This window comes from Mesorhizobium sp. C416B, from assembly GCF_030323165.1.
Lineage (GTDB): Bacteria > Pseudomonadota > Alphaproteobacteria > Rhizobiales > Rhizobiaceae > Mesorhizobium.
This window is the reverse complement of sequence record NZ_CP100471.1, coordinates 616,527-671,802: the sequence shown is the minus strand read 5'-3', so window position 1 is coordinate 671,802 and position 55,276 is coordinate 616,527. Positions and strand designations below refer to the sequence as shown.

Genomic DNA, 55,276 nt, shown 5'->3' with positions numbered 1-55,276 from the left:
TGCTGTCGGTGAGTTGCCCCCTGTCACCCCAGACCCACCACATCGTCAATGCCGAGCGGATCGCCCTGATGAAGCCGACAGCTTACCTGATCAACACCGCGCGCGGCCCGATCGTCGACCAGAAAGCGCTGACGCAAGCACTGCAGGAGCGCCGCATCGCCGGCGCCGGTCTCGACGTGCTGGAACAAGAGCCTCCCGACGCAGACGATGCGATCCTCAAACTCGATAATGTCATCCTGGCGCCGCACGCGCTTTGCTGGACCGACCAGTGCTTTGCCGGCAACGGTGCGGCGGACGTCAAAGCGGTAATGGAGGTGCAGCGCGGTCGCGAGCCGCGCGGCGTGGTCAATCGCGAGGTGCTTTCGAGCGAGCTGTGGAAGACCAGGCTGTCTGGGCTCGCCGCCCGCTTTGGAACCTAGGAGTGACACTGATTTTCGGCGCGCCGCCGCGGCCTGTTTGCGGCGACCTTACGGGAGGAAATGCTTGACCGCTGCGCCGGCGGACGAGTGAAGCAAAAGGAAAATGGGAGGACCAAGCACTATGAACGATCGTGAAAAACGTGACTTTCAGGCAGGTCTCGAAGCAGAGGTCGACGCCTTCATGCGCGGCGAAACCACCCGCCGAACTTTCATCACCCGCTTCGGTCAGATGACCGGCATGTTGGCCGTGTCCGGCCCGCTGCTGGGGATGATGACCGATTGGGCGCTGGCGCAGCAAACATTGGAATTGGCGGACGCCACGTCGCCGCTCGGCCAGGCGCAGGCCGCAGCCCTGAAAGCATCGAAGGAAGGGCCTGCGGACGGTTCCGCCTTTCGCGCGGCGGAGGCAGCCAAGGCGCATTCGGGCGTCACCCTCAACATGACCTACGAGGCTGGCCTGCAGGCACTCGACCCGCGCAATTTCAGTGGGCCGATGTGGGAGCAGCTTACCGGGATGAAGTCGAATGTCGTCGAGCTGTCGAACCCGGACCAGTACTCCAAGGCGGTCGCCGAGCACATCGCCGGCTCGGGTGCCTATGACGTCCTCGACATCTCGCCGGCCTGGACGCCGTCGCTTGCCGATGGCGGCGTCATCGCCCCGCTAGACGACTACATCGCCAAATACATGAACCCGGCAGACCTCGAGGACTATCATCCCCTGTACAAGGCGCTGCCGACCTACAAGGGCAAGATCTGGGGGTTCTTCGACGACGGCGACATGTTCGCTCTCTACTACCGCAAGGACATTTTCGAGGATCCGAAAATGATCGAGGCTTACCAGGCGAAGTTCAACGCCAAGCTTGGGCCGCCCAAGACATGGGAAGAATATGCCCAGATCGCCCAGTTCATCACCGACCAGATGGCGCCAAAGGTCTATGGCGCGGGACATTTCCGCAAGGCGGGCAGCCCCGGCAATCAGTTTGACTTTCTGCAGCAGTACCGGGCCAACGGCGGAAAACTCTTCGGCGACGACATGAAGGCAGGTTTGGTTTCGGATGCCGGCGTCAAGACGCTGACAAACATGCTCGCCGCAAACAAGGCCTCGATCCCCGGCAACAACGAGCTCGACGCCGTCTCCTTGTGGGCGGCTTTCCTGACCGGCAAAGTCGCGATGATCTATTCCTGGCCTCCTAGCGGCCGTATGGCGGCGAACTATTCGCAGTCGGCCACGGCAATCAACTTCATTCCGCAGTCCCAAATCGCCGGCAAGGTCGGCTATGCCGTGGTTCCGGGAAATCCGGAACATGCCACCGGCTACAACAAGGCACTGTCGGCCGACTCGCCCAACCCTGAGGCGGCGTATCTGTTCATGCAGTGGGTATGCTCGCCACCCGTCTCGCTGGCACGTTGCATGCTGCCCTACGCGCTACGCGACCCGTACCGCATCTCGCACTTCAAGTCCGAGCTCTACGGCGCGCTCTTCCCGAGTGCCAAGGAGTACCTTGCCAACCTCAACAACTCGGCAAACGTCGGTCTGCTCGACCCGATCATGCCAGGCGCGCAGGACTACTTCTTGAGCATCGATCGCATGTGCACGGCCGTGTGGGCTGGTGCGGATCCGAAGGCGTCGCTTGAAACGGCGGCCGCCGAGTGGAACGAGACGACCGACCGACTGGGTGTGGATTCGCAGAAGGGCTTCTACACCGAGTTCTTGAAACTGCCTGGCGCCACCGCCGACAACACGGTGGAAAAACTTGGCATGGCGGTCACCCTCTGAAGGGAGGCGGACTCTCTGGAGCAATTGGTGTTGCGGGCGCTTGGCTCGCAACACCTCCCCGCTAAGCGGCGATTGGATACGTCTATGCAGCCCACAGCCACGATCCGCCATTTGAAGGCCGCCGGCGCACCGCCCCGGCTGTCTGCCTTTGCCCAATGGGCTGACCGTCATTTCAAGTGGCTGCTGGTCGCCCCCGCTGTGCTGCTGATATTGGCACTGTCGATCTATCCGCTTCTGTTCTCGCTGGTGGTATCCTTCATCAACTACGACTTCCAGGTGCCGGGCCACGCCTTTGTCGGATTGAAGAACTTCGAGCGGGTCGTGTTCGATCCCGTAGCACGTTGGTCGCTGTTGCTGACAGCATCGCTGTCGGGCATCAGCGTCGCTATAGAGTTCGTTCTCGGCCTCCTGGTGGCGCTGACAATGGTGCGCAGCTTTCCGGGCCGCGGTGTGATCATGTCGATCCTGATCGTGCCGCTGTTCATCAGCCCGGTCATCGTTGGCCAAGCCTGGACGCTGCTCTTACAGCGGCCTTTTGGACCGACCAACTATGTCCTGACGCAACTATTGGGGCAGGAGGTTACGATCGGCTGGATGACGGAGCGCCCGTGGCTCTACGTCTCGCTGATCATCGCCGATGTCTGGCAGTGGACGCCGTTCATGTTCGTCATCCTGCTCGCCGGGCTGACCGCAATCCCACCCAATCTCTATGAGGCGGCAGAACTCGACGGCGTCAACGCCTGGCAGGTTTTTTGGGCGATCACGCTCCCGCATCTCGGGTCGATGATGCTGCTGGCGCTGACCTTCCGTCTGCTCGACGCAATCCGTATGTTCGATACCATTTTCATCATGACAGGGGGTGGCCCAGGAACACAAACCTACACGGCCTCCTATTATCTTTATACCATCGGCTTCACGCAGTTTCATCTGTCGCAGGCAACAGCAGGAAGTTGGCTGTTCCTGATCTTTACGGCGCTCATCGTGACGTTGCTGGTGCGTCGGCTCTTGAAGGTAGAACCGGTCTGATGGCCGCCGTCGCGCCCGCCCGCCGCAGGAAACGCCGGTCGTTGCCGATCGGCCGAATTCTGCTGCTGGGGTTCTTCCTGGTGTTCGTGATGTGGCCGCTCTACTGGATGTTCAACACCTCCATCAAGCCCAGCGACGACTACCTCACCGTACCGCCTGTCTGGTTCCCCGCCGCTCCGACGCTTGTCCACTACAAAGCTGCGCTGTTCGCCTATCGTGGTCTCGACGGGCTCATAAACAGCCTGATTATTTCGCTTTCGGCCACGGTGCTTTCGGCACTGATAGGCACGCTGATGGCCTATAGTCTGGCGCGCTACGACACGGGCGGCCGGCATCTGTCCTTCTGGGTGCTGTCGCAGCGCTTCCTGCCCCCGATCGGCATTGTCCTGCCGGTATTCCTTATCTACCGCGGCGTTGGGCTGTACGATACCCATATCGGGCTGATCATAGCTTACACGGTCTTCACGCTGCCGGTGTCCGTTTGGATGATGTTTGCTTATTTCCGCGGCATGCCGAAGTCGATGGAGGAGGCGGCCCTCGTCGATGGCTGCACGAGATGGGAGGCGTTCTGGCGCGTTGCCGTGCCGCTGGCAGCACCAGGCATTGTCGCGGCGGCTGTCTTCGCCTTCATTGCATGCTGGACGGAGTTCTTCTTCGCTCTGATCTTGACCAGCCGAACTGCCTTTACGCTGCCAACGGTCTTCCGCGCCTTCATCGGCTTCCAGGGCGCGCAATACGGCGAAGCCGCGGCCCTTGCCATCGTCTCCCTTGTGCCATCGATCGCCCTTGGAGTGCTTGCTCAACGACATCTCGTGCGCGGGCTGACGCTCGGCGCCGTTCGCGGATAGGAAGGGAAGGCATGGCCGAAGTCAGAATCACCGGCTTGCACAAGCGCTACGGCGCGTTCCATGCCGTGCGCGGCATTGACCTCCACATCCGCGACGGCGAGTTCACTGTCCTGGTTGGGCCCTCCGGTTGCGGCAAGAGCACTCTGCTGAGGACCATCGCAGGACTGGAGGAGAGCTCACAAGGCACGATCGAGATTGGCGGCGAGGTGGTTAATGATTTCCGGCCGCGCGATCGCGACGTGGCAATGGTGTTTCAAGATTATGCGCTCTATCCCCATATGAACGTGGCCAAGAACATTGGCTTCGGCCTCAAGGCTCGCAAGATGCCGAAGCCAGAGGTCGAGGTGCGCGTGGCCGAGGCGGCACGCATGCTTGGGATCACTCCGTTGCTGGGGCGTTTTCCGCGCCAATTGTCCGGTGGCCAACGCCAGCGCGTCGCCATCGGCCGCGCCATAGTCCGCAACCCCCGCATCTTTTTGTTCGACGAGCCGCTGTCCAACCTCGACGCACAACTCCGCGACGAAATGCGCGGCGAAATCAAACGCCTTCACCAGGACATTGCGACAACGATGATCTACGTCACCCATGACCAGATCGAAGCGATGACGTTGGCTGACCGCATCGTGCTGATGCGCGACGGGTTGATAGAGCAGCAGGGCGCGCCACTCGAGTTGTTCGAGCACCCGGCCTCAACGTTCGTCGCTGGGTTCCTGGGTTCGCCGCGGATGAGCTTCCTGCCAGGTACCCTTGCCTTGGACGCAGGCGCCGCTGCCATCCGGCTCGCGGATGCACTGCTGCCTTTAGCGCGCGGCAGGGGGCTGAAGGGCGTCGCGGACGGACAGCAGGTGCTGCTCGGGTTGAGGCCAGAACACCTCACTCGTGCGCACACTGCAACGCCGGAGCAGGGCACGTTTCGCTATGAGGCAACGATCGACCTGCTGCAGCCGACCGGCTCGCGCAGTTACGCGACATTCCGACTGGCCGGCGTGCCGGTGATGGCTGAGCTGCAGGCGCACGATGTCAGCCGTCCGGGCGAGAAGCTTGCGATCGACATCAACATGAACCGGGCCTCGATCTTCGACGCCACGACGGAGCGCGCAATTTGACCTCGGCAGCTTCCCTGGCAGTCCGCTTGTGTGGCACCGAAGAGCTCGAGGCACCGCTGCGCACACTGCGCGCCGGATCCTTGTCGGTCGCGTTCGACAATGGGGCGTTGCGTTACATCCACGTCGGGACGATCGAGATCTTGCGCGGAATCTCGTTTCTTGTACGGGACGAAAACTGGGGAACATGTACCACCGTTCTCGATGATCTCCGGATCGACGAGAGGCCGGATGCGTTCGCCATTGAATACCGTGCAACATGTGCCGCAACATCCGGCCGCCTGATTTACCGGGCGCGCGTCTCAGGCAGTGGCGATGGTGCGCTGTCGTTTGTGGCGGAGGCAGAGCCCGAGACTGACGTTTTGACGAATCGGACCGGCTTCGTCGTCCTTCATCCGATCGAGGGCTTAGCCGGCAAGCCGATAAAGGTGCTGCATGAGGATGGTCACGACGAGCTATCGTTCTTTCCGGACCACATCGATCCAAAATGTCCGTTCACCGACATCCGGGCGTTGTCGCACGAGATCGCGCCTGGGATCTGGGCGACATGCACCATGGAGGGTGATGCCTTTGAGATGGAGGACCAACGCAATTGGTCTGACGCCTCCTATAAAACATATGTCCGCCCTCTGCGTCGCCCGTGGCCTTACAGACTGCCCAGGGGCCAGAAATTCACGCAGGCCGTCCGGCTTCACGTGTCAGGAACGCTCCCTGCCGGGACGTCTGAAAATCGCAATCCACTCATCAACCTGACCATCGGCGGACCGGTCGGCCGAGTGCCCCGCACTGGCGTCGGCGTCGCCGCCGACGAGGCAAAGCACGCGCTCGAAACCCCCGAGCTCCTACGACGAATGGCTCCCCAGTGGATGGTCTGCCAGGTCGATCTCCGGATCGCACACGGCCAGGACGAACTAGAAAGCTACGCCGCGCTCGCACGGCTGACCGGCGCTGGCGTGGTCCTCGAGATTGTCACCAAGGGCACGCGCGATCCATTCGGCGAATTGGCGCCGGTCGCGGATGCTGTCCACTCACTCGGCCTCAAACTAGAAGCTGTCTCCGTATTTCCGGCGCAGGACATGACATCCGTACAGCCGGGAGCACCGTGGCCGACTATGCCCAGCTTCCACGAAAGCTACTCCGCTGCTCGCCGGGCTTTCCCAGGCATCGCGCTGGGCGGCGGCATGGCCGCTTACTTCACCGAACTCAACCGCAAGCGTCCGCCAGCCGAAGCGCTCGACTACGTGACCTTCACCACCTGTCCAAGCGTGCACGCCGCAGATGATGTCTCGGTGATGGAGACACTTCAGGCAATCCCCCATCTAATCCGCTCCGCGCATGCTTTCATGGGGGAACGCTTGCCACTGCGTATCGGTCCCATCCAGCTCGGCTGCCGTGAGAACCCATACGGAAAATCCACTGCGCCGAATGAAGCGAACGCTCGCGTCTGTCTATCGCGCATTGATCCTCGTCAGCGCGGGCTGTTCAATGCGGCTTGGACTGTCGGATATTTCGCGGCCTGCGCTCGCGAAGGAATCGAGGCCGTCGCGTTCGGTGACTTCGCTGGCCCCTTTGGCCAAATCCATAGGAAGGCTGATTTCGTGCAGCCATGGTATGACCAGCAGGATGGCCCAACGGTCTATCCCGCTTTCCATGTCTTGGCTGGTCTCTCAAAGCTCGGCGGAGCCACCTTGCTGTCCGTAGGAACTTCCGGCTGTGACGGCGTCGTGACGATCGCGGCTGAAAAAGATCGCCGCGTGACCCTGTGGGTCGCTAACCCTACCGCCAAGACGCAATCTGTGCGGCTTTCGGATTCGCCGAGCAGCGCCCGCATTGCTCTTCTCGGCGCCGAGCAGTTCGAGCGGCCGGCAACCGATCCCGACTTCATGGAAAGTTCCGCAAGACCGCTGGATGATCAAAGCATCTCGCTTGGCGCCTACGCCGTCGCGCGAGTCGACCTCGATCGATCGTCTTAGGCCTAGCCGATGTTCGCTGTTTGGCCAAACCCCCGTCAAAGATGAGGGTGGTAGTTCCATACACTAAGGCAGCGCGTGGGATCCATCTCGCTTATACGTTCTACTATCGCCACGGCGACCAGGCTCGCCAGGTTCCGCCTGCCGAGACGCGAAGTTTTGAGGCCGCTCGCGCCGAAGCGATCCGTTGCGTAATCGGCCTGTTGGCTGATCTGGGCGATGACGATATGACCGGATGGTTAGTGCGCATGCGCGATCAGGCAGGCAACGAGCTTTGCACGATCAGCGTCTGCGAGGCCGAAGCCGCACGCAAACGGAAACAAGCCGGTTAGGCAGCACCGCTCACGTCTGTGTCGATACGCCAGCCCTTATTCAATTAGATCGTCGCCGGTCGGAACTTTTGTGATGTTGAGCCCTTGTCCATTGAACAGTGGAGGTACCAATGGCTAACCTGGGAAAATTGGCGATCGCGATGCTCGGCGTCTTGGCATACCAAAATCGCGACAAGATCGGCGACATGATCCGTGGAGCGGGCGATCGCAACCCAAATGATCCGCAAGGCGGGATTCTGGATCAGCTTTCAAAAGGCGTTTCGGGGACCGCGCTTGGCGATATTCTCGACCGGTTCAGAGGGGCAGGCGCCGGATCGAAGGTCGATTCGTGGGTAGGCACCGGGCCGAACGAGCCGATCCAGCCAAGCGAGGTGGAAGCAGCCATAGACGAAGACACCCTGACTTCCCTCTCGATGCAGACCGGCCTATCGCGCGAGGAGCTCATAAGCCGGATCACGCGAGATTTGCCTGAGGCCGTCAGCAAGATGACGCCTACTGGTGAATTGCCCGTTGAGGCGCCGAAAAGCTCCGGTGAGACGACCTTGCTCGACGACGTGCCATCGCACAGGACGCAAGCGAATTCAGGCGGTCAAAGCGATATCTAAGGTGACGGCTATCCATCAGGGAGAGATACTAAATCGTACTGGCGCGCGAGTTGGCATGATCGGGCAGGGCGGTCACGGTGGTCATACAGCAAACGTACTTGCCGAGTTGGATCTATTGGCCGCGCTACTCGATTCCCGCTGGCGCATTCCAGGCACATCAATTCGTTTTGGACTGGATGCGCTCGTAGGTCTGGTTCCCGTACTCGGAGATGCGGCGACGGGCATTGTCTCGGCCTACATCGTCTTGCGAGCTCGAAACGTCGGTGCCGGAAATGGGTTGGTCGCCCGCATGCTAGGCAACGTGCTGCTGGATACGCTCGTAGGAAGTGTCCCAATTCTCGGCTCGATCTTCGACGTCTATTTTAAGGCGAACAATCGCAACATCACTCTGCTGCGCCGTCACATCAACAAGTGAGGCGGATAACCAATCGTCGCGATGCAATTCTTCTAAAAGGCTCGGAACCGACAGGGGCGCTGGGGCTTGAGTCGCGATTCCTGGAGTCGCGAGCATATGACCAGTGCCATTGACCGGCTTTCGTTCATCGAGTTCCAATCGCCCACACTGGTCGAGAAAGCTCCCGAAGGCGGAGATTGGCTTCACGAGATCAAATATGACGGCTACAGGACGCAGCTGGTCGTTGAAGGCGGAAAGGCGCGAGCATTCACGCGTCGCGGCTACGATTGGTCCCACCGTTACAAGAGGATTGTTCAGGCCGCGGCAAGCTTGCCGGTCAAATCCGCTATCATCGATGGTGAAGCTGTCGTCCTGGGCGACACCGGTCTGCCGGACTATCAAGCCCTGGAACGTGAGCTGGGCAACCCAAGTTCGCTGCGGATGACTCTCTACGCTTTCGACCTCCTGTACCTCGATGGCCGTGATCTACGGGAACAACCGTTAGTGAAGCGCAAGGCTGCGCTGAAGAAGCTGCTGACCGAAACCGAGCCAACCCTGACTTATGCCGAGCATCTGGAGGTGAACGGCAAGGATATGTTCGACCATGCCTGCCGGATGGGCATAGAGGGAATCGTATCGAAGCGAGCGGATGCTCACTACCGCTCGGGCGTCCAGACCAGTTGGGTCAAGGTCAAATGTGTCAAGAGCGACACTTTTCCAATCGTGGCTTTCGTCGAGAAATTTGGCGCGCAGCCGCGCCGCATCGCATCGTTGTACATCGGCAGGCGAGAGGGCGACCGGCTGCTTTATGCCGGGAAGGCCCAGACCGGCTATACGCTGGACGCAGCCCGGCGCGTTAGGGAGCGGCTTGATCCGCTTGTAATCGCCAAGTCACCGCTGTCGGAGCCGATCAAGAAGCCCAAGGCGACATGGGTCAAACCAGACGTTCTTGCCGAGGTACAATTCAGTGGCGTGTCTGACCGCGGCATCTTGCGGGAGGCGGTCTTCAAGGGACTACGCGAGGATCTTAAGGCAATCCCGCCCAAGCCTCCATCGCCCTCCAAGCGGAGGTCGGAAGGACAACACGGCGTCCCGCGCGAGAACATTCTCCAGCTGCTACCCGATGCGGTTGCACCTTCCAAGGAAGGGCTGGCAGACTATTGGCGGCGGGTCGCTGATCAAGCTCTAGTTCATCTGGTTCGGCGACCGCTGAAGCTGGTCCGCCACGCCTCCGGCGCAACCTTCTATCACAAGGGACCGCTACCTCGGATACCGGCGTCCGTGCACCAGCTCGGGGTTCAAAAGCGCGAAGGCGGCGAAGGCATTCGGGTATGGATAGATGACATGGATGGTCTGCTTGGCTTGGTCGAGATGGATGCCGTTGAGCTTCATCCTTGGAACGCGACGATTGACGACATCGAAAATGCGGACCGGCTCGTCCTCGACCTCGATCCCGGAGAAGGCGTCCCATGGGACGCTGTTATCGAGGCCACGCTGGCGCTACGGGGCATCTTGGAAGCGGCAGGCTTGGAGAGCTGGCCAAAGGTCACTGGCGGCAAAGGCATCCACTTGATGGCCCAGCTCGTTGCGAAGGTGACCCATGACAGCGCCCGGAAACTGGCCAAGTCGCTCGCCCACCGTCTGGTTGATACCGATCCTGACCGATACCTGTTGTCAGCTGACCCCGCAGCTCGAGGAGGCCGGATCTTTCTCGACTATCTCCGCAACGGACGGGGCAATACCGCAATAGGCGCTTTTTCCCCGCGAGCGCGGCCCGGCTTCCCAATTGCCCACCCGGTCACATGGAAGCAAGTCGAGGCGGGCATCCGGCCAGACGTTTTCACGCTCGCGCAGCCTTTCAGACCCGCTCGTCGAAAAGCCGCGTGATGCGTCGCGACCATCAGCCGATATCAGCCCGTTTCTTGCCTCGCGTTCGAGCCTCTTCCGGTCGTTGCCGTGTTCTCTGATTAGCTCGCGGACCTGTTCTGGCGTGATACGATGCTGTTTGGCGAAATAGCGAACCTCATAATCTTCATCGACTGATACACGGTTGTGATCTCGAAAATCACGCTTGCTCTTATCGTCTGCCATTATCTTTCCTCCTGATCAGAGAAACAACGACCGACGTTGTATGTTCCCGGCCCCTCACTGGGGCCGCAGCCATTGCGAAGGTGATCTGGCGAAAGTTGGTTGGGTTGTGTGCGTCAAGTTCTGCAAAATGGGGCAGCCATGATGCTGGCCATGATGCTGGTCATGCGGCTTGGCGCAGAGCGAGCTTCTTGTGCTCGCGCAGGTCGTCCATGTTGATGTATCGGTTGGCCTCCATCCAGTTTTCATTGGTCTCGACGGCCAACGCCCTGACCAGGCGCAGGCAGCTTTCGGTATTGGGGAAGATGCGCACGACATAGGTGCGCCGGCGGATTTCCTCGTTGAGCCGCTCCAGCATGTTGGTGGATTTGAGATGCTTGTGGTGCTGTCTCGGCAGCCTGAAGAAGGTCAGGGTTTGTTCGATGGCATCCTCGGCCCAGCCTGTCAGGCGCGGATAGCGTGCCGACCATTTGGCAAGCCATGCGGCAAGATCAGCCCTGGCCTCTGCGAGATCGCGCCGGTCGTAGAGCCAGCGCAATTCCTGCAGGCAGTCGTCGCCGTGCTTCCTCGGCAGATGATCGAGCGCGTTCCTGAGGAAGTGCACGTAGCAGCGTTGCCAGGCGGCTTCGGGGATCACCTCGCCGATCGCTGCCACCAGGCCGGCGTGATCGTCGGACACAACCAACTCGACGCCCTTGAGGCCGCGCGCCTTGAGGCCGACGAGGAAGTCCCTCCAGGCCGAGCGGCTCTCGCGATTGGCCATCTCCACGGCCAGGATCTGGCGCCTTCCGTCCCAGTCGATACCGACCGCGATCAGCACCGCCTGGCTCATGACAACACCGGCTTCACGCACCTTCTCGTAGCGCGCATCGAGGATGAGGTAAGGAAACGGCTCTTGAAGGGGGCGCCTGGCAAAGGCAGCGAGGCTCTCGTCCAGCCGCTTGTTGATGGCCGAGATCGACGAGGCCGAGAAGGCATGGCCGCACAGTTCTTCCGTGATCGCCTTCACCTTGCGGGTCGACACGCCCTGCACATACATCTCCGCCAGTGTCGCCACCAAGGCCCGCTCGGAACGCTGGTAGCGCTCGAACAGCTCGGTGGAGAAGCGCCCGGCCCGGTCCTGCGGAACCCGCAGCTCGAGCTTGCCGACCCGCGTCACAAGGGTACGGCCGTAATAGCCCGAGCGATAGCCAAGCCGTTCGGGCGTGCGCTCGCTCTTCGAGGCACCCAGCGCCTCGTCCATCTCGGCCTCAAGCACCTCCTGCATCACCGCACGGAGCACTTCGTGCAATCCATCCGGGTTCGAAAGCAAAATGTCTTTGACGGCAGCGCTGGCGGTCTTAACTTCAGTCTTGGTCATGGTGGCGTTCCTTCGCGGGAATCAGGTGACGTGAACAATCACCAGCCTGCCATGACCGCCCCCTCTCAGCGAATTTGCAGAACTCTCAGCACACTACCGTTGGTTGGCCGAAGGCGAGGGTGATTTCGTTTGCTGTTCGGGATAGCTGACCGTTGATCGAGCCTGCCTGCGGGCCTCTTGGTTTTTACGACGCCAGTAGGAACCCAGACAGGTCGCAGATGATTCAGATGCGCATCCGGGCTATCAACGAGGATCTTGAGCAAAATGGCGGGCAGTGACCACGAAGGCGACAAAGCTGCGCTCCGGGAAAGCCCAAAGTTTCGTCTACGACGCATGACCCGGGTCACAGTGCCGAGGCACGAGTTGGACTTCATCACAAGGTCGGCCGCATAGACCACGCCGGAGCTCTCGCAATGTTGCAGAGGCATATGGGAGCTCGAGAGGCGGTCTTTTCGGAACTGATGGCTCGGCCAGAGCGCTAGACCAGCCATGTCTCGCCTTTCTTGGCGCCCTCGATCAAAAACTGGAGGCCAAGAGTGGTCTTTCCAGAACCTGGTTTCCCTTCGATGAGATGGGAGCGGTTCCAGGCGGAGCCGCCACGAAGAATGTAGTCGAGCGCGCTAACTCCAGTTGCGATCGCTGAGGCGTCCTCTCTGTCCAACTAATCCCCGATGTAATTTCGAGAACCAGATAACGACGGGCACCTTTGGCGGTTCCACGTCTCTCGGTGAGCGCTCTTGTCGTGAGACTCACGAAAAGGCGACAGGAAACGCGGAAAAAAAGGCGCCGTACCTCTCGGAGCCCTTTTTCAAGTTCACTTTGGAACCGGCAACCTACCAGCCTTGCCGGCCATACCAGTCATCGATGTCGCGCTGAGCGCGGTCCTTCTCAATGCCGTAGCGCTCCTGAATCTTGCCTTCCAACTGATCGCGGTTACCGGCAATACGGTCCAGATCATCGTCTGTGAGTTTGCCCCACTGTTCCTTGACCTTGCCCTTTACCTGCTTCCAATTGCCTTCGACACGGTTCCAGTCCATGGCACCTATCCTTGTTTGTTTCGGACTGAGAAAAACGCCGTCAGGCTACCGGAGTTCCCGTCAAGTTTGAGCAGATCGACCCATCGAAGCGTGGCGAGGTAGGCGGCCCGAAGCAACCCGCTCTGGAACGCGATGATGGCTTGCCGCGCCGGCCGTGTTCTCCACTGTCTTGGCCACAGTCGCTCGCGAGACCGGCTTCGTTGGACAAACACCGACAGGGATAGCATGAAGCCAACTATGCTGCGTTCGTCGTCCAAGCCTGGCGTCAGATACTAATTCTTGCTGTTGGGAGCCATGTTCCCTGCGGCTTTTGCCCTGAAGCGCCTTACCCGGCTGCGTGTGCCGCAGCTCTCATCGGAGCACCACCGCCTGCGCCCGCCACGCGAGGTGTCGATGAAAAGCCAACCGCAGTTCGGCCCGGTGCACTCGCGCACGCGGCGGCGGTCATTCCTGGACACCAAAAACTCGGCTGTCTCAAAGGCCACGCGGTGGCCGATCGTGTTCAGACTGGCTGCGTCGGTCCACTGCCAAGCGAGGCGGTCGCCGGACGGGAAAAGCGAGCGCTTCGGCAGGGCTAGGGCGACTGCATCGCGCACGATTTGCAAGGCATCGTCCGGCACCCGGGCGCCTGCCGCCTCGGCCTGGAGAGCCGCGTAAACGGCCTCGCGCAAAATCTTGGCCTTTTCCAATGCCGCCTCCGCAAGGAGCGGGCGGGCGGAAGCCTCCACGAGCAGTGCTCGCGCCTCATCGACGTCGATCAAATCGGCACGTCCAGCCCAGACGACCAGGTCGGCATAGGTCTGCAAGAGGTCTGGCCCCCATACATCGCGTCGCGCGTCGACCGTGTTGACGAAGTCCAGGCAGGCGTGACCGCCAACCATGCGCATGTCGACGATAGTCTTCGCAAAATCCATCCCGGAAACATCGGTTTGCGGAACCGTATTGGCAAGAGGCCGTTGTAACGAAATAAACGTCTTTTGGCCGTTACAACGAACCAACAAAGACCCGGCGAAGGCTGCTTCCGATGAACCGCAACACGGCGACATTTCTGGTTTTATGTGTGATCTGGGGCACCACGTGGATCGGTATCAAGGCAGGGATCCTCTGATGTTCGCAGGCACGCGTTTTACAGTAGCCGGCTTGCTGATCCTCAGTGCGACGCGCTTAAGGGGCGCTGCTCTACCACGGGTGGCGAAAAGGAACTGGCCGCGCCTTTTCGTTGTTACGTTGTTCATGATTCCGCTTTGCTATGGCCTACTCTTTTGGGGCATGCTCTATGTCGATACGGGCACCGCGGCTGTTCTTGAACTTTCGCTGACCCCTGTCACGCTGCTTGGATTTGCGTTGCTTCTGGGGGACGAACGCTATGACGGCCGCAGGCTTTTTGCGATTTTGCTCGGTGCGGCCGGTCTGTGCATCCTGTTCGGGCCCGAGGCCTATGCTAGTTGGACACACGCAGACCAGCAGGGCAGGGGGCTCCGGCTGCTGGCGATGACAGCGGTGGCGTCGGCAGCTGTAATCTATGCATGGGGTTCGGTGCTCGCGCGGCCGCTTCTTGAGGTATATTCATCGGACTTCATCGCCGGCTTCACCACCCTTTTCGGGGGCGCATTCCTAATTCTCATCTCACTCGTTGTGGAGCCAGGCGCGGCCGCGGCTCTAAAAGGCGATTGGGGCTGGCCGGCCTGGGTCGGGTGGCTGTTCCTCGTGCTGTTTGGTTCGTTCATAGGCTACACACTTTTTATCCGGCTCCTGCACGAAATCGGCGCCTCGCGCGCCGGAGCATTTGCCTTCGTCTCACCCGTGATTGCCGTCGTGCTTGGCATGATCACCTACGGCGAGGAGGTTAGCCTGATCGACATCATCGGCATGGCTATCATGCTCTTCGCAGCGTTTCTTGCGCTACGCGAGCGCAAACAGGAAACATCATCCGCTTCCCCGCCGTTGATTCCACGCTCCGCGCGGGCCGTGGCAGAACATGAAAGACGGCGCGCGCATCCAGCCGCCAATCAGCCTTGAGATGGAAAAGCACAAGGTTCTCGTCTATGCGAAAAGAGCGCTCTCCCGGCAGCGTATCCCACCTACCACCGGCGGCGAGGAAAGCTCCAGCTCATATGACAACACTAGTCGGCGAGGGCTTTTGCCGAGTTGCTGTCAAGATTGCAGGCGGGATTTGATGGAAAAATCGCGAGGCTGCAATCAGCGACCTATTCGTTCCGATGGCAATGCAGGCTATCCGCCAACACGTCGACAGACTGTCAGCCGCATCGCTTCAGTTCGGCCACCTGAACCCCGAGACGGAATGCCTGACCATCGGCATAAGAACGTGCATAGCTTTCGGCTTCGAACGGAAACGTCAGGGTGCTGCCGTAGGCGGTGACGCGGACCGTCCACTTCTTGTCGCGAACGAGTTCGACCGAATTGTCGGGCGACGTCATGATTTCCTCCGGCACCAGCAAGGCGGAGGCACGGATAGCGTCGCGAAGGTTGTTTGAATGCAAACAATCCGACACGCTCATGTCGCTTGTTCTATACGCCTCGACTTTCTCTCAATTGGCGTAGCGCCACGGCTGCAATGTTGGTGGCGCTAAGTCCCCTAGCTGCCAAGACCGTTCCCATCGCGTGGGTCCCCTTGCGGCCTCACGCAGCGACCTTTCTGAACTCAATCGCCGAGATCGTCAGCCCGCAGTGTCATCGAGAGAATAGCCGGCAAGCCGCACGGTGCGAATGGCAACTCTGCGACGACTGCTTCAACAACTTTCGCGACTGGCTCATGTGAACGTCGACCACCTGGGCGCTCACACTGGCTTTCTGCGACCGGCCAGCTGCGATGAATTCATCACGGCTGATCACCTTTCAGGATCCTCGAGCATGTGGCGCACCAACTTGAACTCGATCGGCCCAAGAGGAATCTCCCCCCGGTGCTGTAAACACGGTGGTATCGAGCTCCATCTCGACGTCGCGATATGTCAGTGGTCTGCGATTCTGCGCCAATTTCGTGACGGTAGCCCAATCGCGAGCCTTCGCAGGTGGTCGAGGAGCTATTGCGGCGCAAATGGTCTGATGAAGCGTTCATCGACCCCGGGCTGCAACAGCCTGTGCTGACCTTCAGCGCCTGGGGATATCAAGGCGACACAGGGCGGGGAATTGGTCCGGGCATCCCGCTACAGCCGGCCGCTCCCGTCGCCAGCTCATTGTCTGGCCGACAGTCCAGCACAATTCCCACGCACCGGCCTTTTCGCGGCAAGACCTAGCGCGTCATCGATCGAGCGGGCCAGCTTGCTGCCGAAACCATCCACCTGCAGAATGTAGCCTCGGAGCAGGTAGAACTCCGCATCCTGCGAGGAGATGCACCGGCCGCGGCTCCGTCGAACTCAGCGAGGGAAACGGAAGTCAGCTCTTCGCAGTTCAACTTCGAGAGCAGACGTTCCTGGATTGGCCTTGGCACATTTGTGAACGGTCGATTCCAATGGCTGTCAAAGAGTACGGCGCGACATTGAGGCGCCAGCGAACCAGCTCGAAACCGGTCGAGCTAGTATCCGGGCCGGGTCAATCCGAGACAATTTCGTAGTGAAGAAGCTGGGCTTCGTCGAGGGCCGACTTCACTCCAGGCGAGATGACGCCGGAGCCGAAGAGGATAATATCTTCACGGCGTACGAATACTTCATGGCCGAGTCCCATGGACACAAATGTGCCCGAAGAGCTTCGTTCGAGAAGCCGAGCTCTGCCATTCAATATGGTGAAGGCGGCGTGGCGCCTCGATACCCAGGGCCGCTCGACGATGATATCGCATTCCGCCGATCTGCCGATTGTCACGGATTCGCCGTTTCGACAGGATCGCAGCTGATCTCTGTAGCGGATGACCAGATGAATCTGCCGCGGCAGGACCGAGCGTCTATCTGTAGTGGCGCCATGGCTGGTGATCTGCGTACCGGGGGCCCCATCGTCGCTCCACAGGGTATAGACATCGAAGAACTCTTGCTTCCCCTTCAAGGCCATTTTGTCGAGGAGCCGCAGGCCCTTGCGGCTTCTCGGGGAAAGGGCTTCGCAGAAGCTCTGGCTGATCAGCACCTCTCCGGGGTTCGCCGTGGTGGACAACCTTGCGGTGACATTGACAACGTCACCGAATATCGCGCCCCGCGCGCGAATGACCGCCCCGAAATGCAATCCGATACGGGCGCTCAACGGCCCTTTAGTCAGTTGATGGGTAATTTGGCAGACGGCCCTCAGCGCCATTTCCGGGCTCTCGAAGAGGCTGAGTATGTCATCGCCTTTCGAGTAAATGAAATCACCACGGTGCTTGGCGACAATCTCGCGCATCGTGTCCAGGCAATCCGAGACCTGCTGTAGAGCGGCATCGTCTCCGATCCGCTCATAGAGCGGCGTGCTGCCCACGACATCAGCTAAGAGGACTGCGGTAAGAAGCGTCTCCTGATCCATCGATCTCGTGTCCGACCCGAAAACTCAGCGTGCGTGTATAGCACACGAGGTCGCCTGCAACATATCTGCTCGAGCGCCTTGGATCGGTGCGATGCTTCAGGTGATCGTGGCGGGTTGGACGGGCGTATGCCATTCGTCGGCTTCGTGCCGACATCCAGAACCCTCTTCGCCCCAATCGTTCGCGACCTCGGTGCTATGAGTGGACTTGGTCTTTTTAGGTTCGGAAAGGCTGAACGAGTTGCAACGGGCGACGCCCTTCTCATGCACCATCAACCACGACCCGATCTCGTCCCTCCGACTTCGCGCGGAATAGTGCCAGATCGGCGGCTTTGACGAGATCATTCGGGCTCTCGTTCGTATTTGGGACCGGTGGCGACGCCAACGCTGTGCTTTGCGATAAGATCACGGATCCATTGATCAGATTTCAGGTATATTCTCTTTGAAGATCACCTGAAGTCGTGGTTGATGCGGTTCATAGTTCAGGTGCCTGACAGAGTGGCTTAAAATGTTGAGCGCTTCCCGCGCCTCGACGCGCGGATTTTGATCTATGACCGCATCGAGCGTCCCATCCAACAAAAGTTCCTTGGTGCCGTCTGTCACCTCGTGGCCGAGAAAGAGAATGTCTTTCGCGCGTCCACGCTCCTTGAGCGCCCGAGCGATGCCGGTGTTGCCGGCGCCGACATTGTAGATCGCGGCAAGATCGGGGTGCCGGTCCAGAAGCGCTGATGCTTCCGAATAAGCCTTCTCTCGGTCATCCAGCATTTCGCGCATCTCGACGATCTCGAGATTGGGCGACTCCTCGGTCAAGATGTGCCGGAATCCCATCTCGCGTTCCTCATGGCCGCGATAGGACAGCGAGCCGGCGAACAGCGCCACCTTGCTTGGGCGTTCCGATCCCATGAAACGGTTGAGAAGATACCCGGCCAACCGCCCGGCGGCGCGGTTGTCTATGCCGATATAGGCCACCCTCGGCACATGCAGGATGTCGGATGCGATGGTCACCACCTTGACGTCATTGGCCGACAGCGAGCGGATCGCCTCGCGCACCGTCGGATGATCGAGCGCGATCACGCCGACGCCTTGTGTCTGTCCACGCAATTCTTGCAGCAGGCGGGCGAGCCGGTCGGGGTTGAAGCCCTCTATGGTGGCGATGTGGACGTCGAGATCGGGGCGCGCCAAGGCCTGCGCCTCGATGTGTCGATGCAGCATCTTGATGAAGGAATTGGTGCCGGCCGGCAGAGCGAAGTCCAGACGGATGACCTCTCCAGGTGAGGGCCTGGGCGGCGCTCCGTTCGGGCCCTCGGCGATGTAGCCGAGGCGCTGCGCCATTTCGAGCACGATCTCACGCGTGCGCGCCCGCACACCTGGCCTGTTGTTCAGCACGCGGTCGACGGTGGCGGCGGAAACGCCGGCTTCCCGGGCTATGTCAGTCAAGGTGGAACGCACCGTCTTCATCTCCTCAATGCATCAGATCGCACAATGCCGCTAGCCCGTCCGACGGCCACAGCTGCCAGCCATCAGCGATTCTGATGGGAAATGATGTATCGAGCCTTAGCCGATGCGCAAGGAGGTTGGGCTAAATCGCGTCGCCCGGCGTGATAGTCGCGTGCCAGAAAGGCAGATTTCCCATCAAATCGAGGCATTGAGCCCGTGTGTCGACCTTTGCATGACGTATTTTCTCCGCGGTTGCGGTGTTACGATGTATTTTGAGTATTTATGATGTTGACAGCCTTCCGGTGCTGCCGTCAATATCCCTCAATGGGCTCGTGGAGGAAACATCGGCCCTGAGGGAGGAATTCCAATGTCTGATTTGATCCGCATATCGCGACGCGGCTTGTTGGCGTCCGGAGGAAAGGCCGCGGCGTTCGTGGCTGCGGCCGGTATCGCACCGCAATTCATCCGTCCCGGCCGTGCCGTTGCGGCCGACGCGCTGGCGCCAGGCATGGTCGGCGGCCCCACCGGTTTCGAGGGCGCAGAGCGCTATCAATATGGCGCCGACACGCCGGAAGGCCGTGCCGTTGAGGCGGCCAAGGCCTTGAAGGGAGCTGGCAAGGCACCGGCCAAGATCGTGCTTGGCCTGTCGGATGGCTCGATTGGCCAACTCACACAGCCTTTCCCTGCGGGTGCGCCGTCGATCAAGGAGCTGTGGGAAAAGGAGACCGGCATCCAGATCGAGATCGTCGGCCTGCCGAACGGCCAGGAATTCACCAAGACGATGCAGGACATCTCCACCAAGGGTGGGGCCTATGACATCTACTCGACGGAATGGAACCGCCTCGGCGACCTTGCCGAGACCGGCGGCATCGCCAAGCTCGACGACTTCGTCGCCCAGTACAAGCCCGAATGGGACGATCCCAAGACCGGCTATGTCGACGGCGCCAAGGGCGTGTCGCTGCTCAACAAATATCGCGGGTCCAACTATGGCGTGTCGCTGGACGGCGACTTCCAGACCTGGGTCTACCGCACCGACCTGTTCGGCGACGCTGCCGAGCAGAAGGCGTTCAAGGACAAATTCGGCTACGATCTGGCGCCGCCGAAGACCTGGAAGCAGCACAGTGACATCGCGGGCTTCTTCCAGCGGCCCGACAAGGGCCTGTTCGGCTCCACCGACCTGCGCAACCAGGGCTGGGGCTACACCAACTGGTATCAGCGCTATGTCTCGATGGCATCGCCCAACCAGTTCCTGTTCGGCGACGACGGCAAGCCGCTGATCAATTCCGAGCACGGCATTGCCGCCACCAACGAATATGTCGGCTCGCTGGTTCATCACTCGCCGGACGCGATCTCCTGGGGCTGGCCGGAGCAGTATGGAAATTTCGCCAAGGGCGGCGCGGCGATGACCTGCGCCTTCTCGAACCTGCCGAAATTCCTCGACAATGCCGGCAACAAGGATTCTGCCGTCACCGGCAAGATCGGCTCGATGCTGCCGCCCGGCCGCGAAGTCGACGGCAAGCTGATCAGCCGTTCCGTGCTGTGGTTCTCGCTGACCGGCATGGTCTCGTCGCAGTCGAAAAACCAGGAGGTCGCCTACCTTTTGCTGCAGTGGCTGGGCTCCGCCCGCATCTATGCCTGGATGAGCGCCAATCCGGGCGGCTATCTCGATCCGTTCCGGCTCTCGGATTTCTCCGATCCGCTGGTGCGCCAGACCTACCACGCCTACCACATCGACGTGGTGCGCGAGACGGTCGCCCGCACGGTGCCGACGATCAACTATCCCGGCGCCACCGCCTTCCACAACGCATTGGACGAAAATCTGATGGCGTCGCTGACCAAGGCCAAGACAGCGGAACAGGCGATGGCCGACACGGAAGCGGAGTGGAAGAAGATCGCCCGCCGCATCGGCGAGGACAAATTGCTCGAAGCCATCAGGACGAACAAGGAGGCCTGGCCGACGGTTCTCGACCCGATCAGCTGATCCGTCTCCCTGGATCAGCGCTGGAGGGGAGGAGCATCTGTTCCTCCCCGCCGCAGTCAACGCCACCAGCAAAGCAGCCAGATGAAGCGTTCCGTCCCCTTCGAGATATTCCGCTACGCCGCGATCTTCGCGGCGATGGCGGTGACGCTGGTACCGATCCTGTGGATGGTGTCGATGGCCCTCAAGCCGATCGCCGAATGGTCGGCGACCGGCGCCGACCTGACATGGTGGCCGAAGAACCCGACGCTCGGCAATTTCCAGTTCGTCTTCGGCGAGTCCAACAACAATCTGATCGTGGCGCTCGACCGCACCGCGCTGAAGCCGATCCTGTCGTCGCTGCTGTCTTCGGTGTTCGGCACGGCGATCGCAATGTCGGCGGGCACGGCTGCGGCCTACGGGCTGTCGCGTTTCGGCTCCGGCCAGAACCTGCCGCTGGCGCTGATCCAACTCAGGCTGTTTCCGCCAATGGCGGTGATGATCCCGGTCATGATCATGTGGGCCTTCCTGAACTTCACCGACAGCTGGTTTGGCCTGGCCCTGATCTACGGCATCGTCACCCTGCCGTTCGCTTTCTGGCTCATGAAGACCTTCTTCGACGACATGCCGCGCGAGATCGAGGAAGCGGCGCTTGTCGAAGGTTGTTCGCGGCTGCGCGTCTTCACGCGCATCACGCTGCCGATGATGCGCGCACCGCTGGCCAGCGCCGCCCTCTTCGTCTTCATCCTCAACTGGTCGGACTATCTGATCGCGCTGCTGCTGACGACGCGTGAATGGGTGACGATCCCGGTCTACATGGCCTCGCTGTCCTCCTCGATGACCGGGCAGCTCTATGGCGCCAAGGCCGCGCTCGGTCTTGTCGCCGCGGTGCCGCCGGTCATCATGGGCATCGCTATCCAGCGCCATCTGGTGCGCGGACTGACCTTCGGCGCGCTCAAGCAATGAGCGCGGTGACCGTGACTGTCTCAAAGGACGCAAAGGCCGCGCTTGGCAAGCCCGTGCTGCGGGACGAGGGAACGCGGCTGGGATTCCGGCTGACGCTGCCGGCGCAGATCCTGGTGCTCTTCATCTCCGTCTTCCCGCTGCTGATGCAGCTCTACATCAGCGTCACCGACTGGTCGCCGCTCTCCGGCCTCGGCTGGTGGAACGCATGGGAGATGTGGAACAGCTTCGCCAACTACACCGACCTTGCCGCCGATGCGCGCTTCTGGAGCGCGCTGAGGCGCACGGCCATCGTCATGGTCGTGTGCGTGCCCGTCGAATTCCTGCTTGGCCTGGCATTGGCGACGCTGTTCGCGGACGATTTTCCGGGCAAGCGGATCTTCTATTCGATCCTGCTGATGCCGATGATGGTGGTTCCGGCGGTGGCCGGCTACATGTTCTTCATGCTGTTCCAGTCGGGCGGGCCGCTGAACGACATCCTGTCGGCACTCAGCGGTTCCCGCGTCACCATCGCCTGGCTGTCTGACCCCACACTGGCGCTGATCGCGGTGATCATCGCCGATATCTGGCAGTGGACGCCGCTGATGTTCCTGATCCTGCTTGCCGGCCTGGTCGGCGTGCCGCAGGACCAGATCAAGGCGGCGACCCTGCTCGGCGCCAACCCGTGGCAGCGCTTCGTCACCATCGTGCTGCCGAAGATGAAGACGATCATCATCATCGCGCTGGCGATCCGCGTCATCGAGAACTTCAAGATCTTCGACACGCTCTACATCATGACCGGCGGCGGCCCCGGCGTCGCCACGGAGACGATCTCCGTCTACATCTACAAGGTCTCGACGCAGGACCTGATCTGGGGCTATGTGGCGGCGATCGCGCTGGCCATCCTGGTCGTGCTTTCGATCGTTGCCGTATTCGCCATGAAGCGCATGGCGCGGGCAAGGCTGGTGCCGGCATGAGCGCGATCCAGCTGCGCAACCTGGTCAAGACCTTTGGCGAGTTCACGGCGCTGAAGACCATGGACCTCGACATCGCCGATGGCGAGTTCATGGCGCTCCTCGGGCCTTCGGGCTGCGGCAAGTCGACGACGATGAACATGATCGCCGGCATGGAGGAGCCGACCAGCGGCAAGATCCTGTTCGGCGAGCGCGACATGGCCGGCGTGCCGATGGGCCGGCGCGGCGTCGGCTTCGTTTTCCAGAACTATGCCATCTTCACCCACATGACGGTGCGCCAGAACCTTGCCTATGGGCCGCGGATGCGCGGTGCGGCGAAAGCTGAGATCGACCGCCGCGTCGGCGCCACCGCCGAGCTGCTGCAGTTGACGCCGCTGCTCGACCGCAAGGCCGACCGTCTCTCGGTCAACATCCTGCAGCGGGTGGCAATCGGACGCTCGGCGATCATGGAGCCGGCCATCTTCCTGCTCGACGAGCCGCTGTCCAATGTCGACGCCGCCTTCCGGGCGGTAATGCGGACCGAGCTCAAGCAGCTGCAGCGCCAGTTCAGGCAGACGATGGTCTACGTCACCCATGACCAGCTCGAGGCCATGACCATGGCCGACCGCATTGCCGTCATGGATCACGGCGTGCTGCAGCAGGTGGGAACGCCGCTGGAAGTCTACAACAATCCAGCCAATGTCTTCGTCGCCCGCTTCATCGGCGCTCCGGGCATGAACCTGCTGAAGGGAAGGCCGGCGGAGAGCGACCGGGGCCTGGTGGTCGATCTCGGGCCACTGGGGGTCACGCCGACGCTGCCGGATGCGCTGGCCGCCACCTTGCGCGGATCGCGCTCTGAGGTGCTTTACGGCTTCCGGCCCGAACAGGTGTCGCTGGTGCAGAGCGGGCAGGGCCTCGCCATGCCGGTGAGCTTCGTCGAGCGGATCGGCGCGAGGACCATCGTCCATCTCGGCGATGGCGAGACCGCCGTGAAGGCGGTGTTCGACAATGCTGTCGGACTGTCGATCGGCGAGCTTGCCGTCGTCGCCCCCGTGGCATCGTCCGTGTGTGTCTTCGATGCCCGCAGCGGCATTGCGATGAAGGCAGGTTGACATGGCCGATATCGTCTTTCGCAATGTCAGCAAGCGTTACGGCACGACGCTCGCCGTCGACGACGCCTCGTTCACCGTCAATGACAACGAATTCTTCTGCTTCTTCGGGCCGCCGCTGTCGGGCAAATCGACAATCCTGCGCCTGGTGCTCGGGCTGGAGACGCCTGACGCCGGAGAGATCCTGATCGGCGGCAAACCGGTCAACACCGTCTCGCCGGCCGAGCGCAATGTCGCCATGGTGTTCCAGAACCTGGCGCTGTTCCCCCATATGAGCGCGCGCGAAAATGTGCGTTTCCCGCTGGTCGAGCGCAAGGTCGCCGAGGCCCAGATCGAAACGCGTGTCGCCGATGTGGCCGCCAAGCTCCACATCGGCCATATTCTGCACAAGCCGCCGGCGCAGCTTTCCGGTGGCGAGCGGCAACGCGTGGCCATAGCCCGCGCCCTGGTGCGCGACCCGAACGCCTATCTGATGGACGACCCGATCTCTGCGCTCGATGCGCGGCTGCGCGAGGGAACGCGCGTCGAGCTCAAGCGCATCCAGCGCGAACTCGGCAAGACGCTGATCTACGTCACCCATGACCAGGAAGAGGCGATGTCGATCGCCGACCGCATCGCGATTCTGGAGAATGGCAGGATCCGACAGATCGGCGCCCCGTCCGAGATCTACGACCGCCCGGCGAACACCTATGTGGCGCGACTGCTTGGTTCGCCGATGATGAACATCCTCAAATCCGTTCGCGGCGAAGATGGCCTCGAGGCCGCCGAAGGCACGGTCAGCATCGACGATCGCGCTGCTCCGGCCGACGCGATCGAAATCGGGCTCAGGCCGGAGGACATCAAGGTCCGGCCCTGGGTCGAAGGGGGCGCTGGCCGCCCGGCGCGCGTATTCGAGGTCGAGCCCCTTGGCGGCTACACGGTGGTAACGCTCGCCGCCGGAGAGGCGCGGCTGAAGGCGCTGCTGCGCGGCCAGCCCGACATCAGGCCGGATGCGGTGGTAGCGATATCCTGCGAGCCGGCCCGGGTGCATTATTTCGGGCAGGACGGAGGCGCGTTGGCGAGATGATCGCGGCTGCGAAAACAGAATTTCGGGAGGAAGACATGGCGAGCGAAGGCTTCGAGCCGGACGTGAAGGTCCGCACGAAAGAATACCGTATCGGCTGCATCGGCGCTGGCATGATCATGGCCGAGTGCCATCTGGCAGCCTATCGCGAAGCGGAGTTCAACGTGGTGGCGATCGCCTCGCGCACCCGTTCCAATGCGCAGAAGGTCGCCGCGCGTTGGGACATCCCGACCGTCCACGACACGCCGGAACAGCTGATCGAGGATTCTGAGGTCGAGATCGTCGACCTTGCCTTTCCACCCGATCTGCAGCCGGCGCTGATCCGCCATGCGCTGAAGCAGCCTCACATCAAGGCGATCCTGGCGCAGAAGCCACTGGCGCTGTCGGTCGATGAAGCCGTGAAGCTGCGCGACGAGGCAGCCAAGTCAGGCAAGATCCTCTCGGTCAACCAGAACATGCGCTACGACCAGTCGATGCGCGTGCTGAAGCAGATCATCGACGGCGGCGCGCTGGGCGACATCGTCTTCGCGCAGATCGACATGCACGCCATCCCGCACTGGCAGGGGTTCCTCGAGGATTACCACCGGCTGACGCTCGCCAATATGAGCGTGCACCATCTGGACGTGCTGCGCTTCCTGTTCGGCGATCCCTCGGAAATCACCACCCTGACACGCAAGGACCCGCGCACGACATTCGAGCATAGCGACGGCATCACCGTCTCGACGCTGCGCTTTCCCTCCGGCGTGCTCGCCGTGTCGCTGGAGGATGTCTGGTCCGGACCGCGCCAGGAGGGCTATGAGGACGACCAGCACATCAACTGGCGCGTCGACGGCACCAAGGGTGTCGCCAAGGGCGCGATCGGCTGGCCGAAAGGCGTGGCCTCAACACTGACCTTCGCGTCGACCGAGACGACCGGCGGCGAATGGGTCAGCCCGAGCTGGGACACGATGTGGTTCCCGCACGCCTTCATCGGCGTCATGGAGCAATTGCAGCACGCGGTGAAGACCGGTGCGCCGCCGGCATTATCGGTGGCCGACAACGTCAAGACGATGGCGCTGGTCGAGGCCGGCTATCGCTCGATCGACGAGGGCCGCACCATCAAGCTTTCCGAAATCTCGATAAAATCAGCCAACTGAATCGCTTAGGGAGGAATTCACATCATGATGCAGGCAGGTATTTTCACGGGCTATTTCCCGTACGGCCTCGAAGAGACGGCGAAGAAGATCCGCGGGCTCGGTTTCAACACGGTGCAGCTCGACCTGCATTTCAGGGATGTCGATCTGTCGGCCGGGCAGATCACTGAGGACAAGGCCAAGCAGGTGCGCGACGTCTTCCGCGACAACAACCTGCCGATCTGCTGCGTGTCGGGCTACACCAACATCATTCATCCCGACAGATCCGAGCGCGATAAGCGCGTCGGGTATCTCAAGGAAATCATCCGCAATGCGCGCAGCTTCGGCTCGCCCTACGTGATCTCCGAGACCGGTACCTACAACACCGAATCCGACTGGGTGCGTCACCCGAAGAACAAGACCGAGGAAGGCTTCGAGGAATGCCGCAAGGTGATCGCCGAGCTTGCCCAGACCGCCTACGACCACGGCGCGGTCTTCCTCCTCGAGACTTACGTTAACAACGTCGTGGGCTCGGTCGAGGAGACGGTGAAGATGTTCGCCCAGGTCGACCATCCCGGCCTCGGCCTGTTGATGGATCCGACCAACTATTTCGAGACCCACAATATCGACAAAATGGACCAGATCCTCAACCAGGTGTTCGACACGCTGACCGACAAGATCAAGATCGCGCATGCCAAGGACGTCAAGCGTTCGGGCAGCGACAAGTCGGAAAAGCATGCCGACATCGGCGACGAGGATGCGATGGAGAGCCACACGTTCCGCGGCGTCGGCGAGATCGAGCTGCCGGCGCCCGGGCTGGGATTGCTGAATTACGATCTCTATCTGCAGCGGCTGGCGGAAAAGCACCCAAACATCCCGGTCATCATCGAGCATCTCTCTGAAGACGACGTGCCGCGCGCGAAGAAATTCCTCGATGGGAAGTTCCGCGCCAACGGCCTGTGAGCGCCGGTTGCGCCGCCGGCGCATGGCGGCGCAACTCCAACCAAGGGAGGAATGAATGTTGAAATTCGCATTGAAAGTGGCTGCCGCGGCAACGCTGGTAGCCGGGGTCTCCTTGAGCCTGCCGGCATTCGCCCAGGCCGGCCAGAAGACCTTCTATCTGCTGTCGCATGGTGGCCCTTCGGACGCGTTCTGGATCGACTGGAATGCCGGCGCGACCAAGGCCTGCGACCAGCTCAAGGTGACCTGCAAGATCTCGTTCAGCGGCGGCGACATGGCGGCGCAGAAGGAGGCTTTCAACTCGGCGCTCGCCGCCAAGCCGGACGGCATCGCTACCACCTCTGCTCAGCCCGGCCTGTGGACGGAGGAGGTGAAGGCCGCCAAGGCCGCCGGCATACCGATCGTGTTCTTCAACACCGACGATCCGGCGACCGGGCGTCAGGCCTATGTCGGGGCCGACCTCAGGGAGGCGGGCGTCATCTGGGCCAAGTATCTCGTCGACCACAAGATGGTGAAGCAGGGCGACAAGGTGTTCCTGCCGGTCGAAGTGCCGGGCGCCAGCTACCAGCAGCTCGAGACCGAGGGCATCGCCAGCGTCTTCGATCCGCTCGGCATCAAGTACGACGTGGTCGATTGCGGCACCGACCCGGCCGGCATCATCGCCAAGATGACCGACTACATGGTCGCCAACAATCCGCCGGCAATCATTGCACTCGGCGATTCCGTGGCAGCAAGCATCAAACGCGTCTTCGACGGGGCCGGTGTGTCGGCCGGCAAGGTCCCGGTCGTCGGCTGGGGCAACTCAAAGGAGACGGCCGAGGCGGTCAAGTCCGGCTTCGTCAATGCTGCGGCCTGGCAGTACCCGTCGGCGCAGGGCTTCATGCCGGTGGCGCTGCTCGGGCTTGCGGCCTCTGGCGAGCCGATCGGCTACGACATTCACACATTCAGCCTCTACGACGCCTCGAGCGTCGAGCCGATCCTGAAACTCTACAACAAGTGACGACAATCGGCGCCCGCCCCGAAATGGCGGGCGCCGGACGCATGGTCCTGACAGATATGGCAATCATAGCAGACGACGACACGCAGCGAGCGAAGGGCAGGTCTGCGCTGCTGCGTTCACCGCAATTCTCCTCGCTCATCATCCTCATCGTGCTGCTCGTGGTGTTCGCCATCGCCGACGGCAACTTCCTGTCGCCGCTCAACATATCCAACATGATGGCGTTCCTGCCCGAGCTCGGCATCATCGCTCTCGGCATGACGCTGCTGCTGACGGCGGGCGAGTTCGATCTGTCGGTCGGCGCCGTGTTCGGCCTTGCGCCCGTCGTGGTGATGCTGCTGGTGCAGAATGGCGGTATCGACATCGGCGTCGCCCTCCTGGCCGGGCTTGTGCTGTGCATCGCGATCGGCGCCATCAACGGGCTGATCGTCACCAAGATCGGCATTTCCTCGTTCCTGGTCACGCTGTCGATGCTGCTCGTCGTGCGCGGCGCGGCGCTCTACATCACGCAGGGATTCCCCCTGAAGTCGTGGGACCAGCCCGGCTTCTTCGTCACGCTGCTTGCCGGCAGCTTCAATGTAGGCTCGTTCCGGTTCTACACCTCGCTCTGGTGGTTCATCGGCCTGTCGCTGCTGGCGATTTACATCCTGCGCTACGCGAAGCTCGGCAACTGGATCAGCGCCATCGGCAGCAACCGCAACGCAGCGGTGGCGCGCGGCGTGCCGGCCGACGCGGTCAAGATCTGGCTGTTCATCCTGACCTCGGTGGTGGCCGGGCTGGCCGGCATGATCAGCGCGTTCCGGATTTCGGCCGCCTCGCCGGTGGCCGGCACCGGCTACGAACTCGAAGTGATCGCCATGGTGGTGGTCGGCGGCACGGCGCTCACTGGCGGGCGCGGCACCATCCTCGGCACCATCGTCGGCGCGCTGATGCTGCGCGCCATCCGCAACGGCATCGTGCTGATCGGCGTGCCGGGCTTGGCATACAACATCTTCGTCGGCGTCATCATCCTCGCCATGCTCATCCTGCACGCTTTGCTGCAGAAGAACGCCGCAAGGAGCTGACGATGGAAGTGCTGCGTCTGCAAGACCTGCAAAAGTCCTTCGGCAACGTGCGTGCGCTGAAGAACGCCTCGTTCACCCTCAACGAAGGCGAGGTGGTTGCCCTGCTCGGCGACAATGGCGCCGGGAAATCGACGCTGATCAAAGCGATCTCCGGCGTCTTCCCGGCCGACCACGGCGACATCTTCGTGCGCGGCGAGAAGGCATCGATCCGCTCGACGCGCGACGCGATGGACCTCGGCATCGAGACCATCCATCAGGACACATCGCTCGCGCCGGACCTCAGCATCGCGCGCAATCTTTTCCTGGGCCGGGAGCCGGTCAATTTCGGTTGGCTCGGCGTGTTCGCGCCGCTCGATCTCGCCAAGCTTCGCAACGCCGCCTCGGCGCTGCTGAAGCGGGTCGGCATTTCGAAAAAGCTCGATGCAGATGCGCTGGTGAGCACCCTCTCGGGCGGTGAGCGGCAATCGATCGCGATCTCGCGCGCCATGCAGTTCGCCGCCAAGGTGATCATACTCGACGAGCCGACCAACAATCTTGGCGTCGAGGAAACCCACGGCGTGCTGCGCTTCGTCAAGGAGGTGCGCGACGCCGGCCACTCGGTGCTGCTCATCACCCACAACATCCACCACGTGTTCCAGGTCGCCGACCGCATCATCGTCATGCGCCGCGGCGAAATCGTCGCGGAACAGACGGTCGCCGACACCGACCTGTTGACGGTGGAAAGCATCATCACCGGCGCCGACATGTCGGCCTTGCTCAAGGAGGCGAGGGCAAAGTGAAGGACGTCGCATGGTAGAGCTTTACGGCAAGACGCTGTCGCGAAGGCAGGTGGCCGAGCGGTCCGGCATGCTGTCGCAGTTTGCCGGCGTGCGGCTGATGACGCTCGGCGACGGCGTGGAGCGCGGCATCCGGATGCTCGAGTTCCGCACCGGCTCCGGCCTGCGCTTCACGGCGCTGGTCGACCGGGCGCTCGATATCGCCGATTGCGACTTCCGGGGCCAGGCGATCGGCTGGCATTCGCCGAGCGGCTTTCGCCACCCCGGACTGCACGAGCATGAAGGGGAGGACGGTTTCGCCTTTGGCCGGTCGTTCTCGGGGCTGCTCGTCACCTGCGGCCTCGACCATATACTGGGCCGGGAAGACGTGCCGGCCGAAAGCTACAATTATCCGGGGCGCAAGCGGGTATTGCACTCGCTGCATGGCCGCATCGGCACCGTGCCGGCGCGGCTGACCGGCTACGGCGAGGCCTGGGACGGCGACCGCTGCGTGCTGTGGGCGGAAGGCATTGTCCAGCAGGCAAGCGTGTTCGGCGAGGATCTCCATTTGCTGCGCCGCATCGAGGCCGATGTCGGCGGCACCGAGATCCGGCTGTCGGACCGCGTCGTCAATCATGGTTTCAGCCGCACGCCGCACATGTATTTCTATCACGTCAACGTCAGCCATCCCTTGCTCGACGAGGGTTCGCGCTACCTGGCGCCGATCCGGGATGTCGTCTGGGCGGCGCACGCCGGCGATCGTTACGAGGCGCAGAAGGTCGGCTACCGAACCGTGCCGGCGCCGCAGCTGGGATTCAGCGAGCAGGTCTGGGAGCACGAGCTTGGCGCCGATGCGGCGGGCGAGGTGCCGGTGGCCGTCGTCAATGACCAACTGGGGCTCGGCTTCGAGGTCGTTACCCGCAAGGATCAGCTGCCCTGCACCTATCAGTGGCAGAACTTCCAGGCCGGCCTATATGCGTTGGGAATCGAACCCTCGACGCATCATGTTCTGGGCAATCTCGCCGCGCGCGAACGGGGCGAGATGATCTGGCTGGACCATGGCGAAAGCCGCTCCTATGACGCCGTGTTCCGGGTGCTCGACGGTGCCGGTCAGATCGCCCAAGCGGAAGCGAGGATAGGGTCGATCGCCCGGCAGCCGCAACAGGATTACCCTGCGCCGTCGGGCGCTTTTGCGAGACTGCAGGCGTGACCGGCTTGAAACGCACGATCGGTTGCCGCGGCGGGCGGGAAGTGCGCCGTAATACGGAAGCAGGCGCGGCCCGGCCGACCCCAGGCGGCCCTTGCGGAGCGCAGGCGGGAAACGGAGAAGACGATGACGGCAAGCAGGAAGCGCGACTACAGCCTGGTCGGTGAAAGCACCAAGCGCGCCATCGAGACCGGATTGGCTTCGGCCGAATGGTATCACACCGATGTCCCGCGCAGGGCGATCAAGGAGTTGATGCAACGCTCCGACGGGCCGGCGATCCGCGACACGATCATCTGGGTCGCGGCGATCCTGGTGTCGGCCGCCGGCATCGTATGGTTCTGGGGCACTTGGTGGGTGGTGCCGTTCCTGTTCGTCTATGGCGTGCTTTACGGCTCGTCGAGCGACTCGCGCTGGCACGAATGCGGCCACGGCACCGCGTTCCGGACGCGCTGGATGAACGATGTCGTCTACCAGATCTCAAGCTTCATGCTGATGCGCAACCCCGTGCAATGGCGCTGGAGCCATGCCCGCCATCACACCGATACCATCATCGTCGGCCGCGATGCCGAAATCGCCGTCATGCGTCCCCCAGATCTGCTAAGGGCGGCGCTCGCCTTCACCGGTATTCTCGATTTCCGCTATTCGCTGCCGGCGCTGGTGCGCCAGGCGTTCGGCAAGCTGAATGAAGAGAAGAGCTATATCCCCGAGATGGAGCAGCACAAGGCGGTGATCGCTGCGCGCTGGCATGTCGCCATCTATGCGGCGACAGTCGGGCTGGCGTTGTTCACGTGGTCGCTGCTGCCGCTGGTGCTGATCGGCCTGCCGCGCCTCTATGGCAGCTGGCACATGGTGCTGACAGGGTTGCTGCAGCATATCGGCCTGGCCGACAATGTCGTCGATCACCGGCTGAACACGCGCACCGTCTACATGAACCCGGTCAGCCGCTTCATCTACTGGAACATGAATTATCACGTCGAACACCATATGTTCCCGATGGTGCCCTATCATGCGCTGCCAAGACTGCACGAGCTGATCAAGCACGACTTGCCGGTGCCGAACCCGTCGATGTGGCATGCCTATCGCGAGGTCTGGCCGGTGCTGCTTCGACAGCTGAAATACGAGGATTTTTATCTCAAGCGGAAATTGCCACCGACAGCCAGACCCTATCGCGGCGAATTTCACCAGGTGGATATGTCGGCGGCCGCTGAATAGCGATAGCGAATTTTGCCGGAGCCGGAGATGGCTGACTGGATTGAAGCGTGCGCGGTGGACGACATCTCGAAAGAGGATGTCATCTGCTTCGATCCTCGCGGTTTGCCGCTCGCCCGATGACGAGTTCTTCGCCACCGACGGATATTGGACCCATGAGAAGGCGCATCTAGCCGAAGGGCTGGTGATCGACGACGTCATCGAATGCCTTGAAGCACATTGGCCGCTCTGCGACCGGCCAGGCCAGGGCGCGCCGGTCTGCGTCAAGCTCGCGATCTATCCGATAAGAATCGAGGCCGGCAAGGTGATGATCCAGATCTGACGCGTGGTAACCGGTCCAGCACCGCGTTTAGCAAACTCAGAGTGACGTTTTCCTGAGCCGAAAGAGACAGACCGTCGCCGACGGGCGCGCCATGGAGGGTAAGCGCCAGCTGACCATGCTGCGCGTGCTGGTCATGGACGTGGCCGAGGGCCGCCGACCGGGCTGAGGTCGATCGTCTCGATGTCGCCGGAGTTGTGCTGAACCCTAGATCGCGATGCGGCCCCCAGCCTGTTCACCGTGCCGGCCTAGAATTTCTTCGAGATCGGCACCGCCGACTGTTTTCTTAGTTGGGCTTTCCGGCTCCACAAGACGGGCACCGACGCCGTCATTGCAGCGCCGGCTATGCCACGGTCACCGTGCCCAGACATATGTGCTTGGCCCTTTGACCCTGATCGACGAGGTCCTGATTCACTGCTGCTTCTGCTGATCAGCTTTGAGGTGCTGATTGTGCGGTTTGATCTGGCAGCGTTGATACTGGGCGCTACCGCGATCGAAGCGGAAGGACAGCGCCTACCGCAGCGGCAAAACGACCGCCTGAACAAGATCAGTGTGAGGGAAGGAGATGGAATTTATTGGTGCGCAGCGAGCGCGGCAAAGCTGCGCAGGTGATCGTGGCTGGAAAGCGTCGCTACAAAGGCGGTGCGTTGTCAGTTTGGAAGCCGACACGCGTCCGGCAGACGACGGTGATCTCGCTGGCTGACTGCGGCGCGGGATTATTATTGAACGACGGCAGGAAGTAGGCTCGGTGCCACGCCGTGCGTCCAGGACTCGGGTTGGAGTGGATTATGGTTCGGGGTGACGATAGCCGATCTGCGCAGCCTCGAACCTCCAGCGCTTGCCGCATGTTGGGCAGGGGTACAATTGTCACTTTCACGCTCGACCTGCTCCGCGTGTGCGTCAGGATGATGCTACACTCAAATTCTCACCACGGCTCAAGGTTCTCCTCGGCAGCGAGGCTTCATGCCGTAAGCGAGCCGCCCCGGGAAACTGATTTCAATTCCTTCGCAGCCGCAACGAGGCGCGGTCATTCCCGACGGCTTCGATGAGCTCCATCACCTGCTCAGGCGTGATGCCGTTCTGCTGGGCAAAATGGAAGAGTTCGTTGCGTTCGTTGGACGAGACCCGGTTCCTGTCGCGAAAATCACGCTCGGTTTTGTTGTCCGTCATCATCTTCTCCTTTCAACCTCAATTCGCCGGCCCGAACCGCCCGCTGGAGCAAACCCGAGGCCGCCGAACGCGGAGGCCGATCGAGCCTCGCTAGGGCTGCTGCGAGTAGACGAAAGCTCCAACTGGCGAAAGCTGGGGGGAGCTTGTCCAATGCCGGGGTGGGCTCGGTGCACGCCGTGGCATCGCTTCGGCGACTTTAACCACCCGCCCAGAACACGGATGGGAGCAGCCTCGGAAAGATCCGCCCACCAGGCAATGAAGCTACGCGAACACCGAGTTCCTCGTCCTGTAGCATCAGCAGACGCTCTCGTGGATGTCTTACCCGGCATTCTCGCCGGAATGATCGAAGTGGATGGCGAGGCCAAAGGCGAGCGCTCGCTCGGCGATCATATTGACAAGATGGCTTTCGCCGATCGACAGCGCCGGAACGGCCTCTTTCAACGCCTCGAGAGCATGCCGTATCGACAAAAGACCCCGCCGCTTGCGGCTGCTCACATATTGATCGATCAGGGATTCCAGTGGCATCTGCCTGCCTCCGCTTCGGACAGGATCTCGTAGCGTGGCTGCGGAGCAACAGCATTCACATTGGTTAAGAGATGGCGGCGAACGCCATCATGCATGCCGCCAAAAACAGACGGCGGTGGGGCTGGCTGATTTACCCCGGGTTGGAGCGCTACCCTGGGGTAAGCATGGCACGACCGTCGCGCCGGGTTCGGACATTTTCGGTGCTACTGCTCCGGTACCGCGGAGGTTTGTGGATGGTTGCGTGCCGCCTCGGCGATTTCCGGAATGAATTTCGTCGCGGTGCAGCTTCGGTTTACATTGGCGCGGGCGGTAAATACCTCTTGCCCGCAGACTTGCGAAGCGAGCGCGATCGGCACGTGCACCGCCAGTGGCAACTCGGTCTCAGCCACTCCCAGATGTCTTGCAACCTGTTGCTTCACCTCCGGCCGGCCGAGCGAGACGTCAACGCCGACATCATCCTTGGCGGTCGGCGACGATCCTTGCGCCGGCAGTCGACCCTGCTTGGCTGTTTGCGACGAGTCGCCGGATTGCTGCGCGGGCTGACTTGTCTGCGCAGATGCCTCGACGCCAAAAGTCAGCGAGGCCGCCAGTCCCAAAAAAGCCCGGAGCCCCAAAGACGCAACCCGAAGTCCGAATGTGCTCATTGTCATGTTCCTCACCGTGCGGGGTTCAACCTGGCGCGCTCAGAGTTCGGTGTTGCTTCGGCCTCTTTCGAAGACAGGGATGTCTTCCTCCTCCTCATCATTGTCACCGGTTGGTATGTCCTCGGCGTAGCTGCGGGTCAGTTCCTCGGTTTCGCTTAAGCCGTCGATCGTCTCATTGGCGCCTGCCCCTTCATCATGACGACCGGTAATTTCGCTGCGGGGCCTTGCGCCGATCGGCTGGTCGACATCGTCGGCTCCCCCGAAACCTGGCTCCGCGCCGTGCCTGTCTTCGTGGCCCACGGGGCTGTCCAACACGGCGGCATCCTCCGGGCGAATGGGTTCATCATTGGCGAAGTCACTTCGTCTCGAATGCGAGGTCTCGTTTTGCTTTGGCATGTCAGGTCTCCTGTTCGTTTGGCAAATTCGACGACGCTGGTGCTTGCACGCCGGACTACCTGAGCGACGCACCCTTTAGAGTTCCTGCATCGACGACCGCTTGAAGGTTGCAGCGTCCCTGGGGGCGGAGGCAGTGCCAGAGGGTTGGCACAGACTCCACAGGCCGCGAAGAACCAACGTCGTGGCCAGATCCACTCAGCCCTGAGAACCGCTCTTGCTCAGTTGCTGGGCATGTTTGAAATGCTGCCGGATGACCGGCGCGGTCTTTTTCGCATGGGCCGCCAGATGTTTTTCCTGACCGTTTTCCGCATAGGAGGTCATCAGCGTCAGGGCTTCCTGGTGCGCTGCAACCTGGGCGTCGACGTAGGCGTTATCGAACGCCCCGCTGCTGTCGTTGCTCAATGCTTCCAATTGGGCAGCATGCTTGCTTGTCATCTCCGGTGCCACTGCGACGTCGTCCTTCTTTGCCGCCGCAATGAGCCGCTTGGAAGAATTCGTGTGGTCCTTGATCATCATGCGAGCGAATTCCTTCACTCGTGATGTCTTCGATTTCCGCAGCGCCAACTCACTCGACTGGATCTCGAACATGTCTGAACTCGCAGCTGCTTTGACAAATTCCTGCGGGGACGTCGTCGCGGTCTGAGCCATTGCCCCCGGGCTGATGAGACCGATGGCGATCGCAGCCAAAAGCACTTTGACGAAATGCATGTTGTGCTCCTGCAATATTGCTTAACTGGCCCAACACGGCCGAGCTGCCGTTGTTCCCCTTTTTGTGACAATAAATACCGGGCGGCAGGCGTAGACCCCGAATGGCTCCTGCTCAGCGCTTTGATCATAGATCCGGCCGTATTGCAGGACCGGTGACTGCGCGGAGCTCAGCGCGGTTCTCCGATAAGGCACTATGATCGAAGAGCAGCCGACCGACTTCGTAAGCCCAGTGGATGCGCAGGAGTGCGCTGTTTGCCGACCCGTCGCCGTGGGTCACGCGTCGTGGCAGACCTGTCCGACAGGTCCATGAAAACTTCTGCAAGCTGCGATGATGATGGGCAAATAGGCCCAGCACCTAGCTTAGTATAATACGCGCCCGCTGGCCCGGCCGGCCGGCTTTTCGTTTGCCCTCGGAACCTGGTCAATTCGCACAGTTGCTCCCCTGCGATGGCGCGGGCCGCCTCGAATCGGAAATTCTGTCAATCGCCCGACGCGGCTGCTGCCCTCCCTGCCACGAGCCGGAATGCATAACGATTGCGGATGTGGCTGTTAAAATAGACGCCCTTGGCAAAGGCAGCTTTGAACGCGGCAACGGCCTCAGCAGGTACGTCCAAAAACTCGTAATGCTTCCCGCTCGCTACAAACCAAACCGAGAGAACCCTGGTGTTCGGGTCATAGTCGAACTTGCGTATCGAAGTCGACGGCATGGTATGCCATCCAAACTCAGCCGGGTTGGATCGCCAGCTACAGGCTGAAACTGTATTCGAAGACGTGCCCGCGCTTCTCGTCGGCAACCCTGATCCAAATGGGTTCGCTGGTGCGCAGGGTGACGTCGCGCTCCGTCGCTTCCCGCGCCGCCCTGATCGGCGTTGTCGCGTGCACGATGTGGGTAGCCGTCACGGTATCGCCATCCATTTCCTCAACGTGGTATTTCGGCACTTGTGTTCCTAAGCGTCTAGTTCGAGAGGCTGATCGTGATCCGGATCGGCATGATAAGCGACCTGGCGAAAGTCGCGCATATCGATCTGTTGGCCGCAAACAGGGCAAGGCATGAAATGATCGAGCTCGCTCGCGGGCGGGCCTTCATGTCGGTGCCCAATTATTGGTCTGCCGAGATCCGATAGCCTGGTCATTATTTCCGCAGAGCCTTCGCTTCTCGCTCCAGCGTTTCGCGTTGGTTGCCGTGCTTCGCGATCAATTCCTTGACCTGCTGCGGGGTGATCCCGGCCTTGGCTGCGAAATACTCGACTTCATAATCCTCATCGGCCGAGACACGGTCCCGATCGCGAAAATCCCGCTTGCTCTTGTCGTCGGCCATATCGATTCCTCCTTCGCTCATCCCGCAACGCTGAGTTGACGTGTTTGTTGCACCCAAGAGGCTGATTTCCGGTTTCGGAACTATTTTAGCTTAATCTTATTGAATCGCCGGAGGGCGGATCAGTGCATGCGTTTGAAGTTCATCGAGCCGTTGATGCCGACCCTTGTGGAGAAGCCTCCCGAGGGTGAAGGCTGGACTCACGAGGTCAAGTTCGACGGCTACCGATCGCAGATGATCATCGATGAAGACGGCACACGCATTTATACGCGCAACGGCCACGACTGGACCGCGAAATATCGCGACCTGGTGGGGGAGGCAAAGAGTCTTGGTGCCGAAAGCGCGATTGTCGACGGTGAGATCATCGTCTTGAACGAAGCTGGCCTTTCGGACTTCGGCGATCTGCGCAAAGCGATCACCCGCCGACAGCAAGACCTCTATTTCGTCGTCTTCGATCTATTGCACCTCAATGGGCACGATCTGCGCGACATGGCGCTTGAGGAGCGGCGCGAGATCCTGGCCAGCATGATCAAGCCCGGGCGGCGTATTCAGTTCAGCGAGCCTCTGCCCGGCGAAGCCAAGGCGATCCTCCACTTGCTCGACCAAGCCGGACTTGAAGGCATGGTGTCGAAGCGGAAGGACAGCAAATACCGCAGCGGTCCGTCGGCCAACTGGCTGAAGGCCAAGTGCTATGCGATCGACGAGTTCGATCTGCTCGGCGTCGAGCGTGAAGCGGGCAAGCCGGCTTTCGCTCTCATGGCCGAGCGGGGCACAGGGCGCTATGTCGGCAGCGCGTTCGTCACCTTGAACCGGGAAATGCGCGAGAGGCTATGGAAACGCGTCCAAGAGCACCCAGGCACGGCGCCCAAGGGCGTCATGAAGCGGCCTGCGACGCAATGGGTCAAGCCGGGGCTGATCGGCCGCGTAAAGCACCTGCGCGGCGAGGATGACCTGCGCCACGCCTCACCGCAGGACTTCCGAGAGGATGACACAGATGGCCGTGGCTAGGAAAGATCAGGAGCGCGCCACCTACGCCTGGATGTACGCCCAAGCGAGCAAGGATGGCAAGGAGACGTGCGGTGCCAGCCTACTGGGGAGAGCATGCCGACGCGTGGCTGCAGGGCTTTGACGGTGAGCCGGTGGCCGCCTTCGGCAAGACCAAGACTGTCAACGACGAAATGGAAGCCGAGGTCGACAAGCTGCCGTCGAGCGCCTGCTGGAACCTAAGCGCTGGATCGAGCTTAGGCTTCATGAGCACACGCGGCGTCAACTTTCTCGATCGCTGGATCGGCAACAATTTCCCCGAAACGGCTAAGACCGACGCCGTTTCGGTAAGTGAGTACATACACAAATTGTATGCCGACGCTAAAGCCTTGACGATCGAGCGCGAAGAGATCGACGAAGAGGTTGATAGCCTATATCGGACGCTGGTCGATGCCGTCGTGCACTTTGCCCCAGGTGTTCCCGAATGAGCAAGCCGGCCGTCCTATTTTTGAACCAATGGATAAAAAAACACGATCTATCCGACGCCGGTGCGCCGAAAGAGCGAGCGGAGATCGAGCAGCTCGCAAAGCGCTTAATCGCCGACGCGGAGGCTGAGGGGATTGCGGAAAGCGAGCTGACCGAGGCGTTCGACGACAAGGAGGTCGACAGCCTTTATCGTACCCTCCTCGATGTTAATTCTGGGATACCGGAATGAGTGTTCCCGGCCTGAAGGTTCTGGACAGTTGGGTGGCCGAGCAGTTTCCCACTGTGGCGAGGGGCGATCCGATCGCCACCAGCGAGTTGGCATAAGGTTCACATGTAAGTGCGGGCGGCCGATTTGAATTCGGCCAACTGTGGCAGAAAAACAACTGCATCAATCGGCGCGCTCTGCTACCAAAAAGGTAGTTACAGGAGATCACCTATGAAGAAGCTGCTTCTTGGTCTGTCGTTGTCTCTGCTGGCTTCGTCGGCGTATGCTGCCGATGCCATCGTTGCAGAAGCCGCGCCGGTCTTTAGCTGGACGGGTGGGTATGTCGGCCTACAGGCAGGCTATGCTTGGGGGAATGGCAACATAGACGAAATCGGTGGGCCGGGCTTTGTCGACACAGATCCCGACGGGTTCCTTGGTGGTGTCTACGCCGGTTACAACTATCAGATGTCCAATAACATTGTGATTGGCGCGGAGCTGGACGTCGTATATGCGAATGTTGATGGCAGCGGCCAAGTCTTCAGCGCTCCTGGTATCCCGATCCCGGGCGGCATCGCCACCGAAGAACTCAACTGGAGTGCGGCGGCAAGACTGCGCCTAGGATATGCCGTTGATCGCTTTCTTCCTTATATTGCGGGTGGCGTTGCGTTTGGCGATGTCGACATAAGTAATAATGGAGGCGGACCTTCGTTCGGAGATACATTCACAGGATGGACGATAGGCGTGGGCTTGGATTATGCCATGACCGACAATCTGCTGCTGCGAGGCGAGTATCGCTATACCGACTTCGGTACAGAATCCTTTGGTGGTCTGGTCAATGCCGACGTTGATCTGAAGACCAACGAGGTTCGCTTCGGCATCGCCTACAAGTTCTAATCCCCTGATGTCATAATAGCCTGTCGCTCACCGCGACGGGCTTTTTTGTGCAAGAACCGTTTGCGGCGATCCCCTCAACGGAGTTCGCTACCATGGTCAAGACGAAAACCCCTCACAACACGTTTCGCAGGAACAGCTCGCCCGCTTCAAGATCGAGGCGGAACGGCTGCACAAGGCAATCGTTGGCCCGATTGTCGCCGATCTGCGACAATCACCAGGCCGTGCAGGATCCGCATGAAGTGCTGCTCAAGGCCGTGAAACAATCACCGACAGGGATGCGCTATCCGATGGCCTCTTACAGGTCCGGCGTCGCTGCCTAGTGCTGGATAGGTGGAGTCCCGAGACCGGGGAAGGGCAGCACGTTGCCGCCCGTCCCCCGCCGGCGGCGCAGTTCAACCTCTCGATAGACGAGGATGCCCATCACCATTTCCGCGCTGGCGATTTCCGATCTCGATGGCAACGACTTGAGCAATTGGTGCAGTTGTCGCGTTTCCATGGTCGCAATGTGGCCGGCGATGGCTTCGATGCTATCGCCCAAATTCGCCAGTAACCCTGCGGACCTCTGCATAGGCTTGCTCTACAGCCGCGAAAACGTGTTGAGATGCAGACGCGACCTTTGGCCTTCTGCAAAGGCCAAGGCATAGGATTCGAGCTTGAATGATCGGGTGAGTTCCTGGTCTTCCTCGATCACGCGGACAAACCACTCGCCACAGGGTTCGCCAACTTCGACACAAAGGCGTGCTTTGCGAATTGGAATTATGTCAGCCATGGCGTTGCCTCCCAGCAATCAGGCCAAGCGGAGATTAACGTCGTAAGCGGCCTACAACAAGAAAAGGTTGGGCAGCAATACGAAGCTGAGGTGTGGGCCACAAATGGCCGGCGCCATGGGTTGGGGAACCTGGGTGGGCACCGGCCAAGAGCGGACAGGTCCGCCGCGATGCATACATCGCCGATTGGTGCCGCGGTGGTAATGGTGTGATCGCGGAAGCTACGCTTTAGCCTTAGCCGTCGGCCTTGCCTTGCCCGTTGCAGTTGCCGTGGGCTGCGGTGCCTTCCTACCCAGACCGATCGACTTCGCCATGGCAGACCGTGAGGCCGCATAGTTGGGAGCGACCATCGGATAAGTGGATGGCAAGTTCCACTTCGTTCGATACGCGTCAGGAGTGAGACCGAAATCCACGCGCAGATGTCGCCGAAGGGTTTTGAACCGCTTACCATCTTCAAGACAGATGATGTAATCGGGAAATACTGACTTCTTTGGATTTACCGCAGGCACTGGTTCTTCGGTCGCGGCAGCCACGCGATGGCCAATCCCAGACAGCGACGCGTGCACTGAGGCTATCAGGTCCGCCAAACCCGCGACCGGCACGGGATTGTTGCTGACGTACGCCGATACCACATCCGCCGTGAGTTCTACCAGTTCAGGGGCGTGGTCGGGGCGTCGGTCATGGTGTGAGTCCTCGAATTTGAGAACGATCTATTATAGCTGCTGCCGCAGCTGCGCAACTCGAGGCCCGATGATGGGCCGCTTCCCTCGTAAGCACCAATCCTGTTGAGCCTGTGTTTGCCGATGGAGGAAAGGACCATCAGAAGCAGTGCCAGACTTATCACAGGTTAAGTCGGTCCGGTGTTTATGATATAAGGTCGGGCATCATTCGCGTTCTGCTGGCCGCGGGTGACTGAGAGACCATAGCGCTCCCGCCCAAACGGAGAGCCGACATGCTTTATCAAAGCCCATTAACCGCCAAGTTCCATCGTGCCTTCACCCTCACGTCAGGTGAGCGTCAAGCTCTCGACGCGGTAAGAATAAGGATCGTTGCGATTGGCGCAAACCAGAACTTGGTTCGGGAAGGCGACCAGCCGTCCCGGTGCATAATGGTCCTGGCTGGCTTAGCCAGCACCTCGAAGGTAACAGGAGACGGGAAGCGTCAGGTCACTGCTTATCATGTGCCTGGCGACATGCCCGATCTGTTGAGCCTGCACCTCGATCTGTTGGATAGCGACGTTCGAACGGTGAGCGCTTGCAGTGTTGGCTTCATAGATCACTCGGCTATCCGGCTGCTCTGCGAACGCCACCCCAGGCTGGCGGCAAATCTTTGGCGAACGACACTGGTTGATGCATCGATTTTCCGCGAATGGGTGGTCAATGTCGGGAAGCGCCAAGCGCTTGGCCGAGTGGCCCACCTTCTCTGTGAAATTATGCTACGTATGGAAGATGCCGGACTTGCGTCCGATCAAACCTGCGCTTTTGGTGTGACTCAAGCTGACCTTGGCGAGGCGACAGGGCTGTCGGCAGTCCACATCAAGCGCACGCTCAAGTCTCTTCGGGAGAAGCACCTTACATCACTTGTGAATGGCCAATTGACCATCCATGATTGGGAAGGACTGGCCTTTCTTGCTGAGTTCCGGCACGATTACCTGCACTCAGCAAGGAACAATAAAACGGCCGAGTTCATGTCAATGCACTGATTGCTCCAGGGAAAAATCGCCAGAAATGCGGATTGGCTCCAAGGGTAGCCGGACCACTTGTTGGCCTTCGCTGACCATCAGCGGTGCGATCGCCCCCCCAACATGGTCAATGATTTGATGGCGCGTCGAAGCGTTAGCGCAAGGGGTTCACTTGCGCGCAGAGTGCATTCGGATGCTTACCGGCCCACATGGGCGTTGACTGTCCGTATGGCCGTCTGCGTAGCACCATCCATCCCCTCAACGTGATACTTCGGCACTACAGGGATTCCACCTCTCTTCATGGCTTTCGATTGGCCGCGCGATCGACCAATTTGTGGGCTCAGCCGCATCAATTCGAGCCCCGCTATTGGCTAGCGACTGTGGAAGAGGTTCCTGGGGCACGCCATGCCGGCGCCCAAGGGAATAAATCTCGGCGACGCAATGGGTCAAGCCCGGGGCTCATGCGTCGCTGCAGATTTCGGGAGGACGGCGGATATTCGCTTTTCTCCGACCGAAAGCGTGCCAAGGGACGTCGCCAGCTAAACAGCAACCGGCGTTGACGCTTGGGAGCGCCTGGCAGCGTTCACGGTGGCCTGTATGGGCGCTCGACATTTCGCGAGTGGCATGTGTTGCGAGCTTGTTGCAGATCATGTTCGCACGATGCAACGGCAAAACGCCTCATCGAGCGCTATGGAAAAGCCGCATTGTCAGTTCGGTCGAGCGAGCGCTTTTCTGCACGAGTTGTGACAGGGGAGGGCCTGTCAGGCTTGGAATTCACAAGCTGCAACGCAATTGAGGAAGAAGCCGAAAGGGTGCAAGACCAGATCGATTTCTTGCAGCCAAACTCGGCTCTGGTGTGGTTCAATCCTGTTTGCATCATCGCGGATCAGCGGTCGGACTGTCGAGAACTGAACTGCGCGATCTCAGCCGGTGGGCTTCGAACCAAAACATGCGGACCACCGCGGACGGGGACAGTCGGTCCCGCGTCCCGTCCTGCGGCCGGCGCTATGCTGACGCTCCTACGGCTGTCCTGTTCACCGCCCGCGGCGGGGGGCGAATTTCCTCCGTCCTGCGCGCGACAATTGTCCGCTGTTGCGGCCGCGCGCAGGACTGCGGCTTATGCGCCGTTCTTCCTTGAGCGCCGACGGTCGCCGGCGCGGTGCTTGGGCATGGAACCGAATCCCAGGCAGCGTATTGACATGTATCCGAGTTCCTCATGTCCGAGTAGACGGCACTCTCAACAAAAGGCGCAAACGGCCCAGAGACTCGGCCAATCTCGATCCGGCAAGGAGATCGCCGCTGCTGTCGGCGTCAAGCTGACGCATCCGGACAAGGTCATGTATCCAGGCACCAAGGTGACCAAATCCACACTCGCCGCCTACTACGCAGTGGTCGCCGAGAAGATGCTGCCGCACATTCAGGATCGGCCGCTGTCGCTGGTGCGCGATACTCACGGCGACCTGCAGCAGACCTTCGTTCAGAAGCACAGACTGCCAAGCGTGCCCAGGGCCATCCATGATGGCCAGTTGGAGAAGGTGTCCGGTAAGGAAAGCCGCATCTCGTGGTCGATGACTTGGCTGGGCTGATCGCGGGCGTCCAGATGAATGTGCTCGAATTCCACATCTGGGGAAGCCGTCGCCAGCAGCCGCATCTGCCGCACCGCATGATCTTCGACATCGACCCGACGAGGGCTTGGGCTTTGCTGCCGTCAAGCAGGCAGCCGTCGACATTCGAGGCATTCTGGAAGCGCTTGGACTGGAGTCGTGGCCGCTGCTGTCCGGAGGCAAGGGCATTCATGTGGTCGTGCCGCTCGTCCCGGAGGCAGACTGGGACGAGGTCAAGAGCTTCTGCCAAGACTTCGCCGAACTACTGGCCCGTACAGATCCGTCGCGCTTCGTCGCCAACATGAGCAAGGCGAAGCGCAAGGGCCGAATGTTTCTCGATTACCTGCGCAACGGCCAGGGCTCCACTGCAATCTGTCCCTGGTCCACTCGGGCACGCGCGGGGGCGGCGTGCGCGGTGCCCGCCAGTTGGAAGGAGTTGCCCTCCTGCGAAAGCGCCAACGGTTTCGATGTCTTCGCCGCCGCCGCGCGGGCTCAGTTGCCCGAAGCCTGGGGCGGACCTTGCGCATTGTCCGGGACAAATCCGGGATAGCCGCCGTGGAGTTTGCCATGTTGCTGCCCGTCCTGTGCTTGGTCTGCCTCGGCATCGCCGATGGCTGGTCCTACGTGACGAGTTACCTGCAGATGCGCGCGGGCGTCAAAACCGCGGCCAATCTCGTGATGGCCGGCGCGTCCAATGACACCGGGACGCAGGCGGTCGCGCTTTCGAGCTGGAACGACAAGCCCGAGGACGCCGCGGTCGTGCTGGTCCGCTCCTATTTGTGCGGCGCCACGGTCGTGGATGAGACCACCATCTGCGGCGGAAAGAAAATCTTCGTCCAGATAACGGCGACGGGCACCTGGGTGCCCCCGTTTAACTTCGGTGTCTTCTCGGACCCGCGCGCGATCAGTCATCAGCAGGTGATCCGTGTCCGCTGAAAGGATCGGATCCAGGTGGCGCCGTGACTGCTCCGGCGCAGCCGGGCTGGAATTCGCCTTGATCGCGCCTTTCCTGGTGATGCTTTTGTTCGGAATCTTCGCCTTCGGCTGGGCCATGAATGCCGTGTCGACCGTCCGCTATACACTGGAAACCTCTTCCCGGGCGCTGCAGCTGAACAACACGCTTTCGCAGAGCGACATCCAGGCCATCGCCACGCAGAAATTGGTGAACCTGGGTCTGAAGAACGTCATTGTGACGATCGCGACCGACCCTGCCAGCGGCGGTTTCAAGATGGCGCATCTGACCGCCAGCTATGCCTTCGTCATCGCTTTCCCGTATTTCGACCAGTATCCGATAAATTACGCCACGACCGTCACGGTGCCCCTGGTTGCTAGCTAGGCGTACGACCGGCTTTCGTTGAGTTGGCGGCCCTGTATTCAGCTTCCCAAGGCAATGCGTCGAAGTCGGGCTTGTGCCCCGCTTCACGGTAGGCGGCCTGAGTGAGGAAACCTGCTTTGTCCCGCTCCACAACGCAAACAAATGGCGGAGTGCCTGGGCACCTATAAACGCCTACAGCTTTTTCCATGCAACAGGTGTGCTACGGGTGCTCGGAGATGTCGTCCTTCATTACGATGACAGAACAAGAGCGAGGACAGCAGCGGCCCGGCATCACTGAAAGGGTGCGGGTTGGTAAAATTCGTACAACTCTTTTCATTGCGGAGAGAGTTTCGGCGAGCTTATTAATGTGTCGTTTGCCATTGCCTTTTCTGGGAGGCTGCGATGGTTGCAACGCCCATAGATATCGCTCGAGCGGCCACTACGGCCACCTTGCTGATGCGCCAGAAGTCCATGGCGGAACCCGCCACATTTCGCCGGGACATGGATCAATCGCGCAGGGCCATCCGAGCCTCACGCGAGCTTCTGAAGCGCCTTGGTCAACGTCGTCACGACGTGGCGCTAGGCTGGGAAGATGGCGACCCGTCTACTGTTGCCGTCTCCGCGTTTCAAGCCGACGTTCTCCGCTCTGCATTCCGAGCCCTAGTAGGGGAAACGGGTACGCCTGAGTGTCAATGGCGCGATTTAGCCAAGGCCCTGGTGCGCGATTTCACTGGGTGCGAGCTGATCGAAACTGGCTTGGTGGATTGGACGTCAGCAAGTAGCCGCTGCCCGCCAGCGGCCCAGCAGCGGTCTGCGGGGACTTTGCAGCGGACGCGCTGGGCCTGACCGGTGGGGCGGTGTGGTATCCGCCGGCTGGCGAACATATGCGCCTCCTGCCAACGCCAGCGAAACATCCAAACGAACGAGGCGATCTAACCGCGATCTCGCCATCCAAGGCCAACACATAGGCCGATAGCAAAGGCCCATAATCGCTGAGAGAACGAAAATGGCCGACGCCATGGTTGGGGAACCCGGGTGGGTAGGCGCCGGCCACAAGCGGAACAAGCCCGCCGCGCCACACACATGGCTGATTTGTCATCACGTGGTTATGGTGTGAGCGCAGGGCTGCACCAGCGGAACTTAGTAAACGCCGCTTGGTAAGCGATCCTCGACGCGATCGTTCATCGCCAGGACGACTTGGGAAACTTGACGGTTGCAGCCTTCTGCCATGTCAAGCTCAAGTCATTAACAGCGGCCGCCCGGTCTGAGCAGGCATGCGCCCATCCTAGGTGTCTGATCCCAGGCTTTGATGGCGCATACTTTTCGTCCGAATCAAAGGATGCGCTATGGGCCAGGTTCTTCATGGGAGCGCCACGACGACAGAGGCGATCCGTCGAGCGATACAGCATAGTCAAGAGAGCCTGAGGGCGCTGGCGAAGCGCTACGGCATCAATCAGAAGACGGTTAGGAAATGGAGGAACCGGACGTCGGCCGCCGATCTTCCGACTGGCCCCAGAGATCCGAAGTCGACAGTGCTATCGACTGAGGAAGAGGCGGTCATCGTCGCCTTTCGGCGTTATACGCTGCTGCCACTGGACGATTGCCTCTATGCTCTCCAACCGACGATCCCGCATCTGTCGCGGTCATCCTTGCATCGCTGCCTGCAGCGTCACGGGATAGGCAGGTTGCCGGATGTCGAGGGCGACAAGCCGGCAAGGAAGAAGTTCAAGGCCTATCCAATCGGCTACTTCCATATCGACGTCGCCGAGGTCCGAACCGAGCAGGGCAAGCTGCATATGTTCGTGCCATAGATCGGACCTCGAAGTTCGCTTTCGTCGAGCTGCACGAGAAGGCAACGACAGCGGTCTCCGCCGATTTCCTGCGCCATCTTCTTGATGCTGTCCCTTACAAGATCCACACAGTACTTACCGACAACGGCATTCAGTTCACGACCCCAGGTGCCGGCGGCTCGGCCGTTCCGCTGATCAAGGAAGCCATGGCGGCGGGAGAAATCATATGGGCGCACGCCTTCGAACATACTTGCGCCAAGGCCGATATCGACCACCGAACGAGAAAGCCAAGGCACCCATGGACCAACGGCCAGGTCGAACGCATGAACCGCACGATCAAGGATGCGACCGTCAAACGCTTCTACTACGAGAGCCATGACCAACTGCGCCAGCATCTCGCCGATTTCGTCTTAGCCTATAATTTCGGCCGTCGACTGAAGACCCTCAAGGGCCTCACGCCCTTTGAATACATCTGCAAAATCTGGACAAAAGAGCCCGAACGATTCAGGCTCGATCCAACCCATCAAACCTTGGGACTAAACACCTAGCATATCGCGCTGCCGGTATCGCAAGGCGCCGGCAGCAAGGGGAGGCGACCAGAGCCGATGTGAAGGGACTAGGCAGCTAATATTCGCTTGCGCTAATTTAAAAGTGCCGTTACGTCATGCTCAGCCTTTTGCGGAGGCGCAACGGTGGGGAAGTATGATGAGAGTTGCTGCGTTTTGTGCGGCGATCGTGATCGCTGGGACTGGTGTCGCTGTTGCCAAGGAGAAGAAGGTGGTGGTGAGTGACGCCACGGACCTTTGCTCTACGAAGCACTCGGCCAAGAAGCAGGTGCTCGAGCTGGACTGCAGGCCGACCGGAACCGCCAAATTGACGGCCGGTGGAACGCCGGAAAAGCCGCGCCTCGGATACGACACCGATCCGTGGCTGGTTAAAGGCCTTTAGACACCAGGCGACGGCAACACAGCGCGGCTAAGGGGAATGTGCGCTGGCGGTGAAGCCTTCTTTGTTCTCTCATCGGTGGAACATTGTCGCCTGGAAACGCTTCGGACGGTGCACTGACCCATCAGTGCAACGTTCCCTTCCTTGTTTGCACTGGCCGGCTGCCGAAAGGTGGCCGGCTTTTTTGTATATAACCGCGACCTGATGTTTGGGATTGTTGATGGACAGCCGCGAGTGGCCGCTGCTGGCCTAGCGTCTAGGATTGGAATATGTAGAGGGAGATCACCAAGGCAGGAATGACCAGACTAAACAGCGGTTTCGTCTGTTAGCCGCGACGCCGGCGATAATTGAATTCAGAAGGGCGTCGGCCCGGCTGCACAGCCGGGCCAAGGCTGGAAGAGTTCCGCTCCCGCCCAGCACGATACGCATCGCACCTGGGCGCAAGCGGTACCAATGGCTCGCCTATTCCGCCGCGCCTTTTCGGCAGGAAACCCTCGGCCTCATCACAATGGAGGGCGACATTCGCAGCGCCTATGGAACCATCCAGAGTGACATAGGCTGTTTCATGGAACTTCCTGATGACATCAGGAGGCCTGTTAAGCATGCCAGTTGTTCGCGCTCGTAGCTCAGATGCAGGTTGGAGCTCTGCCTAGTGCACCAGTATCGGAAGCGAGAACTAGGAACCGGGAGTGCTGCGGATAGATTGCCGCAGTCGAGCTTTTATCAGAGCATGGCAAGGGCTGCTTTTCTCTCCACGTTGGCGGTCGTCCTGTTGCTCGCGCTATTGCCAGACCACTTGCTGCACGCCCTCGGATTGGCCTTTACGTCTCATCACGACAAGCTCAACCACGCCGCCGCGTTCGTCACCTTGTCGGCTTTGGGTAGCCTCGGCTGGCCCCAACAGGTGGTCCGGCTGGCGGTTCTACTTGCTTTAACGGGCGCAGCGATCGAAATCCTTCAATGCGTCACAGGGCGTGACATGAGTGTCTTCGACTGGTTTGCCGACTGCGCCGGAATGGCATACGGGCTGAGAACTATGAGCTGGGTGAACGAGATTCTGGGCGAACCAGTTATTTGATCGCCACAGGCTCCACTTTACCGCCGCCGTCTTGGCCCCACTTGCCAGCCTCACGCCCGGGGCCGCCTTCGATCACCCTCGCTATTTCAATTTCCGACGCAAAGGCCGATAGCAAGGCGAATGGGTTTCAGGCCGCTCACCATTTAGACTTAACGGCGAGATGCTGGCGCAGTTGGTCATGGCTCTCGTAGTAGAAGCGTTTGACGGTCGCATCCTTGATCGTGCGGTTCATGCGTTCGACCTGGCCGTTGGTCCATGGGTGCCTTGGCTTTCTCGTTCGGTGGTCGATATCGGCCTTGGCGCAAGTATGTTCGAAGGCGTGCGCCCATATGATTTCTCCCGCCGCCATGGCTTCCTTGATCAGCGGAACGGCCGAGCCGCCGGCACCTGGGGTCGTGAACTGAATGCCGTTGTCGGTAAGTACTGTGTGGATCTTGTAAGGGACAGCATCAAGAAGATGGCGCAGGAAATCGGCGGAGACCGCTGTCGTTGCCTTCTCGTGCAGCTCGACGAAAGCGAACTTCGAGGTCCGATCTATGGCACGAACATATGCAGCTTTTTCCGGAGATACATACACCCCCCGGCTCGGCCATAGCCTCGAGGCGCGCGGCGATGTTGACGCCATCGCCGTAGATGTCATTTTCCTCTACGATGACATCACCGAGATTGACGCCGATGCGAAACCGGATGTGGCGGGGGTCGGAGGTGCCCGGGTCTCGGACAGCCATCCGGCGCTGAATCGCGGCAGCGCATTGGACGGCATCAACGACGCTGGCGAATTCGACCAGCGCCCCGTCTCCCATGAGCTTGATAATCCGACCGTGGAATTCCTTGATCGCGGGGTCGACCAGTTCTCGACGGCAACCCTTCAGTCGTTCGAGCGTGCCGACCTCATCCTCGCCCATGAGCGTGCTGTAGCCGACCACGTCGGCAGCAAGGATCGCGGTAAGCCTTCGCTCCATGTGCGGTTGTCCTGCCTCCCTAGGTCAAAGCTTCGCTGAGCGTATTCGACTGGCGTTTCGAATGCGAGCATGCTTGGCCTACTGGACAGCGATAATGCAACCACGTCGTTTTGAAGACATTGCCCTCATGGCTTAGCCTTGTGCGAAACCGGATGTTGCCGCATGGCTGATGTGGGTCGAGATCGGCCTCTGTCGTTCTTAACTGGCCACAAGCGGACTTACTGGTCCCGGCCCCAAGGCTGCCGGTCAGCAATGCGCGTCAGATAGGTCTTTGAGCTGGCCCCAGCGGAATCCCAAAAGCAGAAATTCGAGCGTACAGGCGAACCCGCACGATCCCACCCCAGAAAAGGAGGCCAGCAGGTCATTAGCAAATTTCCAGCTACCGCCTTTTCCCACTCGTCCGATCGGCTGTTCTGAGCGGCATAGAGGGTGCGCCAATTTCGCTGCAGGAGGACGGCGGCTCGGTCCTCAATGGGATGAACGTCCGCCAAATCTTGTCGACCGGCCTGGCCGCCTTTCGGCTGAGATAAATGCTCTCACTTACGGAACATCGCAGGTTCGTCGAAGTTGGAAAGCTACGGAGGACGTGCACATGAACAGTGTCATCTATCTTATCGGCCTTATCGTCGTCGTGCTCGCGGTCCTCTCCTTCCTCGGTTTTCACTAGGTGGCCTCATGCAGCATGAGAAGGATCAGGGCGGACAGCCCACCGAATTCGACAAGGCGAAAAGCGACGTCTCCGAAAGACTTCGCCAGGAAAATGAGCGTGCCAGCGAGTTGCTTCACGACGCGCGGGACGAGGTGACCCGTAAGGCTGGCGACTATGCATCTGAAGCCACGCAGGTCATCTCCGACAAGGCGGAGGAGGCGCAGCGCGACATCGGATCGAGCTTGGCGGCGTTGGGTGGTGCACTGCGAGCGGCCAGCGATCACCTTGCCAGCAACGATGAAAGGAACGCATCGAAGTTCGCTTTGGATGCTGCCAGTGGCCTTGAGCGGCTTTCATCGTCCTTGAAACAGAAGCCCTTTAGCCAAGTCCTTGATGACGTGCAGTCCTTCGGCCGCCAAAATCCCGGTGTCCTGCTTGCGGGATCGGTGTTGGCCGGATTGGCTCTCGGGCGGTTCATCAAGGCTTCTCCGCCGGCAACGCCCGATTCTGAGGCCGCTCCGGGAGGCCTCAGATCACACACCGATCAGCCACAGGGTTGGTCCGCTGATCGTCCACAAGATTTTGGCGTGGTCGGCGATGATGGCGCCACGCAGATCGCGGAGCAGGACAGATGAATAACCAGGACAATCCCAGCCTTGCCGGGCTAGTCACCGATTTGGCCCAGAATGTCACCACTCTGGTGCAAACCGAGGCGAGGCTGTTTCGGGCCGAGCTCTCTGAAAAGCTTACCAAAGCCGGAGCAGGTGCCGCGGAAGTGCTGGGCGGCGCGATTTGCCTGCTCGCCGCGCTCTTGGTGTTGCTGCAGGCGCTCATTATCGCACTGACGCGGGCAGGGCTTGGCGCGGGGTGGTCTTCCCTGCTGGTCGGTGTGGTCGTGGCGGTCCTCGGCGTCATCCTGCTGCGGACCGGGACGGCCAGCATGGCGCCTTCGGAACTTACCCCCGACCGGACCCAGGGACAGCTCAAGCGCGACGCGAGCGCGATTAAGGAACAGGTGAGATGAACGAGAAATCCGCAGCCGAACTTGAACGCGAGGCCGAGGCGGCTCGCGCTCGGGTGATGGAGACCGCCGAATCCATTCGAGGCAAGATGACGCCTGGACAATTGCTGGATGAGTTCACCGGGCTGTTCTCGGGAGGGGAGAGCGCGGCCATGCTCAGCAATCTCAGAACGCAGGTCCGAGACAATCCTTTGCCGGTCACCATGGTGGGCGCAGGTCTGGCCTGGCTGATGTTCGGCAGCGGTACCTCAAACACCACCCAACGTTCGGATGACTACCGATTGCCTTCAGCGCCGGGACAACATGATGTAGCAGGGGAGCGCGGCGGCTTGGGCGGCACGCTCTCCGATGCCGCGGAATCGCTCTCCTCGAGCGCTGCCAGCGCCGGCGACACCATATCGAGCACCGCAAGAGCCGCTGCGGCGAGTCTGACGGGAAGCGCTGCCAATGCAAGCTCGACGGCTGGGGACATGGCGGCGAAAGCCAGCCGCTCCGCGCAAGATCTGTTGGAGGATCAACCCTTGGCCGTAGCGGCCGTCGGTCTCGCCATCGGCGCCGCTATAGGTGCAATGCTGCCCCATACCGCAACGGAGGACGAGCAACTAGGCGCCTTTGGCGACAAGCTTCGCGATTCCGCCGAAACTTTGCTCGACAGGGGCCTCGATGAGGCCAAGCAGGTCGCCGCCGAAGCCTATGAGACCATCAAGCAGGAAGCTGGCCGGCAAGATATGGAAGCAGACACGATAGCCGATCAGCTCGGCGACATCGCGAAGTCCACAGCAGACAAGACCGAGCATGCCGTGCGCGAACGAATTTCCGATACGTCTCAGCGCCAAACCTAGCTTGACGATCCTGGATCAGCGATGGTCGGTCCCTTCCAGAAAGCGTGATAATGGTCGCGCTGATCGCTGCGTTTCGAAGGCCCAGACCGCCTTCAGCCAATTGACGTGACGTGCCCGGCAATTCCCAGGATGCGCCGGAACTGCAGAGCGCTCAAATAGGACCCTCGCTAACGGAGAGCCGTCCAAACACGGCTCACAAGCTGTCGAGCAGCAGTGCGCCCAATTGTCGCCGTTTGGCGCGGCTGACCGTCCCGGCCTTCAGGGCCACGTGGCCTCGTCCCAAACCCACTTATGGAGCACGGCGATACGAGGGTCGGTCCAGCACTCGTAACCGCAATTCGTCATCGCTCACCGGGTTGACAATCGCTGCTCAGGCGCCATGCTGCAGTGCAACATGGCTAGCTACGAAACCAGCATCATCAAGTCGTCGCGCATCGAATGCCTGGACGGGCTTCGCGCGCTTGCGGCGATCTGGGTGCTGGTCGGGCACTGCATGCTTTTGACCGGCTGGCAAATTCCGATCGTCGGCGAGCCGGATCTCGGCGTCGACCTGTTCATCATGCTGTCCGGCTTCCTGATGGTGTTCCACTATCAGCTGCGCCAGGAAAAGGAGCCTTGGCAAAGACCGGAAACCTGGCTGAAATTCTGGACGCGCCGCTATTTCAGGATCGCGCCGCTGTTCTATGTCATGCTTTTCCTGGCGCTGGCGCTTGGCCCCTATCTCTACGATCGCAGGATCATCATCGACGATTTCCTCTCCAGATCGCACCAGGCGCCGGAACGCTACCTCGACGGCAGCCTGAAAAACATCGTCGCTCATCTCACGTTCCTGTTTGGGCTGGTGCCGAACCTCGCCTATCGCACGCCGCTGCCTGACTGGAGCCTGGGGCTGGAGATGCAGTTCTATGCCGTGTTCCCGGCCGTCATGCTGCTGGTTCGCAGGCTGGACTGGATCAGGAGCGCCCTTGTGGTCGCGGCGATCGGCTGCGTCATCGTGTTTGCGATGCGGCTGTTGTCGATCCATTTTCCGATGCCGTCCTTTCTGCCGCTGAAGATGCAGATATTCCTGTGCGGGATGCTGCTGGCCGGAGTCGTGCATCAGAGCCGACCGAGGCCGTTCCTCTATCTGGCATTGGCCATGCTTTTGGCGGCGCTGCCCTTTGGCGGCGACCAGGGGCTGGGCAAGCTTCTGGTGCGTGAAGCGCTGGTGGCGGGCTTCTTTGCGCTGGTTCTCTACCGCATGCTGCCTGGAAGGGCGGGAATGTTGGCGCGAGCGATCGCCGTGACGCTCAGCAACCGGTTCTTCCACCTGATGGGCGAGCTTTCCTTCAGCATCTACCTGATCCATCTGCTGGTGCTGCAGCCCGTCGCGGCGTTCGTCATCAGTGAGTTCGGCCACGAACTGTCGGCGCCGCTGCGCTTCGCCATCGTCGTTGCCGTTGTGCTGCCGACGGTGACGTTGCTGTCCTGGATCACCTACACTCTGATCGAGGTCCCCGGCCAGAAGGCGGGCCGCTTCATTGTCCAGCGCTTTGGCCGGAAAATTGCGCCGGTGCTCGAGAAGACCCCGGCGGAGTAGGGCGCCAAGCGCGGCGCATAACCACTGACGTTGCCTGCTCTCCCTGAGGGCGTTAGTAGCCCGCAACCGGAACATCACGTGTGCTGGTGCATTGCTAATGAACGCCAATTCGACTGGGGCGAAAAATGCATCGCGGGATCACAAATGCATGGGCAATGGTGCGAGAAGCCGTCGTTGGGTTCGTCAACGACAATGCTCTCAGCCATGGCGCGGCAATCGCTTTTTATGCCACAACATCGTTGGCGCCAATTCTGCTCATCGTGATTGCAATTGCGGGTCTCGCATTCGGTCACGAGGCAGCCCAAGCGGCATTGTCCGCTCAAATCACAGGGATGATGGGTACAGAAAGCGCAAATATCCTGCAAACCGCACTGAAGAGCGCATCCGAAAAGCCATCCGGCGGCACCTGGGCGGCGGTGATTGGCATCATCACCTTGCTTGTGAGCGCTTCCGGGGTCTTCGGCGAAATACAGCAGTCCTTGAACATGATATGGAAGGTCGAAGCGCAGGGCAGTTCGTTGTCGCGCCTGGTGCGCGCACGTGCGGTAAGTCTGGGACTGGTCACCGCACTTGGCTTCATGTTGCTCGTCTCTCTAGTCGCGAGCGCGGCGATTACGGCCCTAGGCAACCTCATCAACGCACAGTTGCCGTTCGGGACACTTGTCCTGGCCGTTATCAACGCGGTCGTTTCTTTTGTCCTCCTCGCTGCCATTTTCGCCGCTATCTTCAAGGTCTTGCCTGATCGAACCCTGGAATGGCGGGATGTCTGGATTGGCGCTATTGTGACCGCTGCCCTGTTCACCCTCGGCAAATCGCTTATCGGTTGGTATATAGGCTCCAGCGCCGTCGCGGCCTCATATGGGGCCGCCGGTGGGCTCCTCGTCATCCTGTTGTGGGCTTACTACTCGGCGGAAATTTTTCTTTTTGGTGCGGAAATCACTCGCGCCTATTCCATTCGACACGGCAGCAGGTCCGATCTGGATGCTGTGCTTCACAGTGCTTGACTTGCAACACACGCCACTAACGACGAAATCGACTAGGCGCGCGGCGCGCCGGCTGGCTGCCTTCGCGACGCCACCCGCATCATTACCCGTCGGCGCCGACCGCATCACCGAGCAGGGCACGCGAGCTGGATACGGTCGACGCCATATGATGAGTGCACGGGGCGCTGGTGGGCCAAACCATCGCGGTCACAGTTTGAGTTGGTTGGGAAGACGCGGTTCAGCGGCGACGCGG

Annotated in this window: 57 protein-coding genes and 7 pseudogenes (2 of these 64 only partly in view); 42 read left to right on the top strand and 22 right to left on the bottom strand. The window is 60.7% G+C overall.

The genetic code is table 11. From position 1 onward, the window contains the following. The 10 genes from NLY43_RS03465 to ligD (NLY43_RS03425) all read left to right on the top strand — a co-directional run. Positions 1–419: the 3' portion of an NAD(P)-dependent oxidoreductase gene (locus NLY43_RS03465; RefSeq protein WP_023713478.1), read on the top strand. 634 nt of this gene lie to the left of the window's left edge; 419 of the gene's 1,053 nt are visible here — the last part of the coding sequence; its start codon lies beyond the left edge, outside the window; it ends in the stop codon at positions 417–419. 121 nt (positions 420–540) lie between these two features. After that, the gene (locus NLY43_RS03460) at positions 541–2,196 is read left to right on the top strand and encodes an extracellular solute-binding protein (RefSeq protein WP_023713477.1); all 1,656 of its coding nucleotides are present in this window, start codon (positions 541–543) and stop codon (positions 2,194–2,196) included. A 30-nt stretch (positions 2,197–2,226) separates the two neighbouring features. Next, positions 2,227–3,222, top strand: coding sequence for a carbohydrate ABC transporter permease (locus NLY43_RS03455; protein ID WP_245264032.1), 996 nt, complete (start codon positions 2,227–2,229; stop codon positions 3,220–3,222). Then, the gene (locus tag NLY43_RS03450; protein ID WP_050587094.1) at positions 3,222–4,070 is read left to right on the top strand and encodes a carbohydrate ABC transporter permease; all 849 of its coding nucleotides are present in this window, start codon (positions 3,222–3,224) and stop codon (positions 4,068–4,070) included. Before NLY43_RS03455 ends, NLY43_RS03450 begins: the two co-directional genes overlap by 1 nt. An 11-nt stretch (positions 4,071–4,081) precedes the next feature. Continuing rightward, positions 4,082–5,176, top strand: coding sequence for an ABC transporter ATP-binding protein (locus NLY43_RS03445; RefSeq protein ID WP_023693333.1), 1,095 nt, complete (start codon positions 4,082–4,084; stop codon positions 5,174–5,176). After that, positions 5,173–7,146 (top strand): D-apionate lactonase family protein, encoded by a 1,974-nt coding sequence (locus NLY43_RS03440; protein ID WP_023713476.1) that lies wholly within the window; start codon positions 5,173–5,175, stop codon positions 7,144–7,146. The genes NLY43_RS03445 and NLY43_RS03440 overlap by 4 nt, the downstream gene beginning before the upstream one ends. A 41-nt stretch (positions 7,147–7,187) precedes the next feature. After that, complete coding sequence (locus tag NLY43_RS32690) at positions 7,188–7,475, top strand: DUF6894 family protein (protein ID WP_023697407.1); 288 nt, start codon at positions 7,188–7,190, stop codon at positions 7,473–7,475. A 110-nt stretch (positions 7,476–7,585) separates the two neighbouring features. Then, on the top strand, positions 7,586–8,080 hold the full coding sequence (locus NLY43_RS03435) for a YidB family protein (protein ID WP_023682271.1): 495 nt from the start codon (positions 7,586–7,588) through the stop codon (positions 8,078–8,080). Positions 8,081–8,135: 55 nt separating this feature from the next. After that, on the top strand, positions 8,136–8,495 hold the full coding sequence (locus NLY43_RS03430; RefSeq protein WP_032998960.1) for a DUF4112 domain-containing protein: 360 nt from the start codon (positions 8,136–8,138) through the stop codon (positions 8,493–8,495). Between the two features lie 96 nt (positions 8,496–8,591). After that, the gene (gene ligD, locus NLY43_RS03425) at positions 8,592–10,361 is read left to right on the top strand and encodes a DNA ligase D (RefSeq protein ID WP_023713865.1); all 1,770 of its coding nucleotides are present in this window, start codon (positions 8,592–8,594) and stop codon (positions 10,359–10,361) included. A gap of 54 nt (positions 10,362–10,415) precedes the next feature. Here the strand turns inward: ligD (NLY43_RS03425) and NLY43_RS03420 are convergent. From NLY43_RS03420 to NLY43_RS03400, 5 genes and pseudogenes are all read right to left on the bottom strand, one after another. Beyond that, positions 10,416–10,565, bottom strand: a pseudogene (locus NLY43_RS03420) (DUF3606 domain-containing protein); the annotation flags it as partial. Positions 10,566–10,725: 160 nt separating this feature from the next. Beyond that, a complete protein-coding gene (locus NLY43_RS03415; protein WP_286456782.1) occupies positions 10,726–11,922 on the bottom strand; it encodes an IS256 family transposase in 1,197 nt (398 codons plus the stop codon). Positions 11,923–12,406: 484 nt separating this feature from the next. Next, positions 12,407–12,583 (bottom strand): annotated as a pseudogene (locus NLY43_RS03410) (ATPase domain-containing protein); the annotation flags it as partial. Between the two features lie 172 nt (positions 12,584–12,755). Continuing rightward, entirely contained in the window at positions 12,756–12,959 is a 204-nt protein-coding gene (locus NLY43_RS03405; RefSeq protein WP_023682266.1) for a CsbD family protein, read from the bottom strand. 272 nt (positions 12,960–13,231) lie between these two features. Then, complete coding sequence (locus tag NLY43_RS03400; RefSeq protein ID WP_023713722.1) at positions 13,232–13,873, bottom strand: CGNR zinc finger domain-containing protein; 642 nt, start codon at positions 13,871–13,873, stop codon at positions 13,232–13,234. Here NLY43_RS03400 and NLY43_RS03395 point away from each other — a divergent pair. After that, entirely contained in the window at positions 13,845–14,978 is a 1,134-nt protein-coding gene (locus tag NLY43_RS03395) for a DMT family transporter (protein WP_245264079.1), read from the top strand. The two genes, NLY43_RS03400 and NLY43_RS03395, sit on opposite strands and share 29 nt — an antisense overlap. A gap of 239 nt (positions 14,979–15,217) precedes the next feature. Here the strand turns inward: NLY43_RS03395 and NLY43_RS03390 are convergent, their stop codons facing one another. The 3 genes from NLY43_RS03390 to NLY43_RS03380 all read right to left on the bottom strand — a co-directional run bounded on the left by NLY43_RS03390 (position 15,218) and on the right by NLY43_RS03380 (position 18,845). After that, positions 15,218–15,478, bottom strand: coding sequence for a hypothetical protein (locus NLY43_RS03390; RefSeq protein WP_023697403.1), 261 nt, complete (start codon positions 15,476–15,478; stop codon positions 15,218–15,220). Positions 15,479–16,508: 1,030 nt separating this feature from the next. Further along, on the bottom strand, positions 16,509–17,399 hold the full coding sequence (locus NLY43_RS03385) for an adenylate/guanylate cyclase domain-containing protein (RefSeq protein WP_023697400.1): 891 nt from the start codon (positions 17,397–17,399) through the stop codon (positions 16,509–16,511). A 417-nt stretch (positions 17,400–17,816) separates the two neighbouring features. Then, positions 17,817–18,845 carry a LacI family DNA-binding transcriptional regulator gene (locus NLY43_RS03380; protein WP_023697399.1) on the bottom strand — a complete coding sequence of 343 codons (1,029 nt, stop codon included), beginning with the start codon at positions 18,843–18,845 and terminating at the stop codon, positions 17,817–17,819. Positions 18,846–19,200: 355 nt separating this feature from the next. Here NLY43_RS03380 and NLY43_RS03375 point away from each other — a divergent pair, with 355 nt between their 5' ends. The 14 genes and pseudogenes from NLY43_RS03375 (at position 19,201) to NLY43_RS03310 (ending at position 33,223) form a co-directional block, all read left to right on the top strand. Continuing rightward, complete coding sequence (locus NLY43_RS03375) at positions 19,201–20,814, top strand: extracellular solute-binding protein (RefSeq protein ID WP_023682259.1); 1,614 nt, start codon at positions 19,201–19,203, stop codon at positions 20,812–20,814. Positions 20,815–20,895: 81 nt separating this feature from the next. Beyond that, complete coding sequence (locus tag NLY43_RS03370) at positions 20,896–21,756, top strand: carbohydrate ABC transporter permease (RefSeq protein WP_023697398.1); 861 nt, start codon at positions 20,896–20,898, stop codon at positions 21,754–21,756. Beyond that, on the top strand, positions 21,753–22,709 hold the full coding sequence (locus NLY43_RS03365) for a carbohydrate ABC transporter permease (RefSeq protein ID WP_023713725.1): 957 nt from the start codon (positions 21,753–21,755) through the stop codon (positions 22,707–22,709). Before NLY43_RS03370 ends, NLY43_RS03365 begins: the two co-directional genes overlap by 4 nt. Further along, a complete protein-coding gene (locus NLY43_RS03360; RefSeq protein WP_023697396.1) occupies positions 22,706–23,797 on the top strand; it encodes an ABC transporter ATP-binding protein in 1,092 nt (363 codons plus the stop codon). The genes NLY43_RS03365 and NLY43_RS03360 overlap by 4 nt, the downstream gene beginning before the upstream one ends. Position 23,798: 1 nt before the next feature. After that, positions 23,799–24,860, top strand: coding sequence for an ABC transporter ATP-binding protein (locus tag NLY43_RS03355; protein ID WP_023697395.1), 1,062 nt, complete (start codon positions 23,799–23,801; stop codon positions 24,858–24,860). A gap of 35 nt (positions 24,861–24,895) precedes the next feature. Further along, entirely contained in the window at positions 24,896–25,993 is a 1,098-nt protein-coding gene (locus NLY43_RS03350) for a Gfo/Idh/MocA family protein (RefSeq protein WP_286459803.1), read from the top strand. A gap of 24 nt (positions 25,994–26,017) precedes the next feature. After that, positions 26,018–26,932: a sugar phosphate isomerase/epimerase family protein gene (locus NLY43_RS03345; protein WP_023713728.1), complete on the top strand. Its 915-nt coding sequence runs from the start codon at positions 26,018–26,020 to the stop codon at positions 26,930–26,932. Between the two features lie 55 nt (positions 26,933–26,987). Further along, positions 26,988–27,929, top strand: coding sequence for a sugar ABC transporter substrate-binding protein (locus tag NLY43_RS03340; protein WP_023697393.1), 942 nt, complete (start codon positions 26,988–26,990; stop codon positions 27,927–27,929). A gap of 56 nt (positions 27,930–27,985) precedes the next feature. Further along, on the top strand, positions 27,986–28,990 hold the full coding sequence (locus NLY43_RS03335; RefSeq protein WP_050590338.1) for an ABC transporter permease: 1,005 nt from the start codon (positions 27,986–27,988) through the stop codon (positions 28,988–28,990). After that, positions 28,987–29,769, top strand: a complete 783-nt coding sequence (locus NLY43_RS03330) for an ATP-binding cassette domain-containing protein (RefSeq protein ID WP_023693351.1) — start codon at positions 28,987–28,989, stop codon at positions 29,767–29,769. The genes NLY43_RS03335 and NLY43_RS03330 overlap by 4 nt, the downstream gene beginning before the upstream one ends. 10 nt (positions 29,770–29,779) lie before the next feature. Further along, positions 29,780–30,955 (top strand): aldose 1-epimerase family protein, encoded by a 1,176-nt coding sequence (locus NLY43_RS03325; RefSeq protein ID WP_023713730.1) that lies wholly within the window; start codon positions 29,780–29,782, stop codon positions 30,953–30,955. 123 nt (positions 30,956–31,078) lie between these two features. After that, entirely contained in the window at positions 31,079–32,164 is a 1,086-nt protein-coding gene (locus tag NLY43_RS03320; protein ID WP_023713731.1) for a fatty acid desaturase family protein, read from the top strand. Between the two features lie 27 nt (positions 32,165–32,191). After that, positions 32,192–32,483, top strand: a pseudogene (locus tag NLY43_RS03315) (Rieske 2Fe-2S domain-containing protein). A gap of 572 nt (positions 32,484–33,055) precedes the next feature. Further along, entirely contained in the window at positions 33,056–33,223 is a 168-nt protein-coding gene (locus tag NLY43_RS03310; RefSeq protein ID WP_156935602.1) for a hypothetical protein, read from the top strand. Positions 33,224–33,476: 253 nt separating this feature from the next. Here the strand turns inward: NLY43_RS03310 and NLY43_RS03305 are convergent, their stop codons facing one another. The 8 genes from NLY43_RS03305 to NLY43_RS03270 all read right to left on the bottom strand — a co-directional run bounded on the left by NLY43_RS03305 (position 33,477) and on the right by NLY43_RS03270 (position 37,241). Beyond that, the gene (locus tag NLY43_RS03305) at positions 33,477–33,650 is read right to left on the bottom strand and encodes a DUF3606 domain-containing protein (RefSeq protein WP_084568354.1); all 174 of its coding nucleotides are present in this window, start codon (positions 33,648–33,650) and stop codon (positions 33,477–33,479) included. A 318-nt stretch (positions 33,651–33,968) separates the two neighbouring features. Then, positions 33,969–34,175, bottom strand: coding sequence for a hypothetical protein (locus tag NLY43_RS03300; protein WP_023673164.1), 207 nt, complete (start codon positions 34,173–34,175; stop codon positions 33,969–33,971). Between the two features lie 203 nt (positions 34,176–34,378). Further along, a complete protein-coding gene (locus NLY43_RS03295; RefSeq protein WP_031202261.1) occupies positions 34,379–34,819 on the bottom strand; it encodes a hypothetical protein in 441 nt (146 codons plus the stop codon). 39 nt (positions 34,820–34,858) lie between these two features. Beyond that, a complete protein-coding gene (locus tag NLY43_RS03290; RefSeq protein ID WP_023685250.1) occupies positions 34,859–35,215 on the bottom strand; it encodes a hypothetical protein in 357 nt (118 codons plus the stop codon). 195 nt (positions 35,216–35,410) lie between these two features. Next, positions 35,411–35,923 carry a DUF4142 domain-containing protein gene (locus tag NLY43_RS03285; protein WP_023713735.1) on the bottom strand — a complete coding sequence of 171 codons (513 nt, stop codon included), beginning with the start codon at positions 35,921–35,923 and terminating at the stop codon, positions 35,411–35,413. A gap of 479 nt (positions 35,924–36,402) precedes the next feature. Next, entirely contained in the window at positions 36,403–36,630 is a 228-nt protein-coding gene (locus NLY43_RS03280) for a KTSC domain-containing protein (RefSeq protein ID WP_023713736.1), read from the bottom strand. A 37-nt stretch (positions 36,631–36,667) separates the two neighbouring features. Then, positions 36,668–36,862 (bottom strand): hypothetical protein, encoded by a 195-nt coding sequence (locus tag NLY43_RS03275; protein ID WP_023713737.1) that lies wholly within the window; start codon positions 36,860–36,862, stop codon positions 36,668–36,670. A 193-nt stretch (positions 36,863–37,055) separates the two neighbouring features. Beyond that, the gene (locus NLY43_RS03270; protein WP_023700484.1) at positions 37,056–37,241 is read right to left on the bottom strand and encodes a DUF3606 domain-containing protein; all 186 of its coding nucleotides are present in this window, start codon (positions 37,239–37,241) and stop codon (positions 37,056–37,058) included. Between the two features lie 126 nt (positions 37,242–37,367). On the opposite strand from NLY43_RS03270, the gene NLY43_RS03265 reads away from it, so the two are divergent. The 4 genes from NLY43_RS03265 (at position 37,368) to NLY43_RS03250 (ending at position 39,807) form a co-directional block, all read left to right on the top strand. Further along, entirely contained in the window at positions 37,368–38,246 is an 879-nt protein-coding gene (locus NLY43_RS03265; RefSeq protein ID WP_023713739.1) for an ATP-dependent DNA ligase, read from the top strand. A gap of 71 nt (positions 38,247–38,317) precedes the next feature. Further along, the gene (locus tag NLY43_RS32685) at positions 38,318–38,710 is read left to right on the top strand and encodes a hypothetical protein (RefSeq protein WP_502882149.1); all 393 of its coding nucleotides are present in this window, start codon (positions 38,318–38,320) and stop codon (positions 38,708–38,710) included. Then, positions 38,707–38,937, top strand: coding sequence for a DUF768 domain-containing protein (locus NLY43_RS03255; protein ID WP_023673149.1), 231 nt, complete (start codon positions 38,707–38,709; stop codon positions 38,935–38,937). The genes NLY43_RS32685 and NLY43_RS03255 overlap by 4 nt, the downstream gene beginning before the upstream one ends. Positions 38,938–39,144: 207 nt before the next feature. After that, positions 39,145–39,807, top strand: coding sequence for an outer membrane protein (locus tag NLY43_RS03250; RefSeq protein WP_023673148.1), 663 nt, complete (start codon positions 39,145–39,147; stop codon positions 39,805–39,807). 316 nt (positions 39,808–40,123) lie between these two features. Here NLY43_RS03250 and NLY43_RS03245 read toward each other — a convergent pair whose 3' ends face one another. The 3 genes from NLY43_RS03245 to NLY43_RS03235 all read right to left on the bottom strand — a co-directional run bounded on the left by NLY43_RS03245 (position 40,124) and on the right by NLY43_RS03235 (position 41,284). Then, a complete protein-coding gene (locus NLY43_RS03245) occupies positions 40,124–40,345 on the bottom strand; it encodes a hypothetical protein (RefSeq protein WP_023731691.1) in 222 nt (73 codons plus the stop codon). Between the two features lie 39 nt (positions 40,346–40,384). Then, positions 40,385–40,576 (bottom strand): hypothetical protein, encoded by a 192-nt coding sequence (locus NLY43_RS03240; RefSeq protein WP_023713745.1) that lies wholly within the window; start codon positions 40,574–40,576, stop codon positions 40,385–40,387. Between the two features lie 219 nt (positions 40,577–40,795). Further along, positions 40,796–41,284 (bottom strand): Ros/MucR family transcriptional regulator, encoded by a 489-nt coding sequence (locus tag NLY43_RS03235; RefSeq protein WP_084568356.1) that lies wholly within the window; start codon positions 41,282–41,284, stop codon positions 40,796–40,798. Positions 41,285–41,526: 242 nt separating this feature from the next. On the opposite strand from NLY43_RS03235, the gene NLY43_RS03230 reads away from it, so the two are divergent. From NLY43_RS03230 to NLY43_RS03195, 8 genes and pseudogenes are all read left to right on the top strand, one after another. Further along, on the top strand, positions 41,527–42,276 hold the full coding sequence (locus NLY43_RS03230; RefSeq protein WP_023713746.1) for a Crp/Fnr family transcriptional regulator: 750 nt from the start codon (positions 41,527–41,529) through the stop codon (positions 42,274–42,276). A 1,316-nt stretch (positions 42,277–43,592) separates the two neighbouring features. Next, positions 43,593–43,841, top strand: a complete 249-nt coding sequence (gene ligD / locus NLY43_RS03225; protein ID WP_023713747.1) for a non-homologous end-joining DNA ligase LigD — start codon at positions 43,593–43,595, stop codon at positions 43,839–43,841. A 14-nt stretch (positions 43,842–43,855) separates the two neighbouring features. Beyond that, positions 43,856–44,409, top strand: a pseudogene (gene ligD / locus NLY43_RS03220) (non-homologous end-joining DNA ligase LigD). 17 nt (positions 44,410–44,426) lie between these two features. After that, complete coding sequence (locus NLY43_RS03215; protein WP_286459702.1) at positions 44,427–44,795, top strand: pilus assembly protein; 369 nt, start codon at positions 44,427–44,429, stop codon at positions 44,793–44,795. Beyond that, positions 44,785–45,195, top strand: coding sequence for a TadE/TadG family type IV pilus assembly protein (locus tag NLY43_RS03210; protein WP_023708223.1), 411 nt, complete (start codon positions 44,785–44,787; stop codon positions 45,193–45,195). Before NLY43_RS03215 ends, NLY43_RS03210 begins: the two co-directional genes overlap by 11 nt. Before the next feature lie 1,325 nt (positions 45,196–46,520). Beyond that, a pseudogene (locus NLY43_RS03205) lies at positions 46,521–47,512 on the top strand (IS481 family transposase). A gap of 157 nt (positions 47,513–47,669) precedes the next feature. After that, a complete protein-coding gene (locus tag NLY43_RS03200; protein WP_286459699.1) occupies positions 47,670–47,912 on the top strand; it encodes a hypothetical protein in 243 nt (80 codons plus the stop codon). A gap of 700 nt (positions 47,913–48,612) precedes the next feature. Continuing rightward, on the top strand, positions 48,613–48,987 hold the full coding sequence (locus NLY43_RS03195) for a VanZ family protein (RefSeq protein WP_023730767.1): 375 nt from the start codon (positions 48,613–48,615) through the stop codon (positions 48,985–48,987). A 157-nt stretch (positions 48,988–49,144) separates the two neighbouring features. On the opposite strand, the pseudogene NLY43_RS03190 reads toward NLY43_RS03195, so the two are convergent. Continuing rightward, positions 49,145–49,528: pseudogene (locus NLY43_RS03190) on the bottom strand (integrase core domain-containing protein); the annotation flags it as partial. Next, a pseudogene (locus tag NLY43_RS03185) lies at positions 49,512–49,949 on the bottom strand (adenylate/guanylate cyclase domain-containing protein); the annotation flags it as partial. The pseudogenes NLY43_RS03190 and NLY43_RS03185, both read right to left, overlap by 17 nt. 675 nt (positions 49,950–50,624) lie before the next feature. On the opposite strand from NLY43_RS03185, the gene NLY43_RS03180 reads away from it, so the two are divergent. From NLY43_RS03180 to NLY43_RS03160, 5 genes are all read left to right on the top strand, one after another. Next, positions 50,625–51,233 carry a hypothetical protein gene (locus tag NLY43_RS03180; RefSeq protein WP_023713683.1) on the top strand — a complete coding sequence of 203 codons (609 nt, stop codon included), beginning with the start codon at positions 50,625–50,627 and terminating at the stop codon, positions 51,231–51,233. After that, complete coding sequence (locus NLY43_RS03175; protein WP_023693628.1) at positions 51,230–51,622, top strand: phage holin family protein; 393 nt, start codon at positions 51,230–51,232, stop codon at positions 51,620–51,622. Before NLY43_RS03180 ends, NLY43_RS03175 begins: the two co-directional genes overlap by 4 nt. A 56-nt stretch (positions 51,623–51,678) precedes the next feature. After that, positions 51,679–52,461, top strand: coding sequence for a hypothetical protein (locus tag NLY43_RS03170; protein ID WP_245269837.1), 783 nt, complete (start codon positions 51,679–51,681; stop codon positions 52,459–52,461). A gap of 394 nt (positions 52,462–52,855) precedes the next feature. Continuing rightward, positions 52,856–54,040 carry an acyltransferase family protein gene (locus NLY43_RS03165; RefSeq protein WP_023723473.1) on the top strand — a complete coding sequence of 395 codons (1,185 nt, stop codon included), beginning with the start codon at positions 52,856–52,858 and terminating at the stop codon, positions 54,038–54,040. Between the two features lie 125 nt (positions 54,041–54,165). Beyond that, positions 54,166–55,044 (top strand): YihY/virulence factor BrkB family protein, encoded by an 879-nt coding sequence (locus NLY43_RS03160; RefSeq protein ID WP_023713679.1) that lies wholly within the window; start codon positions 54,166–54,168, stop codon positions 55,042–55,044. 217 nt (positions 55,045–55,261) lie between these two features. Here NLY43_RS03160 and NLY43_RS03155 read toward each other — a convergent pair whose 3' ends face one another. Continuing rightward, a protein-coding gene (locus NLY43_RS03155) for a hypothetical protein (RefSeq protein ID WP_023713678.1) crosses the window boundary here: on the bottom strand, positions 55,262–55,276 show its end. It continues 153 nt past the right edge of the window; 15 of the gene's 168 nt are visible here — the last part of the coding sequence; its start codon lies off the right edge, out of view; it ends in the stop codon at positions 55,262–55,264.

Excerpts from the sequence above, each read along its gene's own strand:
- NLY43_RS03265 (WP_023713739.1), top strand. The coding sequence starts at position 37,368 with ATGCGTTTGAAGTTCATCGAGCCGTTGATGCCGACCCTTGTGGAGAAG.
- NLY43_RS03325 (WP_023713730.1), top strand. The coding sequence starts at position 29,780 with ATGGTAGAGCTTTACGGCAAGACGCTGTCGCGAAGGCAGGTGGCCGAG.
- NLY43_RS03375 (WP_023682259.1), top strand. The coding sequence starts at position 19,201 with ATGTCTGATTTGATCCGCATATCGCGACGCGGCTTGTTGGCGTCCGGA.
- NLY43_RS03320 (WP_023713731.1), top strand. The coding sequence starts at position 31,079 with ATGACGGCAAGCAGGAAGCGCGACTACAGCCTGGTCGGTGAAAGCACC.
- NLY43_RS03335 (WP_050590338.1), top strand. The coding sequence starts at position 27,986 with ATGGCAATCATAGCAGACGACGACACGCAGCGAGCGAAGGGCAGGTCT.
- ligD (WP_023713865.1), top strand. The coding sequence starts at position 8,592 with ATGACCAGTGCCATTGACCGGCTTTCGTTCATCGAGTTCCAATCGCCC.
- NLY43_RS03175 (WP_023693628.1), top strand. The coding sequence starts at position 51,230 with ATGAATAACCAGGACAATCCCAGCCTTGCCGGGCTAGTCACCGATTTG.
- NLY43_RS03230 (WP_023713746.1), top strand. The coding sequence starts at position 41,527 with ATGCTTTATCAAAGCCCATTAACCGCCAAGTTCCATCGTGCCTTCACC.
- NLY43_RS03295 (WP_031202261.1), bottom strand. The coding sequence starts at position 34,819 with ATGAGCACATTCGGACTTCGGGTTGCGTCTTTGGGGCTCCGGGCTTTT.
- NLY43_RS03370 (WP_023697398.1), top strand. The coding sequence starts at position 20,896 with ATGAAGCGTTCCGTCCCCTTCGAGATATTCCGCTACGCCGCGATCTTC.
- NLY43_RS03285 (WP_023713735.1), bottom strand. The coding sequence starts at position 35,923 with ATGCATTTCGTCAAAGTGCTTTTGGCTGCGATCGCCATCGGTCTCATC.
- NLY43_RS03390 (WP_023697403.1), bottom strand. The coding sequence starts at position 15,478 with ATGAGCGTGTCGGATTGTTTGCATTCAAACAACCTTCGCGACGCTATC.
- NLY43_RS03280 (WP_023713736.1), bottom strand. The coding sequence starts at position 36,630 with ATGCCGTCGACTTCGATACGCAAGTTCGACTATGACCCGAACACCAGG.
- NLY43_RS03385 (WP_023697400.1), bottom strand. The coding sequence starts at position 17,399 with ATGGATCAGGAGACGCTTCTTACCGCAGTCCTCTTAGCTGATGTCGTG.
- NLY43_RS03200 (WP_286459699.1), top strand. The coding sequence starts at position 47,670 with ATGAGAGTTGCTGCGTTTTGTGCGGCGATCGTGATCGCTGGGACTGGT.
- NLY43_RS03430 (WP_032998960.1), top strand. The coding sequence starts at position 8,136 with ATGATCGGGCAGGGCGGTCACGGTGGTCATACAGCAAACGTACTTGCC.
- NLY43_RS03250 (WP_023673148.1), top strand. The coding sequence starts at position 39,145 with ATGAAGAAGCTGCTTCTTGGTCTGTCGTTGTCTCTGCTGGCTTCGTCG.
- NLY43_RS03350 (WP_286459803.1), top strand. The coding sequence starts at position 24,896 with ATGGCGAGCGAAGGCTTCGAGCCGGACGTGAAGGTCCGCACGAAAGAA.
- NLY43_RS03290 (WP_023685250.1), bottom strand. The coding sequence starts at position 35,215 with ATGCCAAAGCAAAACGAGACCTCGCATTCGAGACGAAGTGACTTCGCC.
- NLY43_RS03270 (WP_023700484.1), bottom strand. The coding sequence starts at position 37,241 with ATGGCCGACGACAAGAGCAAGCGGGATTTTCGCGATCGGGACCGTGTC.
- NLY43_RS03165 (WP_023723473.1), top strand. The coding sequence starts at position 52,856 with ATGGCTAGCTACGAAACCAGCATCATCAAGTCGTCGCGCATCGAATGC.
- NLY43_RS03305 (WP_084568354.1), bottom strand. The coding sequence starts at position 33,650 with ATGACGGACAACAAAACCGAGCGTGATTTTCGCGACAGGAACCGGGTC.
- NLY43_RS03450 (WP_050587094.1), top strand. The coding sequence starts at position 3,222 with ATGGCCGCCGTCGCGCCCGCCCGCCGCAGGAAACGCCGGTCGTTGCCG.
- NLY43_RS03400 (WP_023713722.1), bottom strand. The coding sequence starts at position 13,873 with ATGGATTTTGCGAAGACTATCGTCGACATGCGCATGGTTGGCGGTCAC.
- NLY43_RS03405 (WP_023682266.1), bottom strand. The coding sequence starts at position 12,959 with ATGGACTGGAACCGTGTCGAAGGCAATTGGAAGCAGGTAAAGGGCAAG.
- NLY43_RS03355 (WP_023697395.1), top strand. The coding sequence starts at position 23,799 with ATGGCCGATATCGTCTTTCGCAATGTCAGCAAGCGTTACGGCACGACG.
- NLY43_RS03180 (WP_023713683.1), top strand. The coding sequence starts at position 50,625 with ATGCAGCATGAGAAGGATCAGGGCGGACAGCCCACCGAATTCGACAAG.
- NLY43_RS03160 (WP_023713679.1), top strand. The coding sequence starts at position 54,166 with ATGCATCGCGGGATCACAAATGCATGGGCAATGGTGCGAGAAGCCGTC.
- ligD (WP_023713747.1), top strand. The coding sequence starts at position 43,593 with ATGTATCCAGGCACCAAGGTGACCAAATCCACACTCGCCGCCTACTAC.
- NLY43_RS03300 (WP_023673164.1), bottom strand. The coding sequence starts at position 34,175 with ATGCCACTGGAATCCCTGATCGATCAATATGTGAGCAGCCGCAAGCGG.
- NLY43_RS32690 (WP_023697407.1), top strand. The coding sequence starts at position 7,188 with ATGAGGGTGGTAGTTCCATACACTAAGGCAGCGCGTGGGATCCATCTC.
- NLY43_RS03395 (WP_245264079.1), top strand. The coding sequence starts at position 13,845 with ATGTCGACGATAGTCTTCGCAAAATCCATCCCGGAAACATCGGTTTGC.
- NLY43_RS03240 (WP_023713745.1), bottom strand. The coding sequence starts at position 40,576 with ATGGCTGACATAATTCCAATTCGCAAAGCACGCCTTTGTGTCGAAGTT.
- NLY43_RS03215 (WP_286459702.1), top strand. The coding sequence starts at position 44,427 with ATGTTGCTGCCCGTCCTGTGCTTGGTCTGCCTCGGCATCGCCGATGGC.
- NLY43_RS03365 (WP_023713725.1), top strand. The coding sequence starts at position 21,753 with ATGAGCGCGGTGACCGTGACTGTCTCAAAGGACGCAAAGGCCGCGCTT.
- NLY43_RS03345 (WP_023713728.1), top strand. The coding sequence starts at position 26,018 with ATGATGCAGGCAGGTATTTTCACGGGCTATTTCCCGTACGGCCTCGAA.
- NLY43_RS03170 (WP_245269837.1), top strand. The coding sequence starts at position 51,679 with ATGGAGACCGCCGAATCCATTCGAGGCAAGATGACGCCTGGACAATTG.
- NLY43_RS03255 (WP_023673149.1), top strand. The coding sequence starts at position 38,707 with ATGAGCAAGCCGGCCGTCCTATTTTTGAACCAATGGATAAAAAAACAC.
- NLY43_RS03435 (WP_023682271.1), top strand. The coding sequence starts at position 7,586 with ATGGCTAACCTGGGAAAATTGGCGATCGCGATGCTCGGCGTCTTGGCA.
- NLY43_RS03340 (WP_023697393.1), top strand. The coding sequence starts at position 26,988 with ATGTTGAAATTCGCATTGAAAGTGGCTGCCGCGGCAACGCTGGTAGCC.
- NLY43_RS03360 (WP_023697396.1), top strand. The coding sequence starts at position 22,706 with ATGAGCGCGATCCAGCTGCGCAACCTGGTCAAGACCTTTGGCGAGTTC.
- NLY43_RS03415 (WP_286456782.1), bottom strand. The coding sequence starts at position 11,922 with ATGACCAAGACTGAAGTTAAGACCGCCAGCGCTGCCGTCAAAGACATT.
- NLY43_RS03460 (WP_023713477.1), top strand. The coding sequence starts at position 541 with ATGAACGATCGTGAAAAACGTGACTTTCAGGCAGGTCTCGAAGCAGAG.
- NLY43_RS03445 (WP_023693333.1), top strand. The coding sequence starts at position 4,082 with ATGGCCGAAGTCAGAATCACCGGCTTGCACAAGCGCTACGGCGCGTTC.